Below are 55,876 nucleotides of genomic sequence, written 5' to 3' on the forward strand. Positions count from 1 at the left end.
AAAAATCGGTATCAACAAACTTGGCACACTATTGAGTTCTCAAACAACAGACACACCCGGCACCACCCACACCCACAACAGGCACAGACTCGCTCCGGAGCAACTTCCCAAACTTACCAGACACGCTCTCCCCGCACAACTCCCGAACCCGGGAACCGCGCCGGACAAAACACCATCCGAGACCCCCGGAAACCACACCGGAACGCAACAAAGCGAACCAAGAAATTGGCTTCCATTTGGAAGGGAGTCTGTCGCAATTTTTCCGCATCAGCGGCGGCGACTCGATCTACTTTACACACCCCCAAGACCCCACGCAAATCACCCCCCAGACGACCAAGAACCGCGGTAATCCGGGACAAAACAGCCGGTTCCGCGCAAAAAGAAGCCGAGGGCGTCGCAATTCGGCACTGTGTGCTGCACCACTTAATCACAAAGCCGCGAAGCCCGTCGCATCAAAACCCGGAAATCAGCGCCTTAAACGCAAGGAGGGCCGGCAACCAAACGGTTGCCGGCCCTCCTAATGCTTCTGGACTACCAGGAAGACTTGGTGATGCCCGGGAGCTCACCACGGTGAGCCATGTCGCGGAAGCGAACACGGGAGATACCGAACTTCTGGAAGGTACCGCGCGGGCGGCCGTCGATGATGTCGCGGTTACGCAGACGGATCGGGGAGGCGTTGCGGGGCAGCTTCTGCAGGCCGAGGCGAGCTTCTTCGCGTGCTTCGTCAGTCGCGTTGATGTCAACCAGGGTCTTCTTCAGTTCGAGACGCTTGGCAGCGTAACGCTCAACAATGACCTTGCGCTGCTCGTTGCGAGCAATCTTGGACTTCTTAGCCATGTTTAGCGCTCCTCTCGGAATTCGACGTGCTGGCGGATCTTGGGGTCGTACTTCTTCAGGACCAGACGGTCCGGGTCATTACGACGGTTCTTGCGGGTCACGTAGGTGTAACCGGTTCCCGCAGTCGACTTCAGCTTGATGATCGGACGTACGTCCTTGTCTTTTGCCACTAGAGCTTCACCCCACGAGCCAGAACTTCGGCGACGACTGCGTCGATGCCGCGAACGTCGATGGTCTTGATGCCCTTGGCCGACAGGGTCAGCGTGACATTACGGCGCAGGGACGGAACCCAGTAGCGCTTCTTCTGGATGTTGGGGTCGAACCGACGCTTGTTGCGGCGGTGCGAGTGCGAAATGCTGTGTCCAAAGCCCGGCTCGGCTCCGGTCACCTGGCAGTTTGCTGCCATGACGACTCTCCTAAAAAATAAAATGAAACGGCCAGCAGAGTTCCTGCTTCCCGTGCAATAGGCGACGTTCGCAACCAGTCCACACCGTTTTCGGTAGTTCCCGCAGGCTGGATCCTCGACTGAAATCAGTCAATGATCACCGCTGCGGCGAAGGTAGTGGGTCCGGACAACAGGCCGGAATACTGGGCGAATACTGGAATGCACGCAACTTGAGCCCCTAACTACCGGCCCGCGGATATCCCGTTGTTGCCAACAGTCACCGCCAACCGGAGCAATTGCACACGCTCCGCGCCACCTAGCGCCTAATAAGTCTAGGGGCTGGGGGAAATTAAGACCAATCGGGTGTATAAGAACCAAGTCCGTCAACTCATAAGCGGGGGCTAGCCCCTTCACAGCAGAACGAAAGGTTGAGCATTCAATCTTGAGTCATGAACTCACAACTCCTCGCCTCCTCCGGCCAACGCGTGGATACACCGTCAGGCCGTCCTCCAACCTCCGCGCGGCGCAATCCCACCAAGGGAAGGTTCGCTGCGCAGCATCGCCGCCGCATGTTCCGGACGGATATGCTCACGGTTGCGCTGTGGGCTTCCCTCGCAGCCGCGCTGGCGTTGTGGCTCGCCGACGGCGGAGTGTCGTCCGTCGGTAACCTCACCCAAGCGGTTACCGCTGTCGGGATCCTGGCCGGGCTTGCCGGCATGGATCTGGTCATCCTGATGCTCCTCCTCGCGGCACGCCTGCCGTTCGTCGACGGCGCGGTCGGGCACGACAGGGCGTTGGAGTTCCACCGGAAGCTAGGAAAACCGGCGCTCTACCTGTTGCTGGCGCACGGACTTCTCCTGGCAACGGGCTACGGCATGGCCGAGGGCCTGAACCCCGTCAGCGAGGCCGTTTCGCTCTGGGTGTTGGTGCCCGATATGTGGTTGGCATTCGTCTCCATGGCATTGTTCATTGCCGTGGTGGTCACTTCGCTGGTAGCTGTGCGGCGCCGTTTTCCCTACGAATTCTGGTACTTCGTTCATCTGCTCACCTACCTTGCGGTAGCGACGGCAATCCCGCACCAATTCAGCGTGGGCGGCCTGTTCGCCGAAGGCACTTGGCAGCGCTGGTACTGGCTCCTGCTTTGCATAGGAACGGGCGCAGCGCTGGTTTGGTACCGCATTGCCCAACCGGTAATAGCCACCTACCGGCACCAACTGACGGTGCGCCGCGTAGTGCGGGTGTCCCCCGACGTCGTGAGCATCGAAATGACCGGGCTGCGATTGAACGAATTGTCGGGTAGCGGCGGCCGGTTCTTCGTGTGGCGCTTCCTCGCTCCCGGCATGTGGTGGCAGGCGCATCCGTTCAGCTTGTCGGCAGAACCGCAAACCGGAAAGTCATCGCGGCAGCCGATGTTGCGGATCACTGTTCGGAACCTGGGGACCGGTTCGGCCCGCCTCGGCTCCCTCAAGCCTGGGACGAAAGTAGCGATCGAAGGACCATACGGGGTGTTCAGCACGGCAGCCCGAAGCAGGGACCGCGTCGTGATGATTGGTGCGGGAATCGGGATTACGCCCCTCCGGGCGCTCTTGGAATCAACTCCCTTCGCTCCAGGCCAGGCGACAGTCCTGCTGCGCGGCAGTAGCGCGGAGGAACTGTTCCTCGGAGACGAGATCATGGAACTGTGCCGGAAGCGTGGCGCGACCCTGTTCCACCTGACGGGTCCGCGGTCCGCCCATCCCCAAAGCGCCTGGCTGCCTGCCTCTGCCGGCTCCTCGAGTCTGCGGGACTTTGTGCCGGACATAGCGGACGCTGATGTTTACGTTTGCGGCCCGACAGCATGGGCCGGCGAGGTACTAGCCGAAGCAAAAAGCTCCGGTGTGCGGGAGGAACAACTCCACTACGAAAGGTTTGACTGGTGAGACTCAGGGCAGGAATTTCAGCAGCGCTGGCAGCGGCGGCAATCCTCGTGGTCGGCTGGCAGGCAGGCGCACAGGTGACGGCATCCAACGCCTCCACCGTCACGACGTCCGCGGCGGGAACCACCGGCGGGACCGCTTCAGGTACGGGCTCGACGGCGGCCGGCGCCACCGGGAGCAGCACGTCCGGGTCGTCCTCGGGAACCGGGGCCGGCACCGGTTCCACTACCGGCTCCAGTTCCGGCACGGGCTCCAGTTCCACTTCCACTCTGGGAGCCTCGGCAAAGGCAGGCGGCACCTATGCAGGCACGGCGGTGGAGACCCGTTTCGGAACGGTCCAGGTCCAGGTAACCATCAAGGCCGGAGTGATCACCGATGTCACAGCCCTGCATCTGACCGACCAGGAGCAACGGTCCGTCCAGATCAGCGCCAGGGCAGCACCCCTGCTCCGCTCCGAAGTCCTGAGCGCCCAGTCGGCGAACGTGCAGACCATCGGCGGGGCCACTTATACCAGCGAGGCATATTTGACATCCCTCCAGGCGGCCCTCGATGCAGCCCACTTCTAAGCCAAGCGAGCCCGGACAGGGAAGCGCGGATCCCCGCCTTCGTTCCCGGACGTTCACCAGCATGGGCACCGTGGTGAGCCTCGCCATCCCAGCTGCTCCAGGGACGGCTCCCCAAGCTGCGGCGGAAGAACTCGAGGCGGCCGCCGCCGTCGTCGAGCAGTTGTTCAACAGGCTGGATCGGACGTTTAGTCTTTACCGTCCCGACTCGGAGGCGAGCGCGATGGCGCGCGGCGAGCTGGCCCTGATGGATGCCTCAGCGGACATGCGCCGGCTGTATGTCGAGGCGACCGAATGGCGCACCCTCACGGAAGGTGCGTTCACGGCGGAACGGCCCGACGGCGTCGTGGACCTGGCGGGGATCGTCAAGGCACATGCCATACGGGAAGCCGGAACGTCGCTTCTCGCACTGGGCTTGAAGGATTGGTGCCTCAATGCGGGCGGGGATGTCCTGGTGGACGGTTCCCCGACGCCCGAAAGTACACAGCCGTGGCTGGCGGGGCTTGTTGATCCGGAGGATCGGACGACGCTCCTGACCGCGTTTCCGCTCGGCAACAGGGGAAAACACGCACTGGCGACCTCCGGGACCAGCGAACGCGGCCACCATATCTGGTCTGCGGGCCTCCCAGCCGCGCGGGACGAGGGGTTCCGCCAGGTTTCGGTGGCAGCGGCCGACATCATCACGGCCGATGTCCTGGCCACCGCAATCATGGCCGGCGGCGCCCGGACCCTCGCGCTGGCGACCTCCCGCTGGGACGTGGACGTGCTCGCGGTGAAGAACGACGGCGGACTGCTCGCGACACCGGGCTTCCGGAACCTCGCCGCCCAGAACAGTTAGGGCTTTGTGAGCTGGGGGTACTTCGGGCTGAGGCCATCACCTGAAGACTTGCCCGTAACGCGGCGGACGACCCACGGTGCGGCGTGTTCACGGGCCCAACGCGCGTTGGCCCACAACGCTTCCACCCGCGCAAGCTGGGGTTGTGTGACGGGCGGCGGGACCTCGAGGGAACCTTCGTGTTCCAGGACGGCCAGGACGCGGTTCGCCATATTGATGTGACCAGCAGTGGACATGTGCATCCGGTCCTGCGCCCACATGTGCCAGTCGTGGTATTCGCTGAAGCGCCAATAGTCCACCAGCAGCGCACCGTGGTTTTCGGCGATTTCCCGCAGCAATTCGTTGTAGATTGCGGTGCGTCCGCGCATGGTGCCGAAAACCTTGGAGCTGCGGGCGTCGAAACCCGTAAAGAGAAGCAACGTGGCTCCGGTGGCGCTTAGCTTCTCGATGCCGGCTTCGTATTCCTCCATGAGCCTGTCGATATCGACTTTGGGGCGGAAGATGTCGTTAGCTCCCGCGTACAGGGTCACCAGCGTCGGTTGAAGCGCGACGGCGGCGTCCACTTGCTCTGCCATGACTTGCCGGAGCTTCTTGCCGCGGATGGCCAGGTTGGCGTAGCCGAAATTATCGTTGCTTTGGGCCAATTGATGGGCAACGAGGTCCGCCCATCCCCTGACGCCGTTGGGGCGCGAGGGATCGGCGTCGCCAAGTCCTTCGGTGAACGAGTCACCCAATGCCACATACCGGGCAGAAAAATCCATGGCGCCAGTCTTTCATCAGTACACGGCGGTCGTCACCCGCGGCGCCGCGGCCGTGCTCGCGGCCGTGCTCGCGGCTTAGCGTTCGCGCAGGATCCAGTGGTCGTCGTCCAGGCGGGCCACGATCTTCTCGCCGATCCGCGCGAGGTCCGCAACGTCGTCGTCGGTCATGGCGTCCAACATCAGGGCGCGGACGGCATCCACATGCCCCGGGGCGAGGGACACGATGGTGTCCATGCCGGACTCCGTCAGGTGCGCCACGGTGACACGGGCATCGCCGGGATGGGCTTCGCGCTCCACCCATCCGCGTCTCTGGAGTTTGGTGACGACGTGCGACAACCTCGACAAGGAAGCGCTGGTGCGGGCGGCAAGTTCACTCATCGGCAGGAAACGCCCCTCCGCTTCGGACAACATGGCGAGCACGTTGTAGTCGAACAGCGACAATTTGCCGGCCGCTTGCAGTTGGGTATCCAGGGCTGCGGGCAGAAGGGTGTTGATGCTCAGGAGGGCCAGCCAGGCACGGCGTTCGTCGGCGTTGAGCCAGCGCGGTTCGGTCATGGATTCATCTTAGAAGGAAATCAATACTTGACACTTCAACTTAAGGTCATTATTGTTTTACTTGAAGCTTCAAGTAAAACAATGTGAACCAATCATGGGCACTCAAGCAAAAGGAAACAACAATGGCTGACATCACCATCATCGGTACCGGCAACATGGCGTCCGGCATTGCGGCCCGTGCCGCCACGGCAGGCAAGAGCGTCCAGGTTCTCAGCCGCGACGCCGGCTCCGCTGCTGCGCTGGCGGCAACGGTCAACGGAACCTCGGGCATCACGGGATCCCCGGTAGAAGGCAGCATCGTGGTGCTGGCCACTCCGTTCGAGGCCTCCAAAGCAGTCCTTTCTTCCTATGGTTCCGCGCTCGACGGCAAGACGATCGTGGACATCTCCAACCCCGTGAACTTCGAGACCTTCGATTCGCTCACCGTCCCCGCCGGAACCTCGGCAGCCGAAGAACTTCAGGCCCTGGTCCCGGGCGCGTCGGTCGTCAAGGCGTTCAACACCGTCTTCGCAGCCACGCTCGGGGACGGCGAAGTGGACGGCCAAACCCTCGACGTGCTGGTTGCGGGCGACGACGCCGAGGCGACTGCCGCCGTCGTCGACTTCGTCAAAGGTGCCGGCCTGCGCCCGGTGAACGTCGGACCGCTGCGCCGCTCGCGTGAGCTCGAAGCCTTCCAACTGCTCGTCATGACGCTGCAGATCAGCGAAGCCCACCCCGACTACAACTGGAACTCCGCAGTCAAGCTCCTGCCGTAGTTCATTTCGGTTTCGGAGGGCGGCCCGTTTTGGCCGCCCTCCTCGTTGTAGGCTGGGCGGCATGTTCGTCGTTTCACTGACATACAAAGTTCCCGACGAGATCGTTGATTTCCACCGCCCAGCACACATGGATTGGGTCAAAGAAGCGTTCGACGCCGGCACGTTCGTTGCGTCTGGACGTCGCGTTCCAGCCGTCGGGGGCGTGCTGTTGTCCAACGTCGATCGTGCAACACTGAACGCTTCCCTGGCGACGGATCCGTTCTACGTCAACGGAGTAGCCGACTTCGAGATCATCGAATTCACGGTCACTACGGCATCCACAGGTTTCGAAAACCTGCTGGACTAGCCTGATTGCGGGTCCGGGGCGTCACGCAGGGCACATTTTTGGCGCCTCGCGTCGTCGGAAACCCCGGAAATTCGGCTGCTTTCAAGCCCGTCCATCCCAAAAAGTTGTCAGGCGTGACGCTGACTCAGGTTCTCAAAGCCGGGCCGGTTCAGGGGACGTCCCCAACCGTTCCGGCAAGACCACCGGCATAAGGGCCGGCCACCGTGCGCTCAGGCGATCGCCGCTCGAAACTCCCCTGAGACGACGCGAAAGCCAGGGTGCCACATCGCGCCTGAGCCACGCGGCGTCGTCGGCCATAATCTCGGCACGGCTCCGCGGTTGCAGCGCCCCAAGCACCGGCGAGCCCAGCGAGTGCGCGGCGCCCAACACCTCCAGGACCTTCTTCGCCATGTATTCGTGTCCGACGCCGGACATGTGCAGCCGGTCGGGAGCCCACATCCGGCGGTCCTGGTACTTTTCGAAGCACCAATGATCCACCAGAAGTGTTCCGTAGGCTGCGGAAATGCGCCGGATCTGCTTATTGAAAACCGCCGTGCGCAGCTTAAGCGGCTCCAACACCGGCGAGAGCGGCACGTTGTACTCGGTGAACAGCAGGACTTGGGCACCAGTTTGCGCGATCCGGGCAACTGCGTCCTCGAACCCACGGACCAGTAGGCGCATGTCCAGTCGTGCGCCGAGGAGATCGTTGCCTCCGGCGTGGAAACTGACGAGCGTGGGAGCCATCGCGAGCGCCGGCTTGAGTTGTTCAACTACGATCTGCCTGAGCCGACGGCCGCGCAGGGCCAGGTTGGCGTACTGCGTCTGCGGCCGGTGCCTGGCCAGTTCCTCGGCCACACGGTCGGCCCAGCCGCGGCAATCGTTGGGGAGGCGCCGGTCGGTGTCGCCGACGCCTTCGGTGAAGGAATCTCCAACCGCGACGAATCGCAGCGGTGTATGCGTGGCCATGGTCATGTCCCTCCGTTGTTTTGGGCTTTTCGTTGTTCGCTGTTTCCGGCGTCGCCGGATGCGACTGAGCGGGCCGCGGCTTGGCGTTCCGCGAGTTTACGGAGCCCGGCTTTCCGCGGCACCTTCACGAGCTCAGGCCATCGGGGGCGCAGGCTGTCCCCGAGCGTGACGCCGCGGAGCTTCCGGCCGAACAAGGGCAGGACCCAGTCGTTCACCCAGCGGCGCTGGCGACGTTCCCAGTCGCGCAGCTTGAGCCGCTGCGGCGGCTCCCAGTCCTTGGGAGAGAACTTGTGCGGTACGCCGAGGTGATCCAGGACCTGCGAAGCCATGTATTTGTGTCCGGCCTTGGACATGTGGAGGCGGTCCGAGGCCCACATCCGGCGGTCGTGGTAGGCATCAAGGCACCAATAATCCACGAGCACGGCCCCATACTTGGCGGCCAGTTCGCGGACGCGTTCGTTGTAGAGGGCGTTCCGCTTCTTGAAGGGTTCCAGTACCGCCGAGACCTTGACGTCGTACCCCGTGAACAAGACCAAGGTGGCTCCTGTGGCTGCGAGGCGGGCCACGAGCCTTTCGTATTCGGCCATGAGGAGGTCCATGTCCGTGCCGAAGTCCAGAATGTCATTGCCGCCAGCGTAAAGCGTGATGAGGCTGGGTTCCATAGCCAGGGCCCGGTCCAATTGCTCGTCCACGATATGGCGGAGGCGCTTGCTCCGCACGGCAAGATTCGCATACTCCCAGCCAGGTTCGGCCTTGGCCAATTTCTCGGCAACGCGGTCGGCCCAGCCCCGGACGCCGTTCGGTAGGGCCTCGTTCCGGTCCCCCACGCCCTCGGTGAAGGAATCGCCCAAGGCAACAAACCGCCGTCGTCCGTTCTGGTCAGCATGAAGCACGTTCCCGGGCACCACGCCAGCCTAGCCCCGCCCGGTTGCCCGCCGGCAAAGCCCAGGTTAATTCGACGCCCGCTCACCTATAGCCCCTTCCGGGCAAACGCCCGCTCACCTATAGCCCCTTCCGGGCAAACGCCCGCTCACCTGAGGTGAGCGAGCGCTCCGGCTTTTGGCCGCATACGTGAGAGAGCGTTAGGGAAATTGACGTTATATGTGAGCGGGCGTCGCCAAGGGCGGCCTAGAGTTCGGCTTTCCCCTTGCGCCAGTAGCCCATGAACGCCACCTGCTTCCGGTCGATCCCCACATCCCTGACGAGATATCGGCGCAGCTCCTTGACGACCCCGGCCTCGCCGGCGATCCAGGCGTAGAACGGCGAGGCGCCGGCAGGAAGGCTCGGGTTGCGGCTCGCTTCGATCGCAGCCGTGTTCATGCGCAAAGGCGTTTCCCACAAGATGTCCTGGTCCACATTGACGTCTTCGGGCTCGGGGCCGGCGGCACCGTCGAGCGGGATGATGCCAACCCACCCCGGGACGGGTATAGCTCCGCGGACGGCTTCCTTCAGCAGCTCGCCGTGGGGCCGGGACCGACCCAGGGCCGCGCCGCGCGCGAGCCACGTGATTTCAATGTCGGCATCTGTGAGGAGGTCCTGGAAATCGCCGGCCTCGGGTACTTCGAGGAAGGCATGGCCTGTGATTCCCGCGGGCAAGGATTCCAGGATCGCGCTGATGGCGGGCACCGCCGTTTCGTCGCCGGCAAGGAGGACCAGCTGCGCCAGGCCGGGACGCCATTCGATGCCGGAGTATGTTTCGGCCGTGATGCAGTGGGCTGCCCGGTTGTTGGGGCCGATGATGGTGATGGAATCCCCGGGTTTCGCGCCGAGCGCCCAGTTGGCCGCAGGCCCGCCTGTCGGGTGAGCCGAACCGCCGTCGTCGTCCGGCCGCGCGGCTCCGGGCCGCGCCGCACCGCCGTCGTCGTCGTCGAAGTGCATCACGAAGTCGACGTCGATCTCCGGGTAGACGGCGTCGAGCCTCTCGTTCCGAACGGTGTAGGTCCGCATCGAACCGCGCACCGTCGGATCCATCGCCAACCACTCTTGGTACCAACCGGCGTCGCCAGTGTTGAAGGCGGGCAAGGGCAGCGGGCGACCGTCGGCGTCGAGCGAGGGAATCACGAGTTTGATGCGCAGGTCCAGGGTGTTCCCTGAAACACCGAATCCGCGCAGGCAATATCCCCCGAAGGTGATGCGGCGGAAGTTGGGTCCGAGATCCTCGACGGCGGTGACTGTGACGTCGAAGGCGAGGGTCATCGGCTCCGTGATGGCGTTTCGCACAACTGCGTCTGCGTTCATGAGGCGAACTCCAATTCGATGGGTGTTGAGGGAGCGGCGGTGTGGTGCCGGCCAATGGGGAGAATGAGCGGGGTGCCGGAAATTGGATCTGGAACCACCCGGGACTCCAGGCCAAAAACGTCGCGGACCAAGTCCTCGGTGACCACTACGGGCGCGGGCCCCTCGGCGACGATTGCCCCGGCCTTCATCGCGATGACGTGGTCCGCGTAACGCGCTGCCAGATTGAGATCGTGCAACACGATTGCCACGGTGGTTCCGCGGCTGCGGTTGAGATCGGTCACCAGATCCAGCACCTCCACCTGGTGCGCCAGGTCAAGGTAGGTGGTGGGTTCGTCGAGGAGCAGGACCTCCGTCTCCTGCGCAAGGGCCATGGCGATCCACACCCTCTGGCGTTGCCCGCCGGACAGTTCATCGACGCTTCGTTCAGCCAACTCCAACGTTGAGGTGCTCTCGAGCGCGCGCTGAACGGCGAGATCATGGACCGAGAGGTCGCCGGTCCTCCAGCTGCGGAAGAATCCTTGGTGCGGATAGCGTCCGCGGCCCACGAGCTCGCGGACGGTGATGCCATCCGGGGCAAGGGGGTGCTGCGGAAGGAGGCCGAGCGTGCGGGCGAGTTCGCGGGCCGGGCGGGAGTGGATGTCCTTGCCATCCAACGTGACGACGCCGGCACTCGGCTTCAGGAGCCTGGACAACCCTCGGAGCAACGTGGATTTTCCGCAGGCGTTGGCCCCCACGATCATGGTCACTTTGCCTTCTGGGATCTGCGTCGAGAGTCCTTCGACCACTCGTCGTTGCTCGTATTGGAGCGTCAAGCGGCGTGCGCTCAGTTGTGCCATGTCAGGCTTCCTTTCGATTGGACGTGACCAGGAGCCACAACAGGAATGGAGCGCCGAGGGCGCCGGTAATGACGCCGACCGGCAGGACGGTGCCGCCCAGAATCAGGGGTGCCACGTTGTATGCGAAGTAGTCGGCCGCCAGGACAATGAGGGCGCCTGTGAACGCCGACGCCGGCAGGCTGGGCCGCCCGACAATCCGCCGGGCGATCGGCCCGGCAAGGAAGGCGACGAAGGCAACCGGCCCGGCAGCCGCCGTCGCCACTGCTGCGAGCGCGACGGCGGTGATGACCAGACCGAAACGCACGGCGTTCACGCGGATTCCCAGTCCGGCCGCGGCGTCGTCCCCGAGTTCGAGCATGCGCAGGGGTCCCGCGAGGAAGGCCAGTGCGGGAACAAGGACTGCGAGCGTTGCGAGGAGGACGCCCACACGTTCCCAATTTGCCGAATTCAACGAACCGTTGAGCCAAATGAGGGCCTCGGAAGCTGTCCGTATATCCGCCCGGGTCATGAGGAAGTTCACCACTGCCGCCAATGCGGCGGCGATACCAACGCCGGCGAGGATGAGCCGGTTGCCTGCCGCATTCCCGCGCCGGCCGCCTGAACCCCCGCCGCCGGAACCCCCGCCGCCTGAACCCCCGCCGCCGGAACCCCCGCCGCTTGAACCTTGCGAAATGGCGTAAATGAGGAGCGCGACGCCGGTTGCTCCGGCGAGCGCAGCCGCGGACACAGCGGCACCGGACGCGCCGAACACGACAATGGCCAGGACCGCCGCAGCACTCGCGCCGTAACTGATGCCGATAACGTCGGGGCTTGCGAGCGGGTTGCGGAGCATGGTCTGGAAGAGCCCGCCGGAGAGGCCGAACGCCACACCGATCAGGATTCCCAGCACGGCCCGGGGCAGTTTGTTTTCCATGACGATGAAGCTTGCGCCCGGGATCTTCTCGCCGCCCGTCAGATGGGCCGTAAGGATCCTGAAGAAATCGGGGATGGTGACCGTATAGCTGCCCAGGAGCACGGCCACCGCAAAGAAGACCACGACGCCGGAGCCCAGGAGCGCGGTCCTGTTCAGGTTCCGCGGGGTGTCGCTCACAGCGAGGCCCCCTTGCTCCGGCGGACGAGCCACACGAAGACGGGAGCCCCGACGATGGCCGTCATGATGCCCGCAGGGACTTCGCCGGGCAGCAGCACCACCCGGCCGATCACATCCGAAACAATGAGGAGAGCCGGTGCGAGAACCATCGAAAACGGCAGGATCCAGCGATGGTCCGGACCTGCAAAGAAACGCACTGCGTGTGGAACAACGAGCCCGACGAATCCGATGGGCCCGGCCAGCGCCGTGGCCGAGCCACACAGCAGCACGATTCCGAGCGCGGTGACGCCCCTGGACAGGGCCACGTTCTGGCCGAGGCCGCGGGCAACGTCGTCGCCGAGGGCCAGGCTGTTGAGGATCCGGCCGCTGCCCAGGACGATCAACGCCCCCAGCAGCAGGAAAGGCAGGCCGGTCAACACCACGGACCAGTCGCTCCCGGCAATTCCGCCGACCTGCCAGAAACGGAAGCGATCGAGCGTGTCCTGGCTCGAAACCAGGATCACGTTCATCAATGAGTAAAGCCCCGCACTCAGCGCGGCGCCCGCCAAAGCGAGCTTCACCGGCGTCGCGCCGTCCCGTCCCATCGACGCAATCAGGTAGACGACGACGGCGGCCGCTGCGGCACCGACGAAAGCGAACCAGATGTAGCCACTCGCCCCTGAGATGCCGAAAAGGTGGATACCGGCGACCACCGCCAGTGCCGCCCCCGCGTTGACGCCCATGATGCCCGGGTCAGCCAAAGGGTTGCGGGAGACTCCCTGCATCGCTGCTCCGGCAAGGCCAAGGGCAGTCCCGGCCACCAAACCGAGCACGGTCCGTGGAATGCGTGTGTAGACCACGGCGTGGTTGCCGTCGTCGGGATTGAACTGCGTGAGTGCCTGCCACACAGTTTCGAGGGACATGCCCCGTGCGCCGATCGCGAGCGAGGCTGCACAGACAAGCACAAGCACGACGACGGCGGTCAACAGCCAGGCGGCCTTCGCGCGAACTGGCAGGTGTTGCCCCTTGGAGGCGCTGTGAGGGGCAGGAGCTGCCAGTTCGCGCGTGGTTCCTCCGGGAGAAGGCGGGCCGGCCGCCGTCGTACTCTGTGTCATGTCAGGCGTATCGCTACTTGGCGGCCGCGTCGGCGCCCTTGGCCAGTTGGGGCAGGAACATGTCCAGTGCCCACGGCAGGCTCAAGGGCGAGGACGCGGAAATCGCCAGGGTGAGGGTGTTGTCGGAGTCGGCGACCAGGGCGCCCTTCTGGATGGCAGGGATCTGGCCCAGCAGGGGGTCCTGCTTGATCTGGTCCGTGGTCTTGGAATCCGGCACCCAGGTCACGAAGACGTCCGAGGAAAGCTCGTTGGCCTTTTCAGCGGACCAGGGAACGAAGAATTCCTTGGAGCCCTTGCTGGCGTTCTCCACCACGGGAGCAAGTTTCATGCCGATTTCGGACAGGAAACGTGGTCGGTTGTCGTTGGCGGTGTAGACGTTGACGCCGTCGCCCTTGGCAGGCTCGAGGTTGCCATAGATGAAGGTCTTGCCGGCGAGCTGCGGAAACGCAGAGACCTTGGTTTTGATGGTGGCCTCGGTGTCCGAGACGAGCTTGGCGGCCTCTGAGTCTTTGCCCAACGCCTTGCCGATGATTGTGGTGGCCTCCTGCCACGGGGTGCCGTATGCGAGTTCGGGCTGCGCCACCACCGGTGCAATTTCGGAGAGTTTCTTGTAGTCGGCTTCGGTCAGGCCGGAGTAGGCGGCAAGGATGAGGTCCGGGGCCAATTTGGCGATCTCCGTGAAGTTGATACCGTCCGCCTCCGAGAACTGGGCCGGGGCCTTCGCCGTGCCGAAGCCGGCGCCCAGCTTCTCAAGCGCGGCGTCCTTCCAAGGAGTGGAGCCCTTGTCGTTATTGCCCCATGCGTTCTTCGGAACACCGACCGGCACGACGCCGAGAGCCAAGGCGACGTCGTCATTGACCCACGAGACGGTCACCACTCGCTGCGGTTGCGACTTGATGGTGGTCTCACCGAAGACGTTCTTGATAGTGACCGGGAACTGGCTGTTTGAGGCCGGGGACGTCGCGGAACCGGCGGTTGTTGAACCGGTCGAGCAAGCGGTGAGGGCTAGTGCGACGGCGGCTAAGGCAGCGGTCGCTGCACCTGCGGTCGCCAGCAGGGCACGGCGTGTGGGGCGGGAAGCCACGAGACTCCTTAGGTAAGTGATGCAAACCTAAGTAAGGCTAGCCTACCCTTTGGATAATTACGAAACGTTTGCGTCGCGTAATTATTTCGCCTTCCCTGCGCCCGGACGCTCGCTCACCTATGTAGCACTTTCAACGGACGCTCGCTCACCTATGGCGGCCACACGGCGGATGCTCGCTCACCTCAGGTGAGCAAGCATCGGGGCTAGCGGGGTCTTCAACACGCGGGATTTTTGGACACCAAGGACGACCTTTGCAAAGATGACAGAGCCGGTTGATTCAATGAACTGCGCCGGGGCCGTAGACGCGGTAAAGATCGAGAGGATGAGCATGCGCACTGCACACGTTGGCGCTGCCATGGTTTGCGAGGTGGCCGTGTCGGCCTACTTGGCGTCTCCCCCTGCGTCGGCCATCCCGCTCGGCGGCAAGGGAAACTAAACCCACCGCCCACGCACTAGATTCACGCGAAGGCTTTCTTCGCCGCGCCCTCGGATCGCCAGACGCCAGCGTCCTTCCTCCTCGGAACCCAAACGATCTGAAAGAACTTCGCCGTGCAGAAAATCACCGCTCAACAAATCCGTTCCTCATTCATCAACGCAAGCCGCTCGGAAGCCGCCAAAGTGAGCCTCCCGAAAGACTTCGATTCCCTCGACTGGGACAAGCTCGAATTCCTTGGCTGGCGAGACGAAAAGATGCCGATGCGGGGATATCTCGTCCTCCCGAACGGTGGCTCCCTCACTGGCATCATGCTGCGTGCGCCGGAGGGAGGCTCTGGCAAGAAGCGCTCGGTACTTTGCGAGCTGTGCCGCGACGTGTTTTCCAAAGACGATGTCTATCTTTGGGTTGCCAAGCGCGCGGGCCAATCGGGGCGCGACGGCAATACCGTGGGGACGTTGATCTGTGCCGAATTCGGCTGCTGCGCCAACGTCCGCAAGGAGCCCCCGGCGAATGAGATCAATCCGGACCCGGCCGCCGTCGTCGTTCGCCAAATCGCCGGACTGCAGTCCCGGACCACCCAGTTCCTGGGGCGGGTCCAAGGAAAGTAGACGCCTCGGCGGCGGACGCTCGCTCATGTCTAGTGAGCGGGCGTCCGTCCAGAACCCGACATACGTGAGCGGGCGTCCGCCGAAAGTGCCACACAAGTGAGCGGGCGTCGGAGCTAGCGGAGGACGATGTCCACGGGGTTGGCTTCGGAACGCCATTCGCCGGGCAGGCCCGGACCGCCGATGACTGGAGCCGTGAGCACGCCGGAGCGGTTGGTCCGTTTGTCGCGCAGGATTTCCGTGACGGAGCCAAGGTGCCGGGAGAGGTCAATGACGTTTTCGGGCGCGGCCAGCAACAACTGGAAGCCGAACTCGTGCAGGGCCTTGATGCCCGCGCCGGCGAACTCCTCCGAGGCCAGGACGAACGCCTCGTCCATCATCACCGTTCCGTAGGTCGTGAAACCCTGCTCGGCGATACCCAACTGGTAGCTCAGCGCCGCGGCCATGATGAATGCCGTGAAGCGCTGCCGCTCTCCACCGGACATCGAGCCGGTGTCCGCGTGCATGTATACCTCGGTCTTCTTTCCACCCCGCGGGCCTTGGACGGAGCGGTGCTCCTTGCACTGGATGAAGAGATGCCCGCGGACATCCAGCACCTCGGCTCGCCACCGCCGATCCTCGGGGGTCTGCGAACCGAGCCGCTTGACCAGGGTCTCAAGCGACTTGTAGCGGTTGGTGAGTTCGACGTCGTCGTCCGCCTCGCTCGGGGCCCCGCCCGAAGCTGCGCCGGCCGCGCGGGACGGCCGCGAGTGACGCGTCTTCAATGCGTTGTGGATGGCGTCCTTGAACTGCTTCGCGGTGGCGGGCAGCGTCTGCTTGATGTCGAGTTCCAGGAAGCTGCCCTCGTGGAAATTGACCTCGGACAGGATGCCGTTGAGGGGAAGGATGCGGCTCGTGATAGCGCGGCGTTCCTCGTCAAGCAGGTGGAGCAGCGTGCTGAACGATTCGTGGGTGCGCTGGTTGAAGAACTGCCGGAATTCGGCTTCCTGTGCGGGCAACCCTTCGCTGACGATCTGGTGATAGCGGGACTCGAACTCCCCCGCAGCACCGATCGAGGTGCCGTGGTCCGCGGAAATAGCGGTGCCCCATTCGCGCACGAATCCTTCGAACATGCGTGTCAGCCGCTCGGCCAACGCCTGCCCGCGCGACTCGGCAGCGTGCAGTTCCGCCAGGAGCTTGCTACGGACTTCGGCAGCCAGGGTGTCGAGTTCGTGGAGCTCAACCACCTCATCGAATGCGCTGAAGTACGGTTCGAGGGCAGTAACAGTAGTGCCCGACGGCGGCGCCTGGTCCAGGCGGTTGCGTGCGGCATCAAGGAGGGCGTCAGCCGTGGTCATCTGGTGGTCGAGCGTCTTGTATTCGCTCTGCAAGACCGCCGCCGACCCTGTGGAGGACTGGTGCTTTTCGCGTACGGCCTCGATGTTTGCACGCAAAGGTTCCAGGTCGGCCTGCGCTGACAAGGCATCCTTGAGCCGCTGTTCGATCTTCGCGAGCTCCTCGGCCGCCACTGCTGCGGAGACCTGATCCCAGCCACGTTCGTCGTCGGCGATGCGGCGCAACGCTTCGAGCTGGCGCGTCATGCCTTGGTGGGAATCCTCGCGGTTTTGGGCGAGTTCGGCGGCCTTCAGAAGCTCGTTTTCGAGCTCGCCGACTTTCGCGGCCACGAGTTCCAGCTTGGAAGCATTGTCGAAACCGAGAACGTAGTCCTGGCGGCTCGTGAAGCGATCGTCCTTCTCCACGGTGTGCCTGTTGCGCTTGACCACTCCGCCCAGGCTCAGGCCTTTGTCCAGTCTGGCGAGCTCGTCCGGGTCTTCGACACACGGGAAGGCGAAATCGAGGGCGATCCGCTCGCGGATCCACTGTCCGGCGTTCTCATTGGCACCCAAGGTGAGGATGTTCAGCTTCGTCAGCAAATCGCCGTCGGACACGTCCTCCACCGCCAACGCGCCGCCGGCGAGCGGTTTGGAAACGTCCACGGCCCGCAACGCGCCGCGCACCGTGTTGTCGTTCAGGTACCGCGTGACCGCGGCGAAATGCTCGCCCGGAACCAACAGCGTCGTGGCCAGGTTCCGCAGGGCGCGCTCGGCCGCGGGCCGCCACTGTTCCTCCCCCTCGGCGAGGTCTATCAGCTCGCCTCCAAAGGGCATGCGATCCTCGGGAACGCCGGTGGCTGCGGCGATCGCGGCGCGGTTTTCAATGCTCGACGGCGGCAGCAGGGACTTGCGCGTCTTCAGCGAGACAAGCTCCTGTTGGGCTGCCGCGAGCTCACGTTTCTTGGTGGCGTGGCCGTCGAAGGCTTCGAACCGGAGTTCCCTCAGCGCTTCGGAATCGTCCTTGAGTTCGGCGGAGCGGCTCGCGGCCTGCTCATGGGCCTGCTCCCAACCCTCAGCTGTCCACTCAAGGTTGAGTCCGGCGTCGGCCAATGCTTGGCGGGCCGCCTCCTCGACCTGTTGGCGGAGCTTGAGGCCGACCCGGGCATTTTCGAGCGACTGCTCGATCGCCGAAATCGCGTTCCCGCCCTGGTTGTTGTAATCCGATTCGAGCTGGCGAAGTTCCTTGGCGAGCGCGTCGCGGACGCCTCGCTCAGCGCCGAGCTCCTTGGCTTTCGCCTGGGCAAGGTCCTTGAAGCGGGCCAAGGTCTTGGCATGGACCGTGACGGAGAGCTGCTGCTTGTATGCGTCGAACTCCTCGCCACTGAGCTCCCGGAGCACGTTGGCCTCCAGCAGCGACTGGGCATACTCCTTGTTCATCGCGGGAACGGGAGCGAGCTGATCGCGCTGCTGGCGGACGTCCTCCAGCCGCTGCCTGATGGACATGAGGTTGCTGAATTCCTCGACGACGTCGTCCGCAGCAGTCAGCGTCGCGGGCGCGTCGAGCACCTGGTCCCGGAAGAACGTGTTGACGCTGCCGCCGAGTCCCTTACCGGCCTGGATCACACGCAAAAGCGGAAGCGCCTGGTCCGAGTTGATGCCAAGAAGCCGGCGGAAACGCTCCGCAAAGGCCTTGTGGACATCGAAGATCTGGGCATCCGGGAAGATGGTCTCAAGCGCGCCCTTGGTGAAGCGCTTCTCCGCGATACCCTCGATCGCTCCGAGATCCAGGGGCTTGCTGTCAATGACGTAGAACCGGCCGACGCTGGACTCCGTGCCGTTCTTAGGCAGGTCAAAGAGAGCCGAGACAGTGATCTTGGTGCCGGCCGCGTTGTCGAACGTCAGAGCGACGGCGGACCAGGTGGCACCGGGGCGCTGGAAGGCACTCGCCGAGCCCTCGCCCACGGCCTTGTCGCCCACTTTTCCACGCATGTACGTGAACGTGGTCCTCTTGTCCTCCACAGCCCCGCCAGCCCGCTGCGCGGCAGCCTCGTTGGAGCGCGGACGGGCATCGAAGACGCGGAGCATGGCATCGAACAACGTCGACTTGCCGACGCCCGAATTGCCTGTGAGCAGCGTACCGTTGCGGTCCACGTGCATCGTGTGGGCGCCGTGGAACGTGCCCCAGTTGACCACCTGGACCAAGGCAAGGCGCATCTGGCCCGGGTTCGTGAGCTCGCCGATCGGAAGCATGGTTGCGATAGTCACTTGGCTGCCTCACTGGTGGTCTTCGCTGTTGTGGTTGCGTAAGCCTCCGCGGCGTCGTCGGGTGACTCACCGTCGTCGTCAGTTTCTGCTAGTTCGATGAGGGGTTCCGTGCCTGATTCGTCGGCTGCCACGGCGATCAGTGCTTCGATTTGGGCTGGGATGTCGCCGATGTTTTCGAAGGGGAGGGCTAGGGGGAGGGCTCGCGAGATCGCGAAGGTGTCTTCCATGCCCGTGGCCAGGAGGAGTTGGCGGGCCAGGAGTTTGGTGATTGTGCGATTCACGACGTCGGTATCGCGGAGGGCGTCTTGTTGGCCGGATGGCTGGTAGTGCGCCACGAGTTCGGCGATTTCTTCGCGAGTGATCACCGGGTCGGTCTGGGCCGTGACATGGCGGTCGAGGAGGAGCCTCAGGCGCAGGAGCACGATGGTTTCCACCCGGCTCAACGCGCGTTGCTGGCGAAGGATGCTTGAGCGGGCGCTTCCTCCGATGGCTTCGGGATCGACGGGCCTGAGCACCGCGATCTTGCGTTCGTGGTCGAGCTGCAGGTTCAGGAAAAGCTCCGAAAGCCGGCTGCGGAGAATGACTTGGTTGTCCAGAAGGGTCGTCCAGAGCTTTTCGTCGCGTCCGCCGTCGACATACGGGCCCTTGAGTAGCCGCACGAGGGCCTGGCGGACCTTCATGGGCAGCACGCCGGTGTCGCCCGGGAACAGCGCCGCGCCGTCGACGAACGTGTCGCGGGGTGTGACGCGGAACGGATCCGGGTGGACATGTCCATCCTCCGCCGCAGATCCCGCCGTCCAGGAATGCGCATGTCCGTCTTGGGAAGCCTCGGGCTGGACATGCTGCGTTATGTCCACTCCTTGCTCCGAAGAGGGGGCATGCTCGGTGGGGTGGGGGTCAGTCATCGGAATCCTTAGTCAGCGTCACGAGCGGCAGGTACGCGGTGCGTGTGCTGCCATCGATTTGTTCGAAGTCGATGTTTTCCCAGGCGGCCCGGTCGAACGCCGCGCCACCGTGCAGCGCTTCGGACAGGAGTGCCCGGACGGTGTTGATGTGCCGTTCTTCCTCCGGGAGGTTCGCCCAGGCCCCGGCCAGTGTGGAGGCGCCCGCCATGGCAGAGCGGACGACGGCGGGCCGTGCCTTCGCGGAGCGCAGCGAACGGACGCGGTCGGAATCGCTGAAGGCGATGGGGTCGGCGAGCTTTGGAGGCGCCGCGAACTCATCCGGATCGAAGAGCTTGACCATGGCGAGCGATTCGAATCCGGCATTGAACAACACCGGGCCGCGGACAAGGCCGGGACGGTCGCGTTCGTAGGGCATGGAGCGGATGGCCTGTTCGGCTTCCCGCAGGACTTGCCGGAGCCGGACGGACTGGCGGATGTCGTCGCTCTGGATGTAGTTGTTCAGGCTTTCGGACAGCCTGCCGTAGATGCGCTGGATCTGGCTGTGCTGGGTACGCAGTTCCGCCACGAGGTTCTTGAGGGTTTCCCGGTCCTCATGGCTGAGGTCGTCCGCGAATTGGCGGCTCAACACGTCACCGATCGCTGAGCGGAAGCGCGACTGTTGCTGCGGGTCCTCAAGGAAAGCCGTGAAGGAGCGGAAGGTGCGGCCTTCGGGGCTCTGGCGCAACCGTTTGTCCGCCTCCAGGACCTGCGCCATGGTGGCGCCCTTGCTGAGGGACTCCTCGATGATCTGGTTGCGGAGCTCGCCAACCAGCTCTTCGATGCGGTCACGCATCTTCTTGTAGTCGGCAGGGAGGCTCGCCGCAAGGTCCAGGATGTTCCCGGCTGCTTCGACGGCTTCCTCATCGTCCAAGAGACCGTCGAAGTCGCCCGAGCTGATGTCTTCGATCAACTGCTGGCGCTCCTGGATCTCCTCTTCAAGGGATTCCAAACGGGCGCTTTGGTCCGGGTTCGTCTCATTGGCGAGCTTTTCGACGTCGCCAAGCAGCGTTCCGAGCCGGGAACCGTTGAGGGTGGAGCGTTCGCTGGACAGGCTGTCCAGGAAAGCCAGAACGCGCGCGGCGGCCTCGGTAATTTCGTAGACGATCTGGCCGGACTGGCTGCGTCGGGTCAGGAACTGCTTGCGGGTCCATTCGTCGGCAAATGCCTTGCCGCTCCCCTGGCCGCCAAGTCCGGGATCCTGCCTGCGGAGCTGCTCAAGGAAAGCGTCGATGTCGGCATGGAACTCTTCGAGCGGAAGCTGCGGTCTTGTTCGGGTGAAGGATGCCTGAAGCACCGCAATGACCCAGGGGGCCGAGCGCGTGAGGGCCCACGCGGGGCCTCTGGTCAGGAGTTCGAGGTCTCTGAGCCGTGCACTGATGGCGTCGGCTGAGGACATTGCTGAGCGGGACACTTACTCTCCTTCAGCTGCCGCGGAACCGTCTGGCAGCGGAAATCCCGAAAACTGCCCCGTACAACGTTAACGCAGGGTGCGCCGCAACCCTTCCGTGATCTACCTGCCGGTATGGTTTCGATCGCGTATCAACAGGCCCGACTCCGGTGTTGTTGCTGGCTGAAGCATTGGTGCCGCCCCTAGTGTCGACACCAACGACGTCGACGCTCCGACGTCGGCTTTGGCAGCGTTGCGGAGGGGACCCAATGCAGTTCGACTTGACCACCTTAGACAGCAGCACTTATGTCTTCGCGGGAACACTGATCCTTGGCCTGGTTCTGGCAGCCTTCATCGCGGTAGCGGCCATGGCCGCCCTTGCGTTGGTCGCAGCCGGGAGCCTCGCCTGGTATACCGTGAAGAACGTGCTGGGCGGGCTGGTCCACGGCATCAATTTTGCGTGGGACCAGCTGGTCCACCAGGCCGGAAAAGTGGAACTGCCTGTGGAATTCCCATCGCAAACCGCCCCTAGCACAGGTACCTACCCGCGGGTAGCATTGAGGGACAGCTGAAGGGTCCCCCGCCCAAGGCGGATCCTGGGCTCGAACCGGCACAGCCGGCAAGAGGAGTCCTCCCATGACCTCCGCCACTGATAACAAGAGCAGCGGCGTCACGGCCGCAGAAGCCCGCGCCGTCGCCGAGGCCGCCCGCGACACCGAATGGAACCGCCCGAGTTTCGCCAAGGGACTGTACTTGGGAGACTTCGATCTCGGGCTGATCCATCCCTGGCCCCAGGCAAGAGCCGAAGACGTCGAGCGCGGCGAAGAGTTCATGGCGAAGCTGACGGAGTTCTGCGGCACCATGTCCGGCCGAACGATCGAACGCGATGCAAAGATCCCGGACGAATACCTCGCAGGCCTCACCGAACTAGGCGTTTTCGGCATGAAGATTCCGCGCGAGTACGGCGGTTTGGGCCTGTCGCTGGTCTATTACGGCAGGGCGCTGGCGCTGCTGGGGTCAGTCCACCCGAGCCTTGGCGCGCTGCTTTCGGCCCACCAGTCCATCGGCGTCCCGGAGCCGGTCAAAATCTTCGGCACCCCCGAACAAAAGCAGGAGTACTTGCCGCGTTGCGCCGCCGGCGCCATCACCGCCTTCCTGCTGACAGAGCCCGACGTCGGCAGCGACCCCGCGCGGATGGGCTGCACCGCAGTGCCAAGCGACGACGGCGAGTCTTACCTTTTGGACGGCGTCAAACTTTGGACCACCAACGGCGTGATCGCCGAACTGGTAGTGGTCATGGCGGTTGTTCCTGCCCACACCGCCCCCGACGGCACGGCACTCAAGGGCGGGATCACGGCGTTCGTCGTGGAAATGGACTCCCCCGGCATCACGGTGGAGAACCGCAACGCCTTCATGGGTCTGCGCGGCATCGAGAACGGCGTGACCCGGTTCCACCAAGTCCGCGTACCGGCAGCCAACCGGCTGGGCCGCGAAGGCCAGGGACTCAAGATCGCGCTCACCACGCTCAACACCGGCCGGCTCTCGATACCCGGGCTGTGCGTGGCGGCCGGCAAGTGGTCGTTGAAGATCGCCCGCGAATGGTCCAATGCCCGCACCCAATGGGGCCGGCCGGTCGGAAAGCACGAGGCCGTCGGCAAGAAAATCGCGTTCATCGCCGCCACCACTTTTGCCCTTGAAGCCGTTTTTGAACTGTCTGCCGAGATGGCCGATGCCGGCCAGAAAGATGTGCGGATCGAGGCCGCGCTGGCCAAGCTTTGGTCCACTGAACTCAGCTACACGGTGGCTGATGAGTTGGTGCAGATCCGAGGCGGCCGTGGATTCGAGACGGCGGATTCCCTGGAGGCCCGCGGGGAACGCGCGGTGGGCGCCGAGCAGCTGCTGAGGGATATGCGCATCAACCGGATCTTCGAGGGCTCGTCCGAGATCATGCGCCTGCTCATCGCCCGTGAAGCGGTCGATGCCCACCTTTCGGCCGCGGGCGAGCTCGCTTCCGCGGACGCAACCCTGCAGGAGAAGGCGCGTGCCGCCGTCGGCGCCTCAGGTTTCTACGCCAAATGGCTCCCTAAGCTGATGGCCGGAGCCGGCATGGACCCGCGGTCCTACAGTGAGTTTGGACGCCTCGCGAAGCAACTGCGGTATGTGGAGCGGGCTTCGCGCCGGCTCGCCCGGCAGACGTTCTACGGGATGGGCCGCTGGCAGGCGAGGCTTGAATACAAACAAGCGTTCCTCGGCAGGATTGTAGATATCGGGGCAGAGCTGTTTGCCATGGCAGCGTGCTGCTCACGGGCCGAGATGCTGCTGCAGACCGCACCGGAGCAAGGCGCGGCTGCGTACGAACTTGCCGAAGCCTATTGCGAGCAAGCCCGGATTCGCGTGGACGGATACTTCGATCAGTTGTGGCGGAACACCGACGACGTCGATCACGAGTTGTCCTCGAACGTCCTCGCGGGCGACTACGCCTGGCTTGAGGCCGGAATCCTTGACCAATCCGAAGGAACGGGTCCGTGGATCGCCGACGCCACCCCACGCGCGTCGTCGAAGGAGAGCCTGCACCGGAAGTACCGCTGAGGCCCGCTGCTGATCGAAGCAGCGGGGACAGGGCTAGCCGGCGTCGCCGTCGACGTAGTACCAGCGCCGGTCGATCCGCAGGAAGCGGCTGTTTTCGCGCTGGACTCCACGTTCGCCGTCAGAACGGTAGTGTGCCGCGAACTCGACTGTTCCTTCGGCGTCCAAGGGGCCGCCTTGGTGCGTCGCCAGGATGTCCAGCCGGCGCCATTCAATGTCCGTGTCCAGGTTCAGCGCGGCAGGCCGGGTGTCAGGGTGCCACGTGCGCAGAAGATAATCTCCGTCAAGGACCACAAAGGCCGAGTAGCGCGAACGCATGAGCTGTTCTGCCGTGGGCGCGTCGGCGTCTCCGCGGTGGAAGCGTCCACAGCACTCGGTGTACTGCTCTCCGGACAAACAAGGGCAAGCGCCTAGGCGGAGGCGGGCCGGATCGAGTGGCATTGAAGCCCTATCTGGAAGAGGAGGTGAGAGCTAGGCAACAAATTCTGTCACAGCAGATAACAGCTTCGAAACAACCTCGGCGAGCCGGAGTTTGGCGGATGATTCATTCACATTTCGCCCTTAGGCTAGATGACATGCCCGCAGACCTACGGTTGCGGCTTCCACCCCACAACTCTGGCTCGAGGAGGCTACGTGGAGGATCCAACAACACTTGGCCTCAATCTGACTTTTTTCGGAACGCTCGGGCTGGCTTTGCTGATGTCCCTTGGTTTGGCCTTCCTGATGGTTGTCACCTTGGTGCTGGCCGGCGTAGCGAAGCTGGTTTGGATCATCCTGCTCGCGATGGTGGGGATCTTCCCAAAACGCGATGCCGTACCGGTTGTGCACTTGCCCCCGCGGCCTCGACGCGCCCCCGCCCCGGCGTCGGATTCCGAGGAATCGACGACGGCGGAAGACGGCTTGCCGGGCACGGGGCCATTCGTCCCGGGGAGGCCGCGTCCAGGAATCGTTGGGACCACAAGGTTGCTGTGGTCGGTGTCGTGGGCTGCTGTCCGGAACTTCCCGTGGAAGTCGCTGGTGAACCCACGCGCCTGGCCTAAGCCTGCACAGGTCAAGGCCGGAATCGCAGCCACGGCCACCGCCGTCGCCACAACCCAGGCCAAGGAACATCCCTTTGTGGTTGCGGTGAAGCAGGATCCTCCGGTCCTGAACAGCCAGTGGGCCGCTGCCGTCGCCGAGGCTGACGCCCGGGCCGCAGCGCGCGACGCTGAACGGGCGCAGGAAGCGTCAGCCGATGAAGAAGCGATAGCTTCTGACAAGGAACCCGCCGAAGGGAACGCCGCGGAGTCGCCCGAGACTCCCGCGCCGGTCCGCGAACACCGGGGAGACCCTCATGGCGGCAAGCCTGTCTCTTCCGGTCGCGTGACGGCCTCTGCCGGGGCGCGCCCCCGGGCATAGCGACCGCAGCGCCCGGCCAGCCGGACCCAAGCTCAGGCGGCCAGTTGCCTGAACCTGGCCCCGTGGTAGATGAGGGGCTCGGCGTCGTGGTTGATCTCCACGGACTTCACTTCGAGGACGACGATCGCGTGGTCGCCCGCGGGCGTTTCGGAGACCACTTCGCATTCAAGCACGAGCGCCGCGCCGTCGATCAGCACCGCACCTGCGTCGCTCGTTGAGGTCGCAAGGCCGGCGAATCGGTCCTGCGTCCGCGAGGAGAGCTGCAGGCACACGGCCTCCTGGCCTTGGGCCAAGATGGAAACACCCAGACGAGGGGCGCGCCGGAGCTTGGGCCATGTGGTGGAGGAGTTCTGCACCGCAAACATGACCAACGGTGGTTCGAGCGAGACTCCCACTGTGAAGCTCGATGCCACCAGGGCCTCCGGAGCGAAGCCGACCATAGCACTGAAGGCCGCCACGCCTGAGGGAAATTGCGCGAACGCCTGCTTGATCGAAGCGGCTCCATCCACCGTTACCTGGGTCATGGCGGGTTCCTTTCTCTGTAGTTTCGTGCCTGCCTTTCTACTAATTCACTGGACGCCGATAACGGCAATATTTGTGTATTCGCGTGTCGATTCAAGTCAATTCTTAATTCGTCATGTGCTGTTTTCATTACACCGCAATACGAAAAGCGAAGAATTTGTACGCTTTTCGAGTGCCGCGGCCACGACGTGTGTAGCGTCGTGTCAATCCATTGCACAGCCTTGATTCTTCACGGAGGAAGCCGGAGATGAGCCTCAGCGAGCTTCGAACCCTGGGACGCACAGGCGCCCTGATCAGCCCCCTTACCCTGGGAACCCTTAACCTTGGGGCGGGCTCGGCGCCCACGGGCGCCGAAGAAAGCATCCGCATTGTCCATGCGGCCCTCGACGCCGGCATCACCAGCGTCGATACCGCCGACATCTATTCGCAGGGCGAGGCAGAGGCTATTGTGGGCCGGGCCCTCCACGGCAGGCGGGATGACGTTTTCCTTTCCACCAAGTTCCATGGACAAATGGGGCCGAATCCCGCCCACGCGGGGAATTCCCGGCGCTGGATCATGAAGGCCGTGGAAGGGAGCCTGCACCGCTTGCAGACGGACAGGATCGACCTTTACCAGGCACACCGTCCCGACTACAACACGGACGTGCTGGAAACCATCACAGCCCTCAACGACCTCATCCGGCAGGGCAAGGTCCTCTATTACGGAACGTCGGTGTTCACGCCGTCGCAGCTTGTGGAGGCACAGTGGATTGCCACTACGAACCATCTCATACCGCCAGTGGTGGATCAGGTGCCCTACTCCTTGCTGGTCCGAGCGAATGAGCGCGACGTCTTCGCGATCACGCAGCAGTACAACCTTGGGGTGCTCAGCTATGGACCGCTCGACGGCGGCTGGCTCTCCGGGAACTACCGCGTGGGAGTCCCCCAGCCCGCAAGCTCCCGCGGGTCGGCCGTTCCCGGGCGCTTCGACGTCTCGGCACCTTTCAACAGGAACAAACTCCTGGCAGCCGATGCCTTGGCCCGCGTCGCCGAGCGGCATGGACTCACCCTTATCCAGCTTGCTGTCGGCTTTGCCCTGAATCATCCGGCGGTCAGCAGCGTGGTTATCGGTCCACGCACGGAAGACCATCTGGTCGACTACCTCAAGGCCGCGGATGTTGTCCTTAACGAAGCCGTCCTGGATGCCATTGACGACATCGTGGCGCCCGGCACCAACTTCCTGGAGCGGGACGCAGGTACGGTCGTACCGCACCTTGAATACGCGGAACTTCGACGCCGGTAATCGGCTTTGCGGACAACAGCTCAGGCCGCGCGACTATACTCGTTCGCAATCATGACTAGCCTTCCGACTTCCGCCCAAACATCAAAAAGCGGCAATGTGCGCATTGACGCCTGGCTCTGGGCCATCCGTGCTTACAAGACCCGTTCCGCGGCCACAACCGCTTGCAGGGCGGGACATGTGCGAATCAACGGGAACCCGGTCAAGGCCTCCCAGTCCGTGATTATCGGCGACACCATCCGTGTACGACAGCCTGGCTTCGAGCGCATCCTTGAGGTCCGGGGGCTCATTGCAAAAAGGGTAGGGGCCGAAGCAGCATCCCACTGCTTCACCGACCACACCCCGGAGCGCCCCGCCGCGCCCGCCCTCGGGCTGCCGCAGCGCGATCGCGGCGCAGGACGGCCCACCAAGAAGGACCGGCGCGATATGCAGAAGCTCAAGGGACAGTAGCCCAGCCGACAGGCGGGACGGGAAGCCGGGCGCACGGCCCGGCGTCGGGCAGTTTTGTCCCTCGGCTCTGCAGGAGCGTGAGCGACGCGTAAAGTGACAAGAGACGCCGATTCTGGACGCCGCGCTGCCGAAGGAGAGAACGTGACCATTGACTGGGACGAAAAAAGGGCCTTGCTACAGGAGCCCAACATTGCTGCCGTGACGCAGCTGTGCGACGAACTGATGGCCAAAAGGCCCGGTTCTACCGTGCCTTACATCGATCCGGTGCATGACGAAGATGAGTGCCGGATCGTCACCCTCCAGACCAGCCCCGGGCGGGCTCCCACCTCGGGTTTCGTATCGCACCTCAACGACGACGACGCTGCCCGACGTGCGCAGCTGATCTATGACTCAGCCGACTTGGACGTCCGCTATGTCATGCCGTGGAACTGCTACCCCTGGGTCCGCGACCCAGAACTTCCGCCGGCGCTGAGCGCACAGGAGAAGACCGACGGGCTCCGCCCGTTCCGCCAGTTCCTCAAGATCAACAAGCGGGTTTCCGCCGTCGTCGCTCACGGCGCGGAGGCTGCCGCTTTCCTTGCACTTTTTGAGAAGACCTACCACTCGCCGCTCCGGCAGCACGGGATCAAGGTCTACAAAGCCAGCGCCCTCGGTGGGCGGGCGTTTGCCTTGTCCGAGGCGAAGCAGCAGGAACTCCTGGCCAAAAACATCGAAACCTACCGGGACGCGATGCAGCGGGCAGGCATCCAGCACTTATAGGGGACCCTTACGCCGCAGTGACGGCGCGAAGGACCTCCCGTGCGGTGTCTTCCCATCGCGGCAACACCCTGCTGGCTGCCTCGGCTGCTGCCAGCCATCCCTCCCGCAGGGCGGGGTCGCCAAGCCATCTCCGCAGGAGCATCTCCAGCGATCCGATTCCTGCGGTGAGATCGATCGCTTCACCGGCACCGTGGGCGCCGAGCGCTTCGACGGCGCCGGTTCCCTTGCGGACCACTACCGGTATGCCGTGAGCCAGGGACTCCTGGACCACCATGCCGAAGGACTCCGAGTGTGAGATCAACAGACTGAGATCGGCGCGGTGCCACTGTTCCTCCAAGGCCGGCCCGGAAAGCTCGGCCGTTCTTTCCACCCGCTTTTCAAGTCCATTCCGGAGGATGCGCTCCCGCACGGCGGCGGCGTAGGCGGGGTCCGCTTTTGTGGAGCCCACAAGCGCCGCGGTCCACGCCAGGTCCTTGATCCGGGCCAGCGCGTCGACAAAGAAGATCTGGTCCTTATTGGGGAGTAGGGCGCCCACCATAATGAAATGTGGTGCCGCAGCCCCTCGTGGACCCGGGCGTGCCTTCGATGGGAGATCTATACCGGGGGTCGCCAGATGCACGTTGCCCAGGCCCAATCTTCTGGCCGCTTCGGCAGTATGGGAACCGGTGCAGAGAAGACCCGTCGCTGCGCAGAGCGCGCTCGTTTCCACTGGATCCTCCCCGGAAGGGGGCATGTGGAGCAGCACCCAGACGCGGCGCCCGGCACTGGTTGCCGTCTCGATTTCCGTGGGCGCGCCCGAGGCAATCAGGCCGTCGACAATGTAGATGGGCGGGGTCCCTCCGGCAAATGCATCGGCAAATCGACTCCGGTCTCCCGCATTTCCCGAAGGCCAGCCGCCGCCGAGCGTGCAGACGGAGACCTCTGCGCCCTCCGCGCGGAGTGCCTCAGCCAGCCTCGCGTTGTAGACATTTCCCCCGGAACGATGGCGCACATTTGCGGGCAAAACCATACGGATCTCGACCAAGGGTAGTCCTCCATCACGCCGGTCGTTTGGCCTCACGGTCCTCAGACCATGGTGTTGACCATATAACCCGTCCAGCGTGCGTGGAAGGCGAACTACATGCCCGGCGCCGAGCATCGGCGGTAGATTGTGGGCATGGGACAGACTTCTTCAGACCGTCGGGATGTGTTCGCTGGTCGGCTCTTGGGGGTCGCGGAGTTCACCCACGCACACTGGTTTTTCGGCAATCTCTACGAGGCCATCGTCAAAATCCCGGACCGGGTCGCCGCATCGGAAGCGAACCGTGAACTCCCTCGAACCCCCTTTGGAGCGGGAAGCCCCGGGCGCTACTACGCACCGATCGCGCCGCTCAGTGCCCCTGCCGCCGTCGCTGCCCTTATCAGCGGATGGAGGCATTCCGACAGCAGGACTTGGCTGATTGTGGCCGCCGCCAGCTCTGCCACGGGTGCGGCCGCTACGGCGTACCTGCTGCGATCTATCAACCCCAAGCTGTTCTTCAGCCCGCAGCCGCTCGACGAGGCGCATCGCAAGCCCTGTTGAAGCGGTGGTACAGGGTCCACGCCCTCAGGCTCACAGCCAGCGCGGTTGCCCTTGCCGCCATCCACCAGGCCCGGACGATCCGGCTGAAAAGCCACGGATAGCCCTCAGCCGGGGCCGCTATCCCGGAGGAACTGGCGGTTCCTGATCCGCGATTCGCCGAAATCAACTCCCACCCGGCCAATCTCCCACGGTCCGTGGCCCCTGTACATTGGCCTGCCCACGGCCACATGGGGTACCCAGCGAGGCGAGCGGAATCCAAGGGCAGGGGAGCTGAGGATGAAGTCGTCGATGTTGTCGACAAGCAGTTCGTCCAGGAGTTCGTGAAGGGCGTGCACGAGGGAGACCTGATAGTCACGCGCCGAGGCGGGTACATCCACTTCCAATCCGCACACTCCGCCGCTGCCCAGCACGATCAGCCTTTCGGCGCTGCCGGAAAAGGCCTCCAGCACAGGCAGCGCCTCAAGCCACGCAACAGTCCTGAGCTGGGCCGACTCGGCGCTGGTGTTGCCTTTGGTCCAAGCGGCCACGTCCCGGCAAAAGTCCTCGAGGACGCCCAAGTGCAACAGCGTCATGTGCAATCCCCGCGGCCTGCGCAAGGCAAACACGTAGCGCGCCAACTCCTCATAGTACGAGGGCCCCGCCCCGATACCGAGGACCGGCACCTCCACCGTGATGGGCGGTGCTGTCTGTGTCGTTGAATCCCATCCCCCGCGCGGACGGTTGGCCATGGGAGTAATTATGCTCCGGCAGCGGTTCGTTCGCCTCACGAATGCCGGTTCGATCGACTGGGCTATTGAGTGTCTCTCAGTATCTGAGGCAGGAATCCCATCTGGTCGAGGCGCCACGTCAGCAACGGGGTCAACTCACTTGGCACCAGGCGGAGGCGGTATGTCCTCCTACCGTCGCCAATCGGCTCGATAACGCCTCGATCGAGGAGCTTCCGGATGTTCTGGCTACGTGTTGCAGCCGAACCCGGGAAAGCGGATTCAAGGTCCGCGGCTTTCGCCTCCCCCTTCTTCGCGACGATGAACAGGGCGCTTGCTTCATTCACCGTAAACCGCGCTGCCTGCAGTCCTCTTCGCAAAGCGGGCAGTAGAAGTTCTTCCGTTACGAAACCCTGGGTCCCCAACATCGAAAGTTTCCTCATGTCAGCAAGGAGTCCCTCCAAAACATAGGTAGACCACCGGACGAGCGCCGCAGCCTCTAGCGAATCCGCGTCCTCGAGACGTTCGTAGTAGAGACTTCTGTTCTGGCCAAACACGGCAGTAGGGTTCAGCCCGCGGTAGCCGGCGGCGTCAGAGAACCCGTGTCGCCTCATCGCCGCATACGTGAGGAGTCTTCCGACGCGCCCGTTTCCGTTCCCAAATGGATGAATCCATACGAAGCGGTGGTGGGCTAAAGCGATCTTCAGCAGTTCAAAATTCTGCTCGACATCTGCGTTGATGAAATCCAGGAGTGAAGTCATATCACTATGTACATCACCCGCGGCGGGCGGGCGATGGGCAGATCCACTGATGGTGACATCGCTCAGCCGGTACGCGCCAGGCGTACGATCGCCCTCACGCTCCAACCCCGCAACCGATATTCGGTGGATTTCCCGAACAAGTCCGTGGGTCAGCGTAGTTCCCGGGCTCACAGTTGCATCGATGAAGGCCGTTGCTAGTTGCAGCTGGACGATCTCTTTAACACCATCATTTTGCTGCACGTCGCCATAGCGATCGGCTCGTTCCACACCCGCCACGGCGTCGACAATCGATGTGCGGTTTCCTTCGATACGCGCGCTCATGATGTTCGACATCAGCTGGAAGAGGTCCTTCAACTGCGAAAAGATCGCAGGATGAGTCGTTCCGTCACCCATGTCACTGCGAATCCGTTCAAGCTCAATGATGGCCTTGGCCAACGGAGAACTGAACAGGAAGTCGGGAAATTCGATGGGCTTCATCGCATCAGGATTTTCACCAAGGTCGTCATAACAATTAAGACTATGCCCCGCTTTGCCCCTAGAAATCAACCCACTCGAGATCATGCGAGCATCAGATAATTAAATCTGGGACATTCAGCATTTAAGTCGAGGCTCAGCCGGCAAGCCAGTGAACATTGACACCACCCTGTGACCCGTGCCATATTCATAGAGTGAACCTGTCAGACAGCCGGACAGCCGGACAGGCCGCCACTGGACAGCCAGCCGTCAGCCAGAAAGCTGCGGCTGGCCAGCGCACCGCCACAAGCGGCGCCGTCCCCCGGCCGGCCCAAGCGCCCAGGCCATCAAGCCCCCGGCCCCTCGCCCGCTTCAGTGCCGCGGAAGCCGTGTTCAGCGCCGTCCGCCAGGACATTGAAGACGGAATCGTGGAAGTCGGGGCCAAACTCAGCTCGGAAGCCACCTTGGCCGCGCAGTACGGAGTGAGCCGCTCGGTCGTCCGTGAGGCGCTCCGCTCGTGCACTGCGCTCGGGCTGACGGTCACCAAGACCGGCAAAGGCACGTTCGTCGTCGCGGACCGGGTGGCCAATGACCTCACACTCGGCCAGTACTCGGCACGGGACCTCAACGAGGCACGCCCGCATATCGAAGTCCCGGCAGCCGGCCTCGCTGCGAAGCGCCGCAGTCCGGAAGACCTCGAACACCTCAAGGAAATCGTCGGTTCAATGGCAGCCGAGACCGACCCTGAGACCTGGGTCAGCCTCGACGCCAGTTTCCATTCTGCCATTGCCCGCGCAAGCGGCAACAAGGTCTTCGAAAGCGTTGTCGCAGACATCCGCGAAGCCTTGGCCCATCAATCCGAAACCTTGAACATGGTGGCCGACCGCCAGCATGTTTCAGACGATGAACACCTCCGCATCGTCGAAGCCATCGAAGCCGGCGACGCCTCCGCCGCCGAAGCCGCCATGGCCGACCATCTCAGCGCCGTCAGCGTTGCGTTGGACTCCATCCTCAGCAAATGATCCACCAACTGAAGGAAGTCATGCCCACCCCGCATGCAACGCGCACCGCTATGCCCGCAACCACCCCGGCAGCAGCAACCAATCCGCCAACCCCGCGCCATGTCCCCCTCGCGGAACAGACCCGCGACGGCTTGGTCGAGAGCACCCACTACGGTTCCCTTATCGCCGTCGGGCCGGACGGCGAAACGCTCCTCCAAGCGGGCGAGCCCGATGCCGCGTTCTACCCGCGGTCGTCGCTCAAACCGCTGCAGGCGGTTGCCATGATCCGCGCGGGACTCAAGCTTCCGGAGAACCTCCTCGCCCTTACCGCGGCCAGCCACTCCGGCGCCTCGATGCACCTCGACGGCGCCGCGCGCATCCTCGAAATGCATGGCCTGGACGAAAGCGCGCTGGAAAACAGCACCGATCTCCCCTACGGCACCGCCGAGCGCGAAGCATGGCTACGCACCGGCGGCAAGCCCACCCAGCTCGCGCAGAACTGTTCCGGCAAGCACGCTTCCATGGCCGCCACGTGCGTCATCAACGGCTGGCCTGTCCAGGGCTACTTGCACCCCGAGCATCCCCTCCAGGTGCTTGTCAAGGACACCATCACTGAACTCACGGGCGAAGAAGCAGCGGCCATCAGCACGGACGGTTGCGGCACCCCCCTCTTTGCCCACAGCCTGCACGGAATGGCCCGGGCCTATGGCCGTATGGCCGCGGCGGACAGCACGGAAGCAGAAGGCCAGGTAGCCCACGCCATGCGCGCCTTCCCCGAGATGGTGGCAGGCGAGGGTCGCGACGTCACAGCCATCATGCGTGCGGTTCCCGGGTTGCTCGCCAAGGACGGCTTCGAAGGCCTCCAGCTCATCGGCCTGCGCAACGGCACCGGCGTCGCCATCAAGATCTCCGACGGCGGCGACCGCGCACGCATGCCCGTCACCGTCCGCGTCCTTGAGGAACTAGGGCTCGACGGCGGCCAGCTCGCCACGCTCGCCAGCGCACCTGTGTTGGGCGGCGGCCACCCTGTTGGCGTACTCCGTGCCGCGAACTTCCTCGCATCCAACTGACGTAGCCAAACAAGCACAAAACACCAAAGGACAGCAATGACATCTGCCGTGCACTCCACGACAATTCCAGGGTTCCGCTCTGAACACGATCTCCTCGGCGACCGCGACGTCCCTGCTGATGCGTACTGGGGCGTGCACACGCTGCGTGCCATCGAGAACTTCCCCATCACCGGTCACCCGTTGGCCAGCAACGCCAACCTCGTCAAGGGCCTCGCCGCAGTCAAGCTCGCCGCCGCACGCACCAACCGCGAGCTCGGCCTTCTGGACGAAGAACGGGCGGACGCCATCGAGCAGGCATGCCAGGACATCCTGGACGGCAAGCTCCACGAGCAGTTCATGGTGGACGTCATCCAGGGCGGTGCCGGCACCAGCTCCAACATGAACGCCAACGAGGTGATCGCCAACCGGGCCCTTGAAATCCTCGGCCACCCCAAGGGCGACTACGCCAGGCTGCACCCAAACGACCACGTCAACTTGAGCCAGTCGACCAACGACGTCTATCCCACCGCCGTCAACCTGGCCACCATTTTCTCGGTCCAGGGCCTTCTTTCGGCTCTTCAGGAACTCCAGGTCGCGTTCGCGGAAAAGGGCGAGGAATTCCGCACCGTGGTCAAGATGGGCCGCACTCAGTTGCAGGACGCCGTACCCATGACCCTCGGCCAGGAATTCGGCGGCTACGCCGTGACTGTGGGCGAGGACCGGGCGCGACTGGCCGAGTCCCAGCTGCTCATCCACGAGATCAACCTTGGCGCCACTGCCATCGGAACCGGCCTCAACGCCCCCGTTGGATACGCCGCCGCAGCCTGCAGGCACCTGGCCGAGATCACGGGCTTGCCGCTGGTCACGTCGGTCGACCTCATCGAGGCCACCCAGGACGTGGGCGCGTTCGTCCACCTCTCGGGCGTCCTCAAGCGCGTCGCCGTCAAGCTTTCCAAGATTTGCAACGATCTCCGCTTGCTGTCCTCCGGACCGCGTGCGGGACTGGGCGAGATCAACCTCCCGGCTGTGCAGTCGGGATCGTCCATCATGCCAGGCAAGATCAATCCGGTGATCCCGGAAGTGGTCAGCCAAGTGGCCTATGAAGTCATCGGCAACGATGTCACAGTCACCATGGCAGCCGAAGCGGGACAGCTCCAGCTGAACGCCTTCGAACCGATTATTGTCCACAGCCTCCACAAGAGCATCTCCCACCTGGAAGCCGCGTGCCGCACACTCACGTCGCGCTGCATCCGGGGCATTACCGCGAACACCGAACGCCTGCGCCTCACGGTAGAGCAGTCGATCGGACTCGTCACGGCACTCAATCCGCACATTGGCTACGCCTCCGCCACAGCCATCGCCCAAGAAGCGCTGGCAAGCGGTAAAGGTGTCGCCGAGCTCGTTCTCGAACACGGCTTGCTGAGCTCGGAGCAGCTCGACGAGTTCCTCCGCCCCGAACGCCTGGCCAACCTCAGCAACTAGGCTGAGCCGCGCAAAACGACCCACGACGGCGGCGCTCCACAGCCGCCGTCGAGCCTGAACGCGCGAAGAAACAGGCCGGACGGCAAGATCCGGACCCCCAACAGGACACCCCCTAAGGATTCCCATGACCAATGCACCCATCACGGACCACACGGTCCCTCCGCAGGCGCACTCCACTGAAAAGCTCCTCCACGCCGAGGACAAGGGCTATCACAAGAGCCTGAAGCCGCGTCAGATCCAGATGATCGCAATCGGCGGTGCCATCGGCACCGGCCTGTTCCTGGGTGCCGGCGGCCGCCTCAACGCTGCGGGCCCTTCCCTCGTCATCGCGTACGCGGTCTGCGGCTTCTTTGCCTTCCTGATCCTGCGCGCCCTTGGCGAACTCGTGCTCCACCGCCCGTCGTCAGGCTCCTTCGTCTCCTACGCCCGCGAGTTCTTCGGCGAGAAGGCCGCGTTTGTGTCCGGCTGGTTCTACTGGATCAACTGGGCAACCACCACCATCGTGGACACCACGGCCGCAGCCCTCTACATGAACTTCTTCGGCAAATATGTCCCTTGGATCGGCGTCGTCCCGCAGTGGGCCTGGGCACTGATCGCGCTTCTGGTGGTGCTTTGCCTGAACCTGGTCTCGGTCAAGGTCTTCGGCGAAATGGAGTTCTACTTCGCCCTGATCAAGGTGGCCGCGCTGGCGGCGTTCCTGGTGATCGGCACGTACTTCGTCATCTTCGGCACGCCGGTACCGGGCCAGGAAGTGGGCTTCAGCCTCCTCACAGACCACGGGGGCATCTTCCCCACCGGCATGCTACCCATGATCATGCTCATGCAGGGCGTGCTGTTCGCCTACGCTTCAATCGAGCTCGTGGGCACCGCCGCCGGTGAGACGGAGAACCCCGAGAAGATCATGCCCAAGGCCATCAACTCGGTGGTCTTCCGCATCGCCGTCTTCTACGTCGGTTCCGTCATCCTGCTGGCGTTGCTGCTGCCGTACACCTCCTACGTCAAGGGTGTCAGCCCATTTGTGACCTTCTTCGGCCACATCGGCGTGCAGGGCGTGGACGTGATCATGAACCTCGTGGTCCTGACCGCTGCCCTGTCCTCCCTGAATGCCGGGTTGTACTCCACGGGCCGCATCCTGCGCTCCATGTCCGTGGCCGGTTCCGCTCCCAAGTTCGCCCAGCGCATGAACAAAGCCGGCGTCCCCTACGGCGGCATCGCCATCACGGCCGGCGTCTCCCTGCTCGGTGTTCCGCTGAACTACCTTGTACCGTCCGACGCCTTCGAGATCGTCCTCAACGTCGCCTCCGTGGGCATCATCGTCACGTGGGCCACCATCGTCTTGTGCCAGATGCAGCTCAAGCGCTGGGCCGACAAGGGCTGGCTGAAGCGTCCGTCCTTCCGGATGTTCGGCGCCCCCTACACCGGCTATCTTTCACTGCTGTTCCTGGTGGGCGTGCTGGTGATGGTGTTCATCGACTCTCCGCTCACCATGCTGGTTACGGCCATCGCCTGCGCGCTCATTGTGGTTGGTTGGTACGCCTGCCGCAAGCAAATCCACGAGATCGCCGCAGCCCGGGACGGCTTCACGGGCAGCTCTCCCGTGATCGCCAACCTGCCGGTTGCTGGCGCAGAGGACAAGATCTAGCCCTTCAGCGCTCGCCCAAAAATTAAGTGCCCGACGGCGGCACCTGAGGTTCCGTTCGCACGGAACCCGGGTGCCGCCGTCGTGCGTTAGGTGCCAGACATCGGATCATTCGCCGTTAGGATGTAGCCATGGCTGTCACAGATGAAGCGATCAGCAAGATCAAGGACATGCTGATCCGCGGCGAACTCAAGGCCGGGGACCGCCTTCCGCCGGAGAAGGAACTGAGCGAGCGGCTCGGCCTCTCGCGAAGCTCCCTGCGCGAAGCCGTCAAAGCCCTCGAACTCATCCGGGTCCTGGACGTGCGGCGTGGGGACGGCACTTATGTCACCAGCCTTGACGCCAAGTTGCTCAACGAGGCCGTGGCGTTCGTCGTTGATCTTCATCAGGACCGTTCCATCCTGGAACTCTTTGAGGTCCGACGAATCCTGGAGCCCGCCACCGCGTTCATCGCGACAGGCAAGATCACTCCAACGGCACTCACGGCCCTGCGAGCCACGATGGACGGGATCGACGAGAACACCGACGTCGAAGAACTCGTGGCCCACGACCTCGAATTCCACGGCATCATCACCCAGGCCGCCGGAAACGACTACCTTGCCGGCCTGCTCGAGGCGCTCTCCAGCAGTACCGTCCGGGCCCGCATTTGGCGGGGGCTGACCCAGGAAAAAGCCGTGGCGCACACCCTTGCCGAGCACAAGGCCATCGCGGACGCCTTGGAACGCGGCGACGCCGAGCTGGTCCGGGCGCTCGTGACGGTCCACATCAGCGGCGTCGAGAGCTGGTTGCGCCAGGCGCTCTAGCTCCCTCCGACGCTTCGCTTGTGAAGCCCGTATGTCCGCACCGCGGTCGCTTCAAGGAACTCCTGGCGCTCCGCTGAAGTGAGTTCATCCGCAAGTTCCAGAAGCGCTTCCAGGGTGCGTCCGTACGAAGCACCCAGGGTACTAACGGGCCAATCGCCGCCGATCATGAGCCGTTTCGGCCCGAAAGCTTCCATCGCCTCGTCCCACAGCGGACGCAAGGCTTCAGCCGTATAAGGAATCCCCGGCAAGTGCAGGCCGGACACCTTGGCCACCGTGTTTGGCAGCTCGGCCAGGGCCCGGAAATCTTGACGCCACAAGTCCATCGCCGCTGCATCGGCCAGCGGCGGCTTCCCGAGATGGTCCAGCACGATGGTCAGATCCGGGACTTCCCGGGCCAGCTGGACCGTTCGCGCGAGGTGCCTCGGAAAGGCGTCCGGGACGTCGAACGCCAATCCGTGGCCGGCCAGCATGCGCAAGGAATCGCGGACTGCGGGCAAGTCGAGGAAGTCGTCCCGTGGATCGTCGTGGACCAAGTGCCGGATGCCCCTCAAAGCGGGATTCCGAAGGAACCGGTCCAACTCCTGCTCCGCTTCGGCGGGCTTGTCGAGGGGAATCCAGCCCACGACGCCGAGTACCCAGGAGTTGCGGTCGGCGAGGCCGAGCATGAAGTCGGTGTCCGCAACGGTGTCGTCAGCCTGGACGAGAACGGCCCCACTGACGCCTGCGGCATCCAGGGTTTCCCGGGCCTCGGCTTCGCCGTAGCTGCGGAACAGGCCGCCGTGCTGCGGGCCAAGCCACGCGTAGGGCCGCGGGGCGTTGTCGTCGGGGCCGTCGGCTGGGAGCTCCCACAAGTGCAGGTGGGAATCAATCACCCGGGCACACCTGCCAAAGCCGCCCACAGCTCTTCCGGCACGGTCTCATTCATCCGCGCTGCGTTGGCGACAATCTGCTCAGCGCTGCTCGCCCCCACCGTCACGTTCACGACCGCCGGGTGCCGCAGGCTGAACTGGAGTGCCGCCGTCGGGAGTTCCACCCCGAAGTCCCGGCACACGCCGGCGAGCGCCCGTGCACGCTCCACGAGCGCCCGCGGGGCGCGTGCATAGTTGTAGTGCGCGTCCTCGGGTACTTCCGGCCTGGCCAGCAGACCGGAGTTGAAGACACCCACGTTCACGACGCCGGTGCCGCGCGCCACACAGCGGTCCAGGAGCGGAACACCGGGCTGCTCGAGCAAGGTGTACCGGCCGGCGAGCATCACGAGGTCCAGATCCGCGGCTTCGACGCATTCGAGTGCGGCTTCCGCAGAGTTGGTCCCGACGCCGATCGCCTTCACCACACCGTCCGCACGCAGCTTTTCCAGTGCAGGCAAGGCTTCGCCGATCCCCTTGGCGAGGTCATGGACATCCGGATCATGAAGGTAGGCGATGTCCACGTGGTCCAGGCCGAGCCGTTCGAGTGATTCCTCGATGCTCCGGCGGATCCCTGCTTCGGAAAAGTCCCACCGGCGTTTGCTCGTTGCCGGAACGTCGAAGCCTTCATCGTCCTTCGCCTTGGCTCCCGCCGCATTCGGTACCAGCATCCGGCCCACCTTGGTGGACACAGTGAACTCACTCCGGAGCTTCTCGCTCAGCACCGCCCCAAGCCTGCCCTCGGACAGTCCAAGGCCGTAATGCGGGGCGGTGTCGAAATAGCGGACCCCGGCGTCCCAGGCCGCGTTGACGGTAGCAGCGGCCCGGGCGTCCGGCATGGCGCGGTACAGGTTGCCGATGCCGGCGGCGCCGAAGCCGAGCTTGCCCAACTGGCCATCCCATCGGGCGCCGCTCATGCCAGCTCCCAGACCAACGGGATGCCCGAGTCATTGCCCGAATAGTCGTCCTGGACGTCCAGAAGCTCCGCCATGCGGGCCTGCCACGGAACATTGGCCGGATGGTCCGCGAGCGCCCGGCGCATGGCTTGGTAGTCCGCCACCTCAACGAGGTGGAAGAGGTCCAGGCCGCTGCGCCAGATCCGCCAATTGCCCACGCCGGCCGCCTTCAGGGCGGCGACGAGCTCGGCGGGGATCGCCGCATGGGCATCCGCGTAGTCCTGTTCTGCGCCCGGCTTGAGCCGGGTGTGCAGGGCAATTGTTTCCGGCACGCTACACCCCGGGCTTCAGGAAGAGTTCGACGACGGGCACCGCCACGTCCGGTCGCTGGACAGGCAGCTTCAATGTCAGGGTACCCGCTGGCTGTCCTCCGGGGGTGGTGTTGATTGCTTCCCGGTCCGCTGCGATCTCGAGCATCGCGACTTCGGAAGCGTCGTTGAGCAGCTGGGCGTATTCCACCTTGCCGGCGAGATCCGGGAGGTGAACGTATTCGAAGGGCCACGCAAACAGGTGCACGTAAAGGCGGTCGCCACGGCGCGTGTACCGGGCATCGGCGGGCGGGGTCCAGGCCGCAGGGCCTGCGCCGTAGATGGCCCGGGAATGCAGCTTCATCCAGTCGCCGATGCCGCGGAGGGACTCCACGGCCCTCGGATCGAAATTCCCGCGGCCTGTGGGACCGACGTTGAGGAGCAGGTTTCCGTCCTTGGACACTCCGTCGACCAGCATCCGGACGAGCAAGTCCACGGACTTGTAGTCCAGGTTGTCCCGGTCATAGCCCCAGCTGCCGTTGAGGGTCTGGCACGCTTCCCAAGGCACCTCGACGCCGTCCACCACCATGGGACCGGACGGCTGGTACTGCTCGGGCGTGGCGAAGTCGCCGGGAATGTCCAGGCGGTCGTTGACGATGATGCCCGGCTGAAGTTCCCGGACCATCTTCAAGAGTTCCACGGAACCCCACGCCTCGCGCCCTTTGCCGCCCCAGATGTCCTTGTGGTCCTCGCTGGTATAGGAGAAGTCGAAGAATAGGTAGTCGATTTGGCCATAGTTGCTGAGCAGCTCGCGCACCTGGCCATGGAGGTATTCGCGGTAGCGGGCCATGTCGCGGCCTTCGTTGAGCTCTTCGGCGTCGGGGTTGTCCCGTTCCGGGTGGAACCCGTCGATGGTGAAATCCGGGTGGTGCCAGTCAATGAGTGAATGGTAGAAACCTACCTTCAGGCCGAATTCCCGCAGTGCATCGACGTATTGGGCCACGAGGTCCTGGCCGGACGGAGTCTTGGTGGATTTGTAGTCAGTGAGTGCGGAATCCCACAGACAGAAGCCCTCGTGGTGCTTGGTGGTCAGCACCACGTACTTCATGCCTGCATCTTTCGCAGCGCGGGCCCATTCCCGCGGATCGTAGAGATCCGGGTTGAAGTGCTGGAAATACTTCTCATATTCCTCGGCAGGAATGCGTTCGCGGTTCATGACCCACTCGTGCCGGGCCGGCAGGGCATACAAGCCCCAATGGACAAACATGCCGAACCGGGACTCCGTGAACCAAGGTGCTTGGGCGATCATTGGTTGTTACTCCTTCAAAGTTACTTCTGCCGTTAATGCGGATCTTCGGGTTGTTGAGCGTTGTTGTTAGCAGGCTGGACCTGGCCGGATCAGCGTCCGCCAAAGCCGCTCGTGACGATGCCTTTGACGAGGTGTTTCTGCAGGAGGATCAGCAGCAGGAGAGTAGGCGCCATTGAAATCACCGAGGCGGCCATGACCAGGTGCCACTGATTGCCCTGTTGGCCGAAGAACATCTGCAGCCCCAGCGGGATGGTGCCGAGGTTGTTGACGTCATTGATCACCACCAACGGCCAGAGGAACGAGTTCCAGTAGCTGATGAAACTGAAGACCGCCAGCACGGCCATGGTCGGTCGGGCCAGTGGGAGCATGACCAACAGGAAGGTCCTGAGGGTTCCCGCTCCGTCCACCCTGGCCGCATCGTCGAGTTCCTGGGGTACGCCAAGGAAGAACTGCCGGAGCAGGAATGCGCCGAATGCCGTAAATGCCCAGGGCACAATGAGCGCTTGGAAAGTGTTCACCCAACCCACCTTCTGCATCATGACGAACATCGGGACGATCAGGACCTCTTGGGGAATCATCAGGGTTGCCAGGAACACCATGAACACGAGGTTCCGTCCCCGCCAGCGCTGCCGGGAGAAGGCGTACCCGGAGAAAGCCGAAACCACCAAGGTGAGCGCCGTTCCAGCGGCCGAGACCAACAGCCCGTTGCCCATGAAGCGCAGGAACGGCATGTAGTTCAGGGCCTCGTGGTAGTTCTGCCATCGGAATTCCGAGCCGAACAGTTTCGGCGGAACGCTGAAGATTTCCGCAGGGGGTTTGAACGATGTCGCAAACATGTAGATCAGCGGGGACAAGAAGAGCAACGCGATCAGGCAAAGGATCGCGTAGCCAATGGCGGGCCGGATCTTTGCGGTCCGTCGTCTTCCGGGCGCTCTGGAGCCACGGGGACGGGCGGTGAGGGGGCGTATCCGGCTGGTTGTCTCAAGCATCGTAGTGGACCCACTTCTTTTGTCCAAGGAACTGGACTGCCGTCACACCGAGGATGATGACGAAGAGGATCCAAGCGGCCGCGGATGCCAGGCCGAGCTGGTGGAACTGGAAGCCCTGGTTGTAGATGTACAGGACGATCGTCGAGGTGGACGAGCCGGGCCCTCCCTTGGTGAGGATGAACGGCTGGGCGAAGACCTGGAAGGAGGTAATGAGGGTCATCATCGTCCCAAAGAAGATCGACGGCGAAATGAGCTTGAGCTTGATCCGCCAGAAGATGGTCCAGGCGTTGGCGCCATCGATTGCCGCCGCCTCTGTGAGGTTCTCAGGGACGGCATCCAAGGCGGCCGAGAACACCAGCATGTTGTAGCCGAACCCCTGCCATACGCTCATGACGACGATGGCCATCATTGCCCAGTGTTCGTCTCCGAGGAAGTTTGGCGCTGAAATTCCCGTGGTGCTTTGCAGAGTGCCGTCGATGAATCCACCGGGTTGGTAAAGCATCCTCCAGACGACGACGTTGGCCACCACGGGGGTGATCGAAGGAATGAAGAATATGACCCGGAAGATGTGGCGTCCCTTGATGCGCGGAGTCAACCACGCGGCAAGGCCCAGCGAGACAACGAGGTTCAGGGGCACATAGAGGACGACAAACAGGACGGTGTTCACGACGACCTGCCCGAAGATGGGATCGCTGAACAACCGCTGGTAGTTGCCCAGGCCGAGGAAACTCGGGGTTCCCAGGAGCGGCCAGCGGAAGAGGCTGATGATAAGGGAAACAACGATCGGCAGCAGCGTGAAGATGGCGAGGCCGAGGCCATGCGGCAGGGCAAAGGCCGGTCCCCACATCGTCCGCCGGCCGAGCTGGGCATCCCGTTCGGCTTTCCCCTTGGTTTTCGCCTTCCCAGGGGGGATGGTTGCCGCGCCTTCAGGAAGCGGCGCTTTTGCGGGCTTGAGTAGTGTCATTTCCCATTCCTTTGCGAAGATCGCGCGCCGGCCCGGCGGTTGGTGGTCAGGAACTGCCGGGCCGGCATCACACTGATCATCGGGGCAGCTGGGCCGCGATGTCCTTCATGACATCGGCCGCGCTCTGCTGTCCGTTGATGGATTTGACCAGGTACTGGTTGAAAAGCTGGCCTAGTTGGTCGCTGTTGGTGTTGCTTGGCATGGGCACTGCCGTGGCTTCGGCGCCCTTGAGGGTCTCTGCGACTCCCGGAATGCCCGCGTTGCCGATCCACTTTGCCTGCTGGGCGGTGCGTGCGGCCAGTGCGCGCCCTGCTGCCGCCAGATCCCCCAGGACCTTGTCGCCGGTCATTTCCTTGAGGGCGGCAAAGGCCTTGTCCGGAGTAGCGCATTGCTTGGAGATGCCCCAGCCGGAACCGGCGCTGAAGGTCTTCCCGCCGCCTGGGCCGGCGGGAAGGGTGGTGACGCCGACTTTGAACTTGGCTTTGCCCTTGACGTCCAGCAGGGACCACGGCCCGTCAATATTCATGGCGGTGTTACCGGCGAGGAATTCGTTGGCGCTGAACGCCGGGTCGCCACCGGGAAGCTGCGGGGCAACATTCTCCTTGTTTGTCAGGTCCGAGACCCACTGGAGTCCCTTGGCGAAGGTTGGGTCGCTTGCGTCCATGGTGCCGTCTTCCTTGAGGACACGTCCGCCGTTGTAGGCGAGGACTTGCGATTCAACGAAGAGGTCGGCTGTGTTGGGTGCGATGGCATGCTTGCCGTTGGCCGACAGTTTCTTCGCGGCGGCCACAAACTCATCGGCCGTCCAGCCCGCCTTCGGGACGGAGACGCCTGCGGCGTCGAACATGTCCTTGTTGTAGAACATCATCACCGGGCCCACGTCATACGGCAGGGCGTACAGGTTGTTGTCGGCGCTGAGCCCCTTGATCATGGAGGAATCGAAGGCGCTCAGATCCAGGTTGTTCTTCTTCACCAGGTCATCGAGCGGGAGCATGCCATCTTTGAGCTGCGCTATCCGCAGGCTCTGGACCGACACTAGGCACGGTGCCGTATTCGAGCTGAGCTGGGTGCTCATCTTGGTGAAGTAGTCCTGGAAAGTGGAACCTTGCAGAGTGATCTTCACGTCTCCCAGGGTATTGCTGACGTCATCGGCAACTTTTTCCCAGTTCTTCTGGTCGTCCGTGCCGCCGACCCACATGGCCCAGGTCATGGCAGTCTTGCCGTCTGCGGTACTGCCGGACGAGCTGCCCCCGCAGCCAGTGAGTCCAATGAGGCCCAGTGCCAAGGCACCTGCCACCAACGCTTCTTTGCGCATATCTTTCACCACGTGCTTTCAGTAGGGAACTGTTCTTTCGAGAGGAATTTCGATGAAGGTTATTGCTGGGGGGTCAAGGGATTGGACCCCGCGGCCCATATCGGGCCGGCGGGAAAGCTGTAGTCGGCCAGAGTACCGCCGACCATTTCGCTGCCAGCCCCGGGCGCGGACGGAGGCCAGTAGCAGCCGTCGTGGACATCCACCGGAGTGACGAAGTGCTCGTGCAGGTGGTCGACGAACTCAATCATCCGACCATCCTTGTCGCCGGAAACTGCCACGAAATCGAACATCGACAAGTGCTGGACGGCCTCGCAGAGACCAACTCCGCCTGCATGCGGGCAGACGCGTACGCCGAACTTCGCAGCAAGGAGGAGGATGGCGATGTTCTCGTTCACTCCTGCCACCCTCGCCGCGTCCAGTTGCAGGACCTGCAGCGACCCGGCCTGCAGCATCTGCTTGAACATCACGCGGTTCTGGACATGCTCACCCGTAGCCACGGGAATCGGTGCCACGCCCCGGGCAATCGCCGCATGGCCCAGGACGTCGTCGGGACTGGTGGGTTCCTCAATCCAGGCAATGTCGTAGGGAGCCAGGTGCGCCATCCATTCAATGGCTTCCTGAACGTCCCAGCGTTGGTTCGCGTCCACGGCGATCTTGATATCCGGCCCCACGGCATCGCGGGCCGTGCGGACGCGCCTGATGTCGTCTTCCAGGGAGGCCCCCACCTTGAGCTTGATCTGCGCGAAACCGTCCGCGACGGCTTCCTTGGCCAGACGCACAAGTTTGTCGTCGCTGTAGCCCAACCAGCCCGGCGTCGTGGTGTATGCGGGGTATCCTTCCGAGAGAAGCGCTGCCCTGCGGGCGGCGCGCCCCGGCTCCGCCGTCCGCAATATTCCAAGCGCGTCGTCCGGCGTGAGGGCATCGCTGAGGTACCTGAAGTCCACGAGCGCCACGATCTCCTCGGGGCTCATTCCGGATAGCAGTTCCCAGAGCGGGAGCCCGGCCCGCCTGGCCTTGAGGTCCCAAAGGGCGTTGACGACCGCGCCGATCGCCATGTGCATCACGCCCTTTTCGGGGCCGAGCCAACGGAGTTGGGAATCGTGGGCGAGGAGCTTCCATGTGCCACCCATGTCGCCGAGAAGCTCCTCGACGTTGCGGCCCAGGACGTGGTGGCGGAGTGCTTGGATCGCCGCGGTCTCCACCTCGTTGCCGCGCCCGATGGTGAAGACGAAACCGTGGCCCTCGTGGCCGTCACCGGAGTCGGTGCGGATCACCAGATATGCCGCCGAATAGTCCGGATCTGGATTCATGGCATCCGATCCGTCCAGTTCCTGTGAGGTGGGAAAACGGATATCGAAGGTGTCTACCGCGGTGATGACGCTCATTGTGCTCCTTGCTTGCCAGCAGATCGTTTGCTGGGAAGAGCGTAAACATCCGATGTCTGCATTGTCAATGGGTCACATTTCCGTATTATGGAGAGCAACAGCAGACTAGAGCTCGGATGTTAGAGCCAAAGTACGGAGGAATACATGAACATGAAATTCGCCCGGCTGGGCACTGCCGGAAATGAAAAGCCGGTTGTCATCGCCCAAGACGCCACCGGCACCGAAAAGTACTTCAGCCTTGACCCGCTGACGAAGGACATCAACGGAGAGTTCCTCGCCACGGACGGCATCACACGCACCCGGGATGCCCTTGCTTCCCGCAATCTTCCCGAGATTTCGGCCGAGGGACTCCGGATCGGCTCCCCCGTCGCCCGCCCCGGAAACGTGGTCTGCATCGGCCTCAACTACACCGCCCACGCGGCCGAATCCGGCGCGACGCCCCCGGAATCACCCGTGGTGTTCCTGAAGCCGAGCAACACGGTCAGTGGACCGTTCGACGCCGCGCCCATCCCGCCGTCGTCGGAAAAGTACGACTGGGAAGTGGAACTCGGAATCGTCATCGGCCGCGAAGCGTCATACCTTTCCAGCGCCGAAGAGGCCGCGGACTGCATCGCGGGCTACGTCGTCGCCAACGACCTATCCGAGCGCGACTACCAACTGCCCGGAGCCGCAGGCCAGTGGACCAAAGGCAAGTCGCTCCCGCAGTCCACTCCCCTCGGCCCGTGGCTGGTTCCCGCGGATGAGCTCGACGCCGGCCACCTCGCCTTGCGCACCTGGGTCAACGGCGAGATCCGGCAGTCGTCGGATACCTCGGACATGATCTTCGACGCCCTTACCGTGGTCCACCACCTCAGCCAGTACATGGTCCTGGAGCCCGGCGACGTCATTCTCACGGGCACTCCGGAAGGCGTGGCGCTCTCCGGCCGCTTCCCGTACATCCAGCCCGGCGACGTGGTGGAGCTTGAGGTAGAAGGGCTCGGCCGCCAGCGGCAAGAGTTCTACCGGGCCCGTTCCGGTTCGCTTGCATCAGTAGGCACTGACAAGGCCACGCGGTGAGCACCGAATTCGAGGGGCTCGTAGCGCTGGTCACCGGCGGGGCGTCGGGCATCGGTGCGGCTATCGCCGACCGGCTCGCCGCTGGCGGGGCGCAAGTCGCCGTGCTCGACCTCAACCCGTCCGGTACCCCGCATTTCGGTGTCGAATGCAACGTGGCCGACGACGCCTCGGTGCGCGCCGCCGTCGACTCCGTAGCCCGGAAGTTCGGCCGCCTTGACGTGGTGGTCAATAACGCGGGGATCGGCGCCCAAGGGGACGTTTCGGCCAACGACGACGACGAATGGCACCGCGTGCTGGATATCAACGTGGTGGGCATCGCCCGCGTCAGCCGCGCGGCCTTGCCGTACCTGCGCGAATCGCCGGCCGCGGCGATCGTCAACACGTGCTCCATTGCCGCGACCGCCGGACTGCCGCAACGGGCTTTGTATTCGGCGTCGAAGGGCGCTGTTTTGTCCCTGACGCTCGCCATGGCGGCCGACCATGTCCGCGAAGGGATCCGCGTCAACTGCGTCAACCCGGGCACGGTGGACACGCCGTGGGTGGGCAGGCTGCTCGAATCCTCCGCCGATCCCGCCGCCGAGCGCGCTGCGCTCAACGCCCGCCAGCCACATGGCCGCCTGGTGGAGGCCGCGGAAGTCGCCGGCGCCGTCGCCTACCTCGCGAGCCCGCTGTCCGGCTCGACGTCGGGCACGTCCCTGGCGATCGACGGCGGCATGCAGGGGCTGCGGCTGCGCCCGGTGGGGTAGGCGCGTAACGCAACGCCCGCGCAACCCTCCTCCACTCCCGATTCGCCTATGCTCAACACCAGGCAATCGATGGCGATCCACCAAGGAGCAGGGCATGAGCAATTGGCGTATCAGGGACTTCCACTCCTCGGACATGGACGGCATCCTGCACCTGTGGGAGTCCCTCAAAGCGGACAACGTGGATCCGGTCTACGCGCTCTCCGAGGTCTTGGCCTCGTGCGAGAAGGATCACGCCGTGGTGGCGGTGCAGGGCGAACAGGTGGTCGGTGCCGCCGTCGGACGCGCGGCCCATGACCAGGGCTGGATCGTCTTCCTGGCCACGCTGCCCGAGTTCCGTGGCCGCGGGATCGGCACCTCCCTGCTGGCCGCCGTCGAGAACCGGATGACCCCGCACGGCCTCAACAAGCTCTCGGCGCTCATGCCGGAGTCCGAGACCCGCGTTGAAGCGTTCCTGGGCCGCGGCTTCCTGCTGAAGCAAAACCTGCACTACTTCGAACGGACCATCCCGGTCCAGCGCCAGGAGCTTGAGCCGTTGAGTCAGCTCGGCGGCCGCATCCTGGCCCGCGACCTGTGGGAAAACGTCGCCGGAATGCGCCGCGAAAAGGAGCTGTTGGAACGCCGCCTGGTCCTTCCGCTGGCCGAGGCCGACCTCGCCGATCAATTCGGCGTGGTCCCGCCGCGCGCCGTCGTGCTCTTCGGCCCGCCCGGGACTGGGAAGACGACGTTCGCGAAGGCGATCGCCTCCCGGCTCGAGTGGCCGTTCGTGGAGGTGTTCCCCTCGCGGCTGGCCTCCGACCCCAAGGGCCTGGCTGGCGCACTGCGCGAGACGTTCCTGGAAATCGCCGAACTAGAGCACGCGGTCGTCTTCATTGACGAGGTGGAGGAGATCGCGTCCCAGCGCTCCGGCGAGCCGCCGTCGCCGCTGCAGGGCGTCACTAACGAGCTCCTCAAGATCATCCCGGCCTTCCGCGAACAGCCCGGACGCCTGCTGGTGTGCGCCACCAACTTCATCCGCGCCCTGGACACCGCCTTCCTGCGCCACGGCCGCTTCGACTACGTCATCCCCATCGGCCTGCCGGACGTCCACGCCCGCGAGGCCATGTGGCAACGCTTCATCCCGGCCACCGTGGTCGACTCCGTGGACGTGGCGCTGTTGGTATCGCGGACCGAGGGCTTCTCCCCCGCGGACATCGAATACGCGGCACGCAGCGCCTCCCAGCGTGCTTTGGAAAAGGCCGTGTACGACGACGGTGCCGGTGCCTCCGCCGGGGGCGCCGCACCGGCGTCGAACGCCCGCAAGGGACCGGTCACCCAGGACTACCTCGACGCCATCGCCGATACCCGCACCACGGTCAGCGACGAAGTCCATCAGGACTTCCTCGAGGACATCGACGTGCTGGGCCGCGTGTAGCGGGTCCCGCTTCGGCCGCCCGCCCGCCCGCCAATTCGCCGGAAGCGTGCGGGCTCGCCGGAAGATTCCGGCGAAATGGAAGGGCTTCCGGCGAAATGGGCGGGGGCGCCTGAGGACAAGGAGGAACCGTGAACCTGTTTCTGACAATCCTGAGCGGCGTCGCCTGGACGACGGTCTACATTTGCGCGATCCGGATCGGGTTTCGCGACAAGACATACGCGATCCCGGCAGCGGCGCTGGCTCTGAACTTCGCGTGGGAGCTCATCTACTCGGTGCATTCGCTCAGCACGAGGCTCTCCGCGCAAGGTGTCATCAACATTGCCTGGGCTTTGGCCGACGTCGCGATTGTGTACACCTTCTTCGCGTTCGGCAGGCGGGAGCTTCCCGGGTTTGTCACCCGGCCGCTGTTCATCGGATGGGCGGTCCTGCTGGGCCTGGCATCTTTCGCCGTGCAGTGGCTGTTCATCGCCGAGTTCGATTGGGATCCGGCATCCCGGTACGCGGCATTCCTGCAGAATCTCCTCATGTCCGGTTTGTTCATTGCAATGTTCGCGGCCCGCCGCAGCCTGCGGGGCCAATCCCTGGTGATCGCCGTGGCCAAGTGGATCGGGACACTCGCGCCCACCATCACCTTTGGGGTCCTCGAGAGTTCACCGTTCATTCTGGGCATTGGGGTCCTGTGCAGCATCTTCGACCTGACGTACATCGGACTGCTGTTGTGGGCCAAAAGGAACCCGGGCGCGCTCTCCAGGGATCGGGACTCGGGGGGCCTCCCGGCGGTACCCTGAACCATGTCCATGAATCCATTGCGCCATGCCCTGTCGCGCATGGGCGGTCGCGATCCCCAGGAGCTGAATCGCACGGCCACGCCCTTGGAACTGTTCTTTGACTTGACGTTCGTTATCGCCTTTGGGGTTGCCGGTAGCCAGTTCGCGCACGAGCTGGCCGAAGCCCGTTTCGGCTCCGGGTTGATCGGCTTCACCTTCGCAATGTTCGCCGTCATGTGGGCCTGGATCAATTTCTCGTGGTTTGCCAGCGCCTACGACACTGACGACTGGGTCTTCCGGGTTGTCACCATGGTGCAGATGGTGGGTGTGCTCATCCTAGCCATGGGCATTGAACCGATGTTCCAATCGCTCGACGAGGGCCACCGCGTGGACAACTCCACCATGGTGCTGGGTTACATCATCATGCGGTTGGCGTTGGTGTTTCAGTGGCTGCGCGCGGCGAAGCAGGATCCGGAGCGCCGAAGCGCTTGCCTCACCTACGCGAAATTCCTGGTGGTGGCGCAGATTGGCTGGGTGGTGGTGCTGATTGTCCACGCCGACATCCTGACGAATTTCCTCATGGCTGCCCCGCTTTTCCTGCTGGAAATGGCGACGCCGACCATCGCCGAGCGCAAAGCCAAGACGCCGTGGCATGCGCACCACATCGCGGAACGCTACGGCCTCCTGGCCATCATCGCCCTGGGCGAGTGCCTGATCGGAGCCATCGAATCCCTTCGGGCGATCGTTGCCCTTCACGGCTGGTCCGTTGACGCTGCCCTCGTGGGTCTCGGCGGTACGGGGCTGGCCTTTGGAATGTGGTGGATCTACTTCATCCTCCCGTCCGGCCACGCCCTGCATCACCAACGGCACCGGGCATTCGCCTTCGGATACGGCCACATGTTCATCTTTGGCTCGATCGCCGCAACTGGTGGCGGACTTCATGTAGCCGCCCTCTTCATCGATCATGCCGCCCACATCAGCGCCACCGTCGTAGTAGCCACCATTGCCGTCCCGGTGGCCCTGTTCAAGGTAACCCTGAGTTCGCTATACGGCTACCTGCTGGGTTTCGACCGGGCCCTCCTCGGAGTCACGGCCCTCGTGGTCGTGTTGCTCTGCGGCAGTGTGGGCTTGGCCGCCCTCGATGTCTCTGTTCCGGTCTGCATGATGGTGATTGTGGCGGCCTTGGCAATCTCGATCGTGATCGACGAACGGCGGGGAGCCACACGCCGGGAAGCCGCGTTGGAAAGGCTGAGGGCACGTCCTGCCACCTAGGCGAATTCGTGGGTGTGGGCTCGGGACCGCAGTACCGGAACGCAGCGAACGGCCCGCACCCACGATGTCGACCTGGGCACACCGGCACGAACGTACCGATTCGTGTCCACGAACCCTTGATTCGCCTCCCCAGGAGGCGGACAATGATGAAACCGGCACGAACGTACCGGACGCGCGTATGCGCATGCCCCCAAGAGACTCAGAAGAGTGGACATGTCCCCCAAGGAATTCACGGAGTCCCTCGGCGCCAAGGTCCGCGCCCGCCGCGCCTCCCTGAGCCTGAGCCAGTCCGACCTCGCAGACCTCGCAGGAGTCTCGGAACGATTCGTCCGCTTCGTGGAGCAAGGGAAGACCACGGTTCAATTGGAGCCACTCCTCTCGGTCCTCGGCACGCTTGGCCTTGAGCTCTTGGTGCAACCCGCGGGCAGCCAGACTGCAAACAGCCGGTCATGACATTCCACCGCATCGCCGACGTCTACAAGCAAGGAGTCCTGGCTGCGCGCATCGAGCGCCATGAAGGCGGAACCAAGTTCAGCTACCTGCCCCGGTACCTCGAATCAGGCGGTCCGGCCGTCGCCACTACGCTCCCGCTGGCAAACGAAGCAGTATTCACCCCGAGCGGCGCGGTCCCTCCCTACTTCACGGGCCTCCTCCCGGAAGGCCGCCGCCTGAATTCACTGCGCCGGGCGGTCAAGGCCAGCGCCGACGACGAGCTCGCGCTCCTCATGGGCGCGGGCGGGGACGCCGTGGGCGATGTCCAGACAGTCCCCCACGGTGAGCCGCCCACGGAAGGAGGCTCCGCCGTCGTGCTCGATTCGAAGCTGCCGCTCGACTTCGACGCGCTGCTCGGCGATTCAGGCCTCATTGATCCTGTGGCGCTGGCGGGTGTGCAGGACAAGTTGTCGGCCGGGATGATCTCGCTCCCGGTTGCACAAGCGGGCAAGCGCTTCATCCTCAAACTGAATGCTCCCGAGTTCCCGTTCGTCGTGGAAAACGAATTCCTGATGTTCCGTTATGCGCGCAAGCTGCGGATCCCGGTGAGCAGCGTACAGTTAGTGCACGACGTCGGCGGGCGGGCAGGGCTTCTCGTGGAGCGTTTCGATCGCCTCACCGGAGCCGACGGCACCGCGCTGCGCCTCGCCGTCGAGGACGGAGCCCAAGTGCTGGGACTCTACCCTGCGGACAAGTACAGCGTGCCGTTCGGCGAGGTTTGCCTGGCTTTGGCGGCGCACTGTTCCGCGCCTCTCCCGGCCTTGCGGAACCTCGCCATCCAGCTGGCCTTCGCTTGGCTGAGCGGCAACGGCGACCTCCATGCCAAGAACGTGTCGATAGTCCAGTCGCCGCAGGGCGAGTACACCATCGCACCGGTCTACGACATCCCCTCCACAGTGGTCTATGGGGACAAGACGCTCGCGCTGGGCATCGGCGGCAAGAAGAGCGGAATCTCCCGGAAGCACTTCCTTGCCTGGGCTGCGAAGCTCGGGCTGACGGAGCGCGCAGCGGAGGGAGTCCTGGGACTCGCGCTCAGGGCCTCGGGCCCGCTCTTAGCAGAGCTCGACGCCGGCGCCTCACCTTTCGGGCCGGTGCAGACGAGGGACTGGGTCAAGGAGCTCAGGCATCGGCGAAGGTTGATGAGCGGGTAGCTCGGTTCAATCCCAGGTTCACGCGCGTGGCAACGCTAGGCTCGCACCCAGAGGCGAGATGGGCTCGCCGCGAGCCAAGGGATTGAACGTATGGCACAGCAAGCCGGACACCAATCGACATCCACGACGGGCACTCTTCCACATTCACGCTCCTACCTGAGACCCACACGGTTGCTCTCTCAAAGCGAGCGGTCGAAGTTGCATCCATCGGTCCTGGCGGAGGCCGAGCGCCGGGCCGCGAGCATTCAGCTTCGAGTCGCGGATGCGATCACGGCCTTTGCCGGATCGATGAACTTCGTCTACTTGCATGTGCTGCTTTTCGCCGTGTGGATGCTCGTGTTCGAGCAGAGTCCGTGGCCGACGTTGACGCTGATCGTCTCGCTCGAAGCGATCTTCCTTTCGACCTTCGTCATGATCGGACAGAACCGCCAAGCGGCTTTCCAGCAGGTGAAGGCAGACCATGACTACAACGCCCAGGAGCAACTGCTCCAGGAGAATACCGACCTGACGCGCGCGATTCACGAGCTCACCGCCCAGATCCATCAGCGGGTCCTCGCGGAAGTCACTGCATCTGCCACCCGCGAGGCGGCGGCTGCTTCCAGCCCGGGGCAGGACGACCCGACGAAACCGTAGACAGTCGAAACCTGCCGAGTTGAAGTGCTAGTCCGCCAGCCGGTCCATCTCCGGCAGCAGATCCGGATTGACGCGTTCCAGGACGAGGTGGATTTCTCCCCGTGGCACAGCCTTGTAGAGCACTTCCCGGGCGTCTGCGTAGCGCGTGGTGGGTGCCTTGTCCGGCCATTTCTCGGCGAGCGCCCGCACACGCTCCGGCACGGAGTTGTGGGCGTTGCAGGCGATCTTGACCAAAGTGGCGTCATGGTCCTGTGCGATATGCCGGACGACGGCTTCATCGTTGTCCGAGTCATCCTGGAATCGGCGCGTCACGCGTTCGATGATGCCCACGGCACGCTCGGAAACACCCATGTCGAGCAGCGCCTGCTTGGTAATCGGCGTGTCCTTGGCGATGTCGTGCAGGTAGCCTGCGATCCGGACGTCGTCATCGAAGTCGGCGAGCGCATCCCCTACCGCCAGCACGTGCTCGCGGTAGGGCCGCTTCAGCTTGTCCTTCTGGCGATTGTGCGCCACTTCAGCAAGGACCATGGCTGTTTCAACGGTGAATCTCGGTTCGGTCATGCTTCATCCTACTGAGCCAGTTCGGTGACTGCCTTCCGCACGGCGGCGCTCAGCTCGAGGTTGCGGCATCCGGCTCCACCCGGCTCGGCCTGTTGCGGCACGTACCCGAAGGCGAGTTCATAGACAGGGTCAGCGAACCCCAAAGATGCGCTGGCGCCGTCGTGCCCGAACGCCCGGTAGCTGCCGTAAGGCGAGCGGGCATGCGATTTCATGAACACGGTCCCGAAGCAGCTCGTCTCGCCGAACACCCGGTCGATGCCGAAGACCTGCTCGGCGGTGACGGTCTGGATGGTCTCTTCGCTGAGGAGGGGCGCGACGGCGGGTCGGTCGCCGTCGGCGGCAAGTCCGGTGAGTGCCGCAGCGTAGACGCGGGCCATGCCTTCGGCGCTGGCGACTCCGGCGGCTGAACTCAGGCCGGCTGCGCGGACCTCGCGGAGGTTGGGCAGGTCAAGGATATCTCCCACGGCCGAGTTTGCCGAAAGGCCGAAATGGCTGGCGGGATCGATCCACGGTTGGGAAGGGTCTGCAGCCCAACGGAGGGTGGCATAGCGTGGCTCCTCGGATTCAGGCAGTCCCAGGAAGAAGTGGGCGCCCGTGACCGATCGGATGCGTTGTTCGTAGATATCCTGGAGCGTGGACCCGGTGATCCTGCGGCAAAGCTCCTCCATGAAGACGCCGATGGTTAGGGCGTGGTACCCGAAGGCTGCCCCGGGCTTCCACAGCGGCCGCATTTGCGCGAGTTTGGCGGCGGCCAGCTCGGAGTTGTTGTATTCCGCGAGGGTGAGTCCGCCTTCGACTCCCAGAAGCCCGGCCTGATGGGAGAGCAGCTGGGCCACGGTAACCGTGGCTTTTCCTTCGGCGCCGAATTCCGGCCAGTACTTGACCACTTCGGCGTCGAGGTCGAGGAAGCCGTCCTGGACCAAAAGTGCGATGACGAGCCCGGACACTCCCTTGGAGCAGGAGAAAACACCGGTCACGGAATCCGGGCGGCGGTGCGGCCCACCGCTGATGTCCAATACCTTGACACCGCGGTGGTAGGCGGCGAGCTGGGCTGAATATTCCGGGTCCTCGCTGAGGAAACGGCCAAAGAGTTCGGCGACTGGTTCGAATCCAGGGGCAATCGTCTGTGCATCCACCCGGACAGCCTAATCCCTTCTGCCCCCTAACCTCGCTACGCTCGGCCAGGGAACCCGGCAGAGTGGGCCCACCTTCTGCTCCCTAACCTCGCTACGCTCGGCCAGGGAACCCGGCAGAGTGGGCCCAGCCGCGAGTGTCCATGGTCACCACGATCTTGCCCTTGGCGCGTCCCTGCTCCAGCGCGGCGAAAGCGTCGCCGATCTTTTCGAGCGGATAGCTGCTGTCCACCACGGGTTTCAGTTTCTCCTCGGAAACCAGGCGGGACAGGAATTTCAAGTCTTCGCCGCTGGGGTGCATGAAAAGGTAGCGGTACCGGACGTTGGCTTCACGGGCGCGGCTCCGGATTCCGAGGCTGATTGCCCAGAACAGGGCGGTCGTCCATGCCGGAGCCGCAAGGTCTTTCATGGCCGTCTGCGGTTCGGGCATCCCGGCGATGCTCACCACTTTCGAGCCCGGCTTGAGGATCTTGAACGTCTGGTCCAGCGTGTCCCCGCCCACGAGGTCCAGCGCCGCGTCGAAGCCGCTGAGCACTTCGGCCAGGTTTTCCTTCGTGTAGTCGACGACGGCGTCCGCGCCGAGCCGCCGCACCAACTCTTCTCCCCGGGGAGACGCAGTAGTGGTCACCTCGGCGCCAAAGTATTTGGCCAGCTGGATGGCAAGGGTTCCCACTCCGCCAGCGCCTCCGGAGATGAACAGCTTGGTTCCGGGCTTGACCTTGAGCTCGTCGCGCAATGCCTGCAACGCGGTGAGGCCCGCCAAGGGAAGGCTCGCGGCCTCGGTGTAGCTGAGCGACCTTGGCATGAGGGCCACGAGATCCTCCTGGACGGCGGCGTGCTCGGCAAAGGCTCCCAGCCGGGTCTTGTCCACGCGGGCAAACACCCGGTCTCCCGTGGCAAAGCGGGTGACACCGGGCCCCACGGCTTCCACGATTCCGGCCAGTTC

General features: G+C 63.9%; 57 protein-coding genes (1 of these 57 cut by a window edge). 26 read left to right on the forward strand and 31 right to left on the reverse strand.

The window, feature by feature from the left end:
* Window positions 1-531: 531 nt before the first annotated feature.
* From rpsN to rpmB, 3 genes are read right to left on the reverse strand one after another with little or no spacing between them, the layout of a single operon-like run.
* On the reverse strand, window positions 532-837 hold the full coding sequence (rpsN, locus tag QRN59_RS23065) for a 30S ribosomal protein S14 (protein WP_234754509.1): 306 nt from the start codon (window positions 835-837) through the stop codon (window positions 532-534).
* Between the two features lie 2 nt (window positions 838-839).
* The gene (gene rpmG, locus QRN59_RS23070) at window positions 840-1,007 is read right to left on the reverse strand and encodes a 50S ribosomal protein L33 (protein WP_003798558.1); all 168 of its coding nucleotides are present in this window, start codon (window positions 1,005-1,007) and stop codon (window positions 840-842) included.
* Window positions 1,007-1,243: a 50S ribosomal protein L28 gene (rpmB, locus tag QRN59_RS23075; RefSeq protein WP_078107326.1), complete on the reverse strand. Its 237-nt coding sequence runs from the start codon at window positions 1,241-1,243 to the stop codon at window positions 1,007-1,009. The genes rpmG and rpmB overlap by 1 nt, the downstream gene beginning before the upstream one ends.
* A gap of 428 nt (window positions 1,244-1,671) precedes the next feature.
* Here rpmB and QRN59_RS23080 point away from each other — a divergent pair, with 428 nt between their 5' ends.
* The 3 genes from QRN59_RS23080 to QRN59_RS23090 are packed head-to-tail and all read left to right on the forward strand — an operon-like array spanning window position 1,672 to window position 4,539.
* Window positions 1,672-3,141 carry a ferredoxin reductase family protein gene (locus tag QRN59_RS23080; RefSeq protein WP_284984758.1) on the forward strand — a complete coding sequence of 490 codons (1,470 nt, stop codon included), beginning with the start codon at window positions 1,672-1,674 and terminating at the stop codon, window positions 3,139-3,141.
* On the forward strand, window positions 3,138-3,704 hold the full coding sequence (locus tag QRN59_RS23085) for an FMN-binding protein (protein WP_284984759.1): 567 nt from the start codon (window positions 3,138-3,140) through the stop codon (window positions 3,702-3,704). Before QRN59_RS23080 ends, QRN59_RS23085 begins: the two co-directional genes overlap by 4 nt.
* Window positions 3,688-4,539: an FAD:protein FMN transferase gene (locus QRN59_RS23090; RefSeq protein WP_350225259.1), complete on the forward strand. Its 852-nt coding sequence runs from the start codon at window positions 3,688-3,690 to the stop codon at window positions 4,537-4,539. Before QRN59_RS23085 ends, QRN59_RS23090 begins: the two co-directional genes overlap by 17 nt.
* Here the strand turns inward: QRN59_RS23090 and QRN59_RS23095 are convergent.
* Both QRN59_RS23095 and QRN59_RS23100 read right to left on the reverse strand, forming a co-directional pair.
* Window positions 4,536-5,297 carry an SGNH/GDSL hydrolase family protein gene (locus QRN59_RS23095; RefSeq protein ID WP_284984760.1) on the reverse strand — a complete coding sequence of 254 codons (762 nt, stop codon included), beginning with the start codon at window positions 5,295-5,297 and terminating at the stop codon, window positions 4,536-4,538. The two genes, QRN59_RS23090 and QRN59_RS23095, sit on opposite strands and share 4 nt — an antisense overlap.
* 75 nt (window positions 5,298-5,372) lie before the next feature.
* Window positions 5,373-5,852: a MarR family winged helix-turn-helix transcriptional regulator gene (locus QRN59_RS23100; RefSeq protein ID WP_284984761.1), complete on the reverse strand. Its 480-nt coding sequence runs from the start codon at window positions 5,850-5,852 to the stop codon at window positions 5,373-5,375.
* A 122-nt stretch (window positions 5,853-5,974) separates the two neighbouring features.
* Here QRN59_RS23100 and QRN59_RS23105 point away from each other — a divergent pair, with 122 nt between their 5' ends.
* Window positions 5,975-6,607, forward strand: a complete 633-nt coding sequence (locus tag QRN59_RS23105) for an NADPH-dependent F420 reductase (RefSeq protein WP_284984762.1) — start codon at window positions 5,975-5,977, stop codon at window positions 6,605-6,607.
* Window positions 6,608-6,668: 61 nt separating this feature from the next.
* Entirely contained in the window at window positions 6,669-6,953 is a 285-nt protein-coding gene (locus QRN59_RS23110; protein WP_284984763.1) for a YciI family protein, read from the forward strand.
* Between the two features lie 132 nt (window positions 6,954-7,085).
* Here the strand turns inward: QRN59_RS23110 and QRN59_RS23115 are convergent, their stop codons facing one another.
* The 7 genes from QRN59_RS23115 to QRN59_RS23145 form a co-directional block, all read right to left on the reverse strand.
* Window positions 7,086-7,898, reverse strand: a complete 813-nt coding sequence (locus QRN59_RS23115) for an SGNH/GDSL hydrolase family protein (RefSeq protein ID WP_284984764.1) — start codon at window positions 7,896-7,898, stop codon at window positions 7,086-7,088.
* Between the two features lie 2 nt (window positions 7,899-7,900).
* Window positions 7,901-8,806 carry an SGNH/GDSL hydrolase family protein gene (locus QRN59_RS23120; RefSeq protein ID WP_284984765.1) on the reverse strand — a complete coding sequence of 302 codons (906 nt, stop codon included), beginning with the start codon at window positions 8,804-8,806 and terminating at the stop codon, window positions 7,901-7,903.
* A 220-nt stretch (window positions 8,807-9,026) separates the two neighbouring features.
* The gene (locus tag QRN59_RS23125) at window positions 9,027-10,136 is read right to left on the reverse strand and encodes a siderophore-interacting protein (RefSeq protein ID WP_284984766.1); all 1,110 of its coding nucleotides are present in this window, start codon (window positions 10,134-10,136) and stop codon (window positions 9,027-9,029) included.
* Window positions 10,133-10,972: an ABC transporter ATP-binding protein gene (locus tag QRN59_RS23130; RefSeq protein ID WP_284984767.1), complete on the reverse strand. Its 840-nt coding sequence runs from the start codon at window positions 10,970-10,972 to the stop codon at window positions 10,133-10,135. Before QRN59_RS23130 ends, QRN59_RS23125 begins: the two co-directional genes overlap by 4 nt.
* A gap of 1 nt (window position 10,973) precedes the next feature.
* Window positions 10,974-12,062, reverse strand: coding sequence for a FecCD family ABC transporter permease (locus QRN59_RS23135; protein WP_284984768.1), 1,089 nt, complete (start codon window positions 12,060-12,062; stop codon window positions 10,974-10,976).
* Complete coding sequence (locus tag QRN59_RS23140; RefSeq protein ID WP_284984769.1) at window positions 12,059-13,156, reverse strand: FecCD family ABC transporter permease; 1,098 nt, start codon at window positions 13,154-13,156, stop codon at window positions 12,059-12,061. The genes QRN59_RS23135 and QRN59_RS23140 overlap by 4 nt, the downstream gene beginning before the upstream one ends.
* Window positions 13,157-13,169: 13 nt before the next feature.
* On the reverse strand, window positions 13,170-14,240 hold the full coding sequence (locus QRN59_RS23145; protein ID WP_284984770.1) for an iron-siderophore ABC transporter substrate-binding protein: 1,071 nt from the start codon (window positions 14,238-14,240) through the stop codon (window positions 13,170-13,172).
* A 549-nt stretch (window positions 14,241-14,789) separates the two neighbouring features.
* Here QRN59_RS23145 and QRN59_RS23150 point away from each other — a divergent pair.
* The gene (locus tag QRN59_RS23150; RefSeq protein WP_284984771.1) at window positions 14,790-15,284 is read left to right on the forward strand and encodes an FBP domain-containing protein; all 495 of its coding nucleotides are present in this window, start codon (window positions 14,790-14,792) and stop codon (window positions 15,282-15,284) included.
* Between the two features lie 113 nt (window positions 15,285-15,397).
* Here QRN59_RS23150 and QRN59_RS23155 read toward each other — a convergent pair whose 3' ends face one another.
* Genes QRN59_RS23155 through QRN59_RS23165 form a run of 3 tightly spaced genes read right to left on the reverse strand, consistent with a single transcriptional unit; the run spans window position 15,398 to window position 21,214 of the window.
* Complete coding sequence (locus QRN59_RS23155) at window positions 15,398-18,859, reverse strand: ATP-binding protein (RefSeq protein ID WP_284984772.1); 3,462 nt, start codon at window positions 18,857-18,859, stop codon at window positions 15,398-15,400.
* Window positions 18,856-19,764, reverse strand: coding sequence for a DUF4194 domain-containing protein (locus QRN59_RS23160; protein WP_284984773.1), 909 nt, complete (start codon window positions 19,762-19,764; stop codon window positions 18,856-18,858). The genes QRN59_RS23155 and QRN59_RS23160 overlap by 4 nt, the downstream gene beginning before the upstream one ends.
* The gene (locus QRN59_RS23165) at window positions 19,757-21,214 is read right to left on the reverse strand and encodes a DUF3375 family protein (RefSeq protein ID WP_284984774.1); all 1,458 of its coding nucleotides are present in this window, start codon (window positions 21,212-21,214) and stop codon (window positions 19,757-19,759) included. The genes QRN59_RS23160 and QRN59_RS23165 overlap by 8 nt, the downstream gene beginning before the upstream one ends.
* A 245-nt stretch (window positions 21,215-21,459) precedes the next feature.
* Here QRN59_RS23165 and QRN59_RS23170 point away from each other — a divergent pair, with 245 nt between their 5' ends.
* Entirely contained in the window at window positions 21,460-21,762 is a 303-nt protein-coding gene (locus tag QRN59_RS23170) for a hypothetical protein (RefSeq protein ID WP_284984775.1), read from the forward strand.
* A 64-nt stretch (window positions 21,763-21,826) separates the two neighbouring features.
* On the forward strand, window positions 21,827-23,779 hold the full coding sequence (locus QRN59_RS23175) for an acyl-CoA dehydrogenase family protein (RefSeq protein ID WP_284984776.1): 1,953 nt from the start codon (window positions 21,827-21,829) through the stop codon (window positions 23,777-23,779).
* Between the two features lie 33 nt (window positions 23,780-23,812).
* Here QRN59_RS23175 and QRN59_RS23180 read toward each other — a convergent pair whose 3' ends face one another.
* Window positions 23,813-24,217 carry a YchJ family protein gene (locus QRN59_RS23180; protein WP_284984777.1) on the reverse strand — a complete coding sequence of 135 codons (405 nt, stop codon included), beginning with the start codon at window positions 24,215-24,217 and terminating at the stop codon, window positions 23,813-23,815.
* Window positions 24,218-24,409: 192 nt separating this feature from the next.
* On the opposite strand from QRN59_RS23180, the gene QRN59_RS23185 reads away from it, so the two are divergent.
* A complete protein-coding gene (locus QRN59_RS23185) occupies window positions 24,410-25,174 on the forward strand; it encodes a hypothetical protein (protein ID WP_284984778.1) in 765 nt (254 codons plus the stop codon).
* A 32-nt stretch (window positions 25,175-25,206) separates the two neighbouring features.
* Here QRN59_RS23185 and QRN59_RS23190 read toward each other — a convergent pair whose 3' ends face one another.
* On the reverse strand, window positions 25,207-25,698 hold the full coding sequence (locus QRN59_RS23190) for a flavin reductase family protein (protein WP_284984779.1): 492 nt from the start codon (window positions 25,696-25,698) through the stop codon (window positions 25,207-25,209).
* Window positions 25,699-25,943: 245 nt separating this feature from the next.
* Here QRN59_RS23190 and QRN59_RS23195 point away from each other — a divergent pair, with 245 nt between their 5' ends.
* From QRN59_RS23195 to QRN59_RS23205, 3 genes are all read left to right on the forward strand, one after another.
* The gene (locus tag QRN59_RS23195; protein ID WP_284984780.1) at window positions 25,944-26,978 is read left to right on the forward strand and encodes an aldo/keto reductase; all 1,035 of its coding nucleotides are present in this window, start codon (window positions 25,944-25,946) and stop codon (window positions 26,976-26,978) included.
* 51 nt (window positions 26,979-27,029) lie between these two features.
* The gene (locus QRN59_RS23200) at window positions 27,030-27,425 is read left to right on the forward strand and encodes an RNA-binding S4 domain-containing protein (protein WP_078107302.1); all 396 of its coding nucleotides are present in this window, start codon (window positions 27,030-27,032) and stop codon (window positions 27,423-27,425) included.
* A 141-nt stretch (window positions 27,426-27,566) separates the two neighbouring features.
* Entirely contained in the window at window positions 27,567-28,184 is a 618-nt protein-coding gene (locus QRN59_RS23205) for a uracil-DNA glycosylase family protein (RefSeq protein ID WP_059388685.1), read from the forward strand.
* Between the two features lie 7 nt (window positions 28,185-28,191).
* Here QRN59_RS23205 and QRN59_RS23210 read toward each other — a convergent pair whose 3' ends face one another.
* Window positions 28,192-29,208: a glycosyltransferase family 4 protein gene (locus tag QRN59_RS23210; RefSeq protein WP_284984781.1), complete on the reverse strand. Its 1,017-nt coding sequence runs from the start codon at window positions 29,206-29,208 to the stop codon at window positions 28,192-28,194.
* A 132-nt stretch (window positions 29,209-29,340) separates the two neighbouring features.
* On the opposite strand from QRN59_RS23210, the gene QRN59_RS23215 reads away from it, so the two are divergent.
* Entirely contained in the window at window positions 29,341-29,745 is a 405-nt protein-coding gene (locus QRN59_RS23215; RefSeq protein WP_284984782.1) for a hypothetical protein, read from the forward strand.
* A gap of 104 nt (window positions 29,746-29,849) precedes the next feature.
* Here the strand turns inward: QRN59_RS23215 and QRN59_RS23220 are convergent, their stop codons facing one another.
* The gene (locus QRN59_RS23220) at window positions 29,850-30,473 is read right to left on the reverse strand and encodes a hypothetical protein (RefSeq protein WP_284984783.1); all 624 of its coding nucleotides are present in this window, start codon (window positions 30,471-30,473) and stop codon (window positions 29,850-29,852) included.
* A gap of 62 nt (window positions 30,474-30,535) precedes the next feature.
* Window positions 30,536-31,687, reverse strand: coding sequence for a Fic family protein (locus QRN59_RS23225; protein WP_284984784.1), 1,152 nt, complete (start codon window positions 31,685-31,687; stop codon window positions 30,536-30,538).
* Window positions 31,688-32,052: 365 nt separating this feature from the next.
* On the opposite strand from QRN59_RS23225, the gene QRN59_RS23230 reads away from it, so the two are divergent.
* From QRN59_RS23230 to QRN59_RS23250, 5 genes are all read left to right on the forward strand, one after another.
* On the forward strand, window positions 32,053-32,685 hold the full coding sequence (locus QRN59_RS23230; RefSeq protein ID WP_502871106.1) for a FadR/GntR family transcriptional regulator: 633 nt from the start codon (window positions 32,053-32,055) through the stop codon (window positions 32,683-32,685).
* Between the two features lie 20 nt (window positions 32,686-32,705).
* Entirely contained in the window at window positions 32,706-33,734 is a 1,029-nt protein-coding gene (locus QRN59_RS23235) for an asparaginase (protein ID WP_502871107.1), read from the forward strand.
* A 36-nt stretch (window positions 33,735-33,770) separates the two neighbouring features.
* Entirely contained in the window at window positions 33,771-35,195 is a 1,425-nt protein-coding gene (locus QRN59_RS23240) for an aspartate ammonia-lyase (protein ID WP_284984786.1), read from the forward strand.
* 124 nt (window positions 35,196-35,319) lie between these two features.
* Window positions 35,320-36,837 (forward strand): amino acid permease, encoded by a 1,518-nt coding sequence (locus QRN59_RS23245; RefSeq protein ID WP_284984787.1) that lies wholly within the window; start codon window positions 35,320-35,322, stop codon window positions 36,835-36,837.
* 128 nt (window positions 36,838-36,965) lie between these two features.
* Window positions 36,966-37,637 (forward strand): FadR/GntR family transcriptional regulator, encoded by a 672-nt coding sequence (locus QRN59_RS23250; RefSeq protein ID WP_284984788.1) that lies wholly within the window; start codon window positions 36,966-36,968, stop codon window positions 37,635-37,637.
* On the opposite strand, the gene QRN59_RS23255 is transcribed toward QRN59_RS23250, so the two are convergent.
* The 8 genes from QRN59_RS23255 to QRN59_RS23290 all read right to left on the reverse strand — a co-directional run bounded on the left by QRN59_RS23255 (window position 37,634) and on the right by QRN59_RS23290 (window position 45,708).
* Entirely contained in the window at window positions 37,634-38,509 is an 876-nt protein-coding gene (locus tag QRN59_RS23255; protein WP_284984789.1) for an amidohydrolase family protein, read from the reverse strand. The genes QRN59_RS23250 and QRN59_RS23255 overlap by 4 nt on opposite strands.
* The gene (locus QRN59_RS23260) at window positions 38,506-39,459 is read right to left on the reverse strand and encodes an aldo/keto reductase (protein WP_284984790.1); all 954 of its coding nucleotides are present in this window, start codon (window positions 39,457-39,459) and stop codon (window positions 38,506-38,508) included. The genes QRN59_RS23255 and QRN59_RS23260 overlap by 4 nt, the downstream gene beginning before the upstream one ends.
* Window positions 39,456-39,770, reverse strand: coding sequence for an L-rhamnose mutarotase (locus QRN59_RS23265; RefSeq protein ID WP_284984791.1), 315 nt, complete (start codon window positions 39,768-39,770; stop codon window positions 39,456-39,458). The genes QRN59_RS23260 and QRN59_RS23265 overlap by 4 nt, the downstream gene beginning before the upstream one ends.
* A 1-nt stretch (window position 39,771) precedes the next feature.
* Complete coding sequence (locus tag QRN59_RS23270) at window positions 39,772-41,055, reverse strand: alpha-L-fucosidase (protein WP_284984792.1); 1,284 nt, start codon at window positions 41,053-41,055, stop codon at window positions 39,772-39,774.
* Window positions 41,056-41,144: 89 nt separating this feature from the next.
* Complete coding sequence (locus QRN59_RS23275; RefSeq protein WP_284984793.1) at window positions 41,145-42,044, reverse strand: carbohydrate ABC transporter permease; 900 nt, start codon at window positions 42,042-42,044, stop codon at window positions 41,145-41,147.
* The gene (locus tag QRN59_RS23280; protein ID WP_284984794.1) at window positions 42,037-43,008 is read right to left on the reverse strand and encodes a carbohydrate ABC transporter permease; all 972 of its coding nucleotides are present in this window, start codon (window positions 43,006-43,008) and stop codon (window positions 42,037-42,039) included. Before QRN59_RS23280 ends, QRN59_RS23275 begins: the two co-directional genes overlap by 8 nt.
* A 76-nt stretch (window positions 43,009-43,084) precedes the next feature.
* Window positions 43,085-44,335, reverse strand: a complete 1,251-nt coding sequence (locus tag QRN59_RS23285; protein WP_284984795.1) for an ABC transporter substrate-binding protein — start codon at window positions 44,333-44,335, stop codon at window positions 43,085-43,087.
* A gap of 47 nt (window positions 44,336-44,382) precedes the next feature.
* Window positions 44,383-45,708 (reverse strand): L-fuconate dehydratase, encoded by a 1,326-nt coding sequence (locus QRN59_RS23290; protein ID WP_284984796.1) that lies wholly within the window; start codon window positions 45,706-45,708, stop codon window positions 44,383-44,385.
* 144 nt (window positions 45,709-45,852) lie between these two features.
* Here QRN59_RS23290 and QRN59_RS23295 point away from each other — a divergent pair, with 144 nt between their 5' ends.
* The 8 genes from QRN59_RS23295 to QRN59_RS23330 all read left to right on the forward strand — a co-directional run bounded on the left by QRN59_RS23295 (window position 45,853) and on the right by QRN59_RS23330 (window position 53,236).
* Window positions 45,853-46,764 carry a fumarylacetoacetate hydrolase family protein gene (locus QRN59_RS23295; RefSeq protein WP_284984797.1) on the forward strand — a complete coding sequence of 304 codons (912 nt, stop codon included), beginning with the start codon at window positions 45,853-45,855 and terminating at the stop codon, window positions 46,762-46,764.
* The gene (locus QRN59_RS23300) at window positions 46,761-47,510 is read left to right on the forward strand and encodes an SDR family NAD(P)-dependent oxidoreductase (protein ID WP_284984798.1); all 750 of its coding nucleotides are present in this window, start codon (window positions 46,761-46,763) and stop codon (window positions 47,508-47,510) included. Before QRN59_RS23295 ends, QRN59_RS23300 begins: the two co-directional genes overlap by 4 nt.
* 94 nt (window positions 47,511-47,604) lie before the next feature.
* Window positions 47,605-48,921 carry an ATP-binding protein gene (locus QRN59_RS23305; RefSeq protein ID WP_284984799.1) on the forward strand — a complete coding sequence of 439 codons (1,317 nt, stop codon included), beginning with the start codon at window positions 47,605-47,607 and terminating at the stop codon, window positions 48,919-48,921.
* 128 nt (window positions 48,922-49,049) lie between these two features.
* Window positions 49,050-49,709 (forward strand): transmembrane-type terpene cyclase, encoded by a 660-nt coding sequence (locus tag QRN59_RS23310; RefSeq protein ID WP_284984800.1) that lies wholly within the window; start codon window positions 49,050-49,052, stop codon window positions 49,707-49,709.
* Between the two features lie 3 nt (window positions 49,710-49,712).
* Complete coding sequence (locus tag QRN59_RS23315; RefSeq protein ID WP_284984801.1) at window positions 49,713-50,960, forward strand: low temperature requirement protein A; 1,248 nt, start codon at window positions 49,713-49,715, stop codon at window positions 50,958-50,960.
* Between the two features lie 213 nt (window positions 50,961-51,173).
* Entirely contained in the window at window positions 51,174-51,413 is a 240-nt protein-coding gene (locus QRN59_RS23320; RefSeq protein ID WP_284984802.1) for a helix-turn-helix transcriptional regulator, read from the forward strand.
* On the forward strand, window positions 51,410-52,603 hold the full coding sequence (locus QRN59_RS23325; RefSeq protein WP_284984803.1) for a type II toxin-antitoxin system HipA family toxin: 1,194 nt from the start codon (window positions 51,410-51,412) through the stop codon (window positions 52,601-52,603). Before QRN59_RS23320 ends, QRN59_RS23325 begins: the two co-directional genes overlap by 4 nt.
* 90 nt (window positions 52,604-52,693) lie before the next feature.
* Window positions 52,694-53,236, forward strand: coding sequence for a DUF1003 domain-containing protein (locus QRN59_RS23330; RefSeq protein ID WP_284984804.1), 543 nt, complete (start codon window positions 52,694-52,696; stop codon window positions 53,234-53,236).
* 27 nt (window positions 53,237-53,263) lie between these two features.
* Here QRN59_RS23330 and QRN59_RS23335 read toward each other — a convergent pair whose 3' ends face one another.
* The 3 genes from QRN59_RS23335 to QRN59_RS23345 all read right to left on the reverse strand — a co-directional run.
* The gene (locus QRN59_RS23335; RefSeq protein ID WP_284984805.1) at window positions 53,264-53,797 is read right to left on the reverse strand and encodes an HD domain-containing protein; all 534 of its coding nucleotides are present in this window, start codon (window positions 53,795-53,797) and stop codon (window positions 53,264-53,266) included.
* A gap of 8 nt (window positions 53,798-53,805) precedes the next feature.
* Window positions 53,806-54,933, reverse strand: coding sequence for a serine hydrolase domain-containing protein (locus QRN59_RS23340; RefSeq protein WP_284984806.1), 1,128 nt, complete (start codon window positions 54,931-54,933; stop codon window positions 53,806-53,808).
* Window positions 54,934-55,024: 91 nt separating this feature from the next.
* Window positions 55,025-55,876, reverse strand: partial view of an NADP-dependent oxidoreductase gene (locus tag QRN59_RS23345; protein WP_284984807.1) — the 3' portion only. The gene runs 195 nt beyond the window's last position; the window shows 852 of its 1,047 coding nt (coding positions 196-1,047); the start codon falls outside the window, past its right edge; the stop codon is at window positions 55,025-55,027.

The organism is Arthrobacter sp. efr-133-TYG-118, from assembly GCF_030209755.1.
Classification (GTDB): Bacteria; Actinomycetota; Actinomycetes; order Actinomycetales; family Micrococcaceae; genus Arthrobacter.

What these genes read in the sequence shown, in the direction of transcription:
- QRN59_RS23330 (WP_284984804.1), top strand. Translation starts at nt 52,694, where the DNA reads ATGGCACAGCAAGCCGGACACCAATCGACATCCACGACGGGCACTCTT.
- QRN59_RS23280 (WP_284984794.1), bottom strand. Translation starts at nt 43,008, where the DNA reads ATGACACTACTCAAGCCCGCAAAAGCGCCGCTTCCTGAAGGCGCGGCA.
- QRN59_RS23175 (WP_284984776.1), top strand. Translation starts at nt 21,827, where the DNA reads ATGACCTCCGCCACTGATAACAAGAGCAGCGGCGTCACGGCCGCAGAA.
- QRN59_RS23235 (WP_502871107.1), top strand. Translation starts at nt 32,706, where the DNA reads ATGCCCACCCCGCATGCAACGCGCACCGCTATGCCCGCAACCACCCCG.
- QRN59_RS23095 (WP_284984760.1), bottom strand. Translation starts at nt 5,297, where the DNA reads ATGGATTTTTCTGCCCGGTATGTGGCATTGGGTGACTCGTTCACCGAA.
- QRN59_RS23260 (WP_284984790.1), bottom strand. Translation starts at nt 39,459, where the DNA reads ATGAGCGGCGCCCGATGGGATGGCCAGTTGGGCAAGCTCGGCTTCGGC.
- QRN59_RS23215 (WP_284984782.1), top strand. Translation starts at nt 29,341, where the DNA reads ATGGGACAGACTTCTTCAGACCGTCGGGATGTGTTCGCTGGTCGGCTC.
- QRN59_RS23115 (WP_284984764.1), bottom strand. Translation starts at nt 7,898, where the DNA reads ATGGCCACGCATACACCGCTGCGATTCGTCGCGGTTGGAGATTCCTTC.
- QRN59_RS23305 (WP_284984799.1), top strand. Translation starts at nt 47,605, where the DNA reads ATGAGCAATTGGCGTATCAGGGACTTCCACTCCTCGGACATGGACGGC.
- QRN59_RS23125 (WP_284984766.1), bottom strand. Translation starts at nt 10,136, where the DNA reads ATGAACGCAGACGCAGTTGTGCGAAACGCCATCACGGAGCCGATGACC.
- QRN59_RS23295 (WP_284984797.1), top strand. Translation starts at nt 45,853, where the DNA reads ATGAACATGAAATTCGCCCGGCTGGGCACTGCCGGAAATGAAAAGCCG.
- QRN59_RS23140 (WP_284984769.1), bottom strand. Translation starts at nt 13,156, where the DNA reads ATGACACAGAGTACGACGGCGGCCGGCCCGCCTTCTCCCGGAGGAACC.
- QRN59_RS23245 (WP_284984787.1), top strand. Translation starts at nt 35,320, where the DNA reads ATGACCAATGCACCCATCACGGACCACACGGTCCCTCCGCAGGCGCAC.
- QRN59_RS23130 (WP_284984767.1), bottom strand. Translation starts at nt 10,972, where the DNA reads ATGGCACAACTGAGCGCACGCCGCTTGACGCTCCAATACGAGCAACGA.
- QRN59_RS23170 (WP_284984775.1), top strand. Translation starts at nt 21,460, where the DNA reads ATGCAGTTCGACTTGACCACCTTAGACAGCAGCACTTATGTCTTCGCG.
- QRN59_RS23100 (WP_284984761.1), bottom strand. Translation starts at nt 5,852, where the DNA reads ATGACCGAACCGCGCTGGCTCAACGCCGACGAACGCCGTGCCTGGCTG.
- QRN59_RS23160 (WP_284984773.1), bottom strand. Translation starts at nt 19,764, where the DNA reads ATGACTGACCCCCACCCCACCGAGCATGCCCCCTCTTCGGAGCAAGGA.
- QRN59_RS23200 (WP_078107302.1), top strand. Translation starts at nt 27,030, where the DNA reads ATGACTAGCCTTCCGACTTCCGCCCAAACATCAAAAAGCGGCAATGTG.
- rpmB (WP_078107326.1), bottom strand. Translation starts at nt 1,243, where the DNA reads ATGGCAGCAAACTGCCAGGTGACCGGAGCCGAGCCGGGCTTTGGACAC.
- QRN59_RS23335 (WP_284984805.1), bottom strand. Translation starts at nt 53,797, where the DNA reads ATGACCGAACCGAGATTCACCGTTGAAACAGCCATGGTCCTTGCTGAA.
- QRN59_RS23240 (WP_284984786.1), top strand. Translation starts at nt 33,771, where the DNA reads ATGACATCTGCCGTGCACTCCACGACAATTCCAGGGTTCCGCTCTGAA.
- QRN59_RS23275 (WP_284984793.1), bottom strand. Translation starts at nt 42,044, where the DNA reads ATGCTTGAGACAACCAGCCGGATACGCCCCCTCACCGCCCGTCCCCGT.
- QRN59_RS23105 (WP_284984762.1), top strand. Translation starts at nt 5,975, where the DNA reads ATGGCTGACATCACCATCATCGGTACCGGCAACATGGCGTCCGGCATT.
- QRN59_RS23110 (WP_284984763.1), top strand. Translation starts at nt 6,669, where the DNA reads ATGTTCGTCGTTTCACTGACATACAAAGTTCCCGACGAGATCGTTGAT.
- QRN59_RS23250 (WP_284984788.1), top strand. Translation starts at nt 36,966, where the DNA reads ATGGCTGTCACAGATGAAGCGATCAGCAAGATCAAGGACATGCTGATC.
- QRN59_RS23220 (WP_284984783.1), bottom strand. Translation starts at nt 30,473, where the DNA reads ATGGCCAACCGTCCGCGCGGGGGATGGGATTCAACGACACAGACAGCA.
- QRN59_RS23270 (WP_284984792.1), bottom strand. Translation starts at nt 41,055, where the DNA reads ATGATCGCCCAAGCACCTTGGTTCACGGAGTCCCGGTTCGGCATGTTT.
- QRN59_RS23290 (WP_284984796.1), bottom strand. Translation starts at nt 45,708, where the DNA reads ATGAGCGTCATCACCGCGGTAGACACCTTCGATATCCGTTTTCCCACC.
- QRN59_RS23320 (WP_284984802.1), top strand. Translation starts at nt 51,174, where the DNA reads ATGTCCCCCAAGGAATTCACGGAGTCCCTCGGCGCCAAGGTCCGCGCC.
- rpsN (WP_234754509.1), bottom strand. Translation starts at nt 837, where the DNA reads ATGGCTAAGAAGTCCAAGATTGCTCGCAACGAGCAGCGCAAGGTCATT.
- QRN59_RS23180 (WP_284984777.1), bottom strand. Translation starts at nt 24,217, where the DNA reads ATGCCACTCGATCCGGCCCGCCTCCGCCTAGGCGCTTGCCCTTGTTTG.
- QRN59_RS23225 (WP_284984784.1), bottom strand. Translation starts at nt 31,687, where the DNA reads ATGAAGCCCATCGAATTTCCCGACTTCCTGTTCAGTTCTCCGTTGGCC.
- QRN59_RS23080 (WP_284984758.1), top strand. Translation starts at nt 1,672, where the DNA reads ATGAACTCACAACTCCTCGCCTCCTCCGGCCAACGCGTGGATACACCG.
- QRN59_RS23195 (WP_284984780.1), top strand. Translation starts at nt 25,944, where the DNA reads ATGAGCCTCAGCGAGCTTCGAACCCTGGGACGCACAGGCGCCCTGATC.
- QRN59_RS23190 (WP_284984779.1), bottom strand. Translation starts at nt 25,698, where the DNA reads ATGACCCAGGTAACGGTGGATGGAGCCGCTTCGATCAAGCAGGCGTTC.
- QRN59_RS23090 (WP_350225259.1), top strand. Translation starts at nt 3,688, where the DNA reads ATGCAGCCCACTTCTAAGCCAAGCGAGCCCGGACAGGGAAGCGCGGAT.
- QRN59_RS23325 (WP_284984803.1), top strand. Translation starts at nt 51,410, where the DNA reads ATGACATTCCACCGCATCGCCGACGTCTACAAGCAAGGAGTCCTGGCT.
- QRN59_RS23315 (WP_284984801.1), top strand. Translation starts at nt 49,713, where the DNA reads ATGTCCATGAATCCATTGCGCCATGCCCTGTCGCGCATGGGCGGTCGC.